Raw genomic sequence first — 57,671 nt, forward strand, 5'->3', positions numbered from 1 at the left:
ACCAAGCTGTGTATCCGGTATTAGCATTCGTTTCCGAATGTTATCCCAGTCTTACGGGCAGGTTACCTACGTGTTACTCACCCGTCCGCCGCTAACCTTATCCCGAAGGACAAGATCCGCTCGACTTGCATGTATTAGGCACGCCGCCAGCGTTCGTCCTGAGCCAGGATCAAACTCTCCAAATTGGTGTTTGATTGCTCAATACTTTTTATCGCTTTTTCCGCTCATCCGTTAGGATTTGCGGGGCAGTTTCACTCGTTGTTCAGTTTTCAAAGAACAATCTTTTCTTTCGTGTCAACCGTGTGTGTTTCAGCGGCGACTTAGATAATATATCACGTTCGCCTATATGAATGCAAGTACTTTTTTTAAAAACCATTTAAAAGTTTATGAGTCCTATTATATCCTACTATCTTCTATTAAATAGCAGCTTACTATAGAAGAAAGACATCCTAATGATGAAATACGCTAAAATACACAGAAACAAATTTGATAATAGTAGATTTGATGAAACCACACAAAAAACCGCCAAGCTCATACGGCCCGGCGGTCTCATAATTTAAAAACTTACTCCGCAGAACGCTGCTCTCTCATATGAGGGAACAACAGCACATCGCGGATCGACGGCGCATCTGTAAGCAGCATAACCAGACGGTCGATGCCGATACCGAGTCCGCCGGTTGGCGGCATGCCATACTCGAGTGCGCGGATGAAGTCTTCATCCATCTCATGCGCTTCATCGTTACCATGCTCGCGTTCAACAAGCTGTGACTCAAACCGTTCGCGCTGATCGATCGGATCGTTCAGCTCGGTAAAGGCATTCGCATGCTCACGTGCTACGATAAACAACTCGAACCGGTCGGTGAAGCGAGGATCAGCTTCACTTTTCTTCGCAAGCGGCGAAATGGCAACAGGATGGCCTGTAACGAATGTCGGCTGAATCAAGGTATGCTCCCCGAATTGCTCGAAGAATGCGTTCACGATATGACCGAATGTCATATGCGGATCGACTGCAACCTTGTGTTCCTTTGCCAAACGGTGTGCTTCCTCATCGCTCATCTGAACGCTGAAGTCAACGCCGGTCGTTTCTTTGACGAGCTCGACCATCGTGACGCGACGCCATTGCGGGGTCAGGTCTACCTCTTGGCCTTGATACATAATTTTTGTTGTGCCGAGTACCTCTTTTGCGATATGCGCAATGACATTTTCGGTCAACGCCATAATATCCTTGTAGTCAGCATATGCCTCGTACAATTCTATCATCGTAAATTCAGGATTGTGACGAGTCGAAATACCTTCATTCCGATATACGCGTCCAATCTCATAAACTTTCTCTAGTCCACCTACAATAAGACGCTTCAAATGCAGCTCAATCGCTATCCGCATGTACAACTGCATGTCGAGCGCATTATGATGCGTTTCGAACGGGCGCGCTGCTGCACCGCCTGCAATAGAATGCAGCGTCGGCGTTTCTACTTCCAGATAACCGCGCGAGTCCAAATAGCGACGCATGGATTGGATGATTTTGGAACGCATGATGAACGTTTGCTGCACGTCCGGATTTACAATCAGGTCAACATAACGTTGACGGTAACGAAGCTCAACATCCTTGAGGCCATGATATTTATCCGGCAAAGGAAGCAAGGATTTCGTCAACACTTCGATATCGAGTGCTTTGACCGATACTTCACCTGTATTCGTTTTGAACACAACGCCGTGCACCCCGATAATATCACCGATATCGAGCAAGTCAAATGCAGCGAACTTGTGCTCTTCTACGGTATCCTTGCGTACATAAATTTGAATTTTGCCGCTTAAGTCTTGAATATGGGCAAAGCCTGCTTTGCCCATTCCGCGCTTCTGCATAATACGGCCGGCGATGCTCACCTTAACTCCTTGGGCTTCCAATTCTTCTTTGCTAGTCGCTTCATAGGCATCTAGAATATCTTTAGCGTTATGAGTACGCTCGAATTTACGCCCGAATGGATCGACTCCTAGTCCGCGAAGCTCGTCCAGCTTGTCTCTGCGAATTTGCAAAAGCTCGCTTAGCTCCTGCTCGTTGTTCTCATGTTCCACTTCTTTCATCTCCTTGACCGTTCGGCAAGCGTAAACGGATGTAGCCGTATTCTTGCGGCTAAAGCTCGTTTCGCGGTGAAATATAAGCAATGTATAAGTTTGTAATGTAATGTATACGTTTCTTATATTTTAAACGTTCAAAAAGCTTCCTACAAGGAAGCTTTCCGATCGCACTTAGCAAACCTTATTTTTTAATATCGAGAATTTTGTATTGAATGATGCCGACTGGTACGCTCACTTCAACGACTGTGCCCTTTTTCTTGCCCAAAATCGCTTTACCAACCGGACTCTCATTCGAAATTTTATTTTGCAGCGGATCCGATTCGGCTGTACCGACAATTGAATACTCCATCGTGTCGCCGTACTCCAAATCTTCTACCGTTACGATCGACCCAATGCTTACCGTGTCGATATCAATATCATCATTATTTATAATACGCGCGTTGCGCAGCATTTTCTCAAGGGTAATAATACGTCCTTCAATAAAGGCTTGCTCGTTCTTCGCGTCCTCGTACTCCGAGTTTTCACTGATATCACCATAGCCGATTGCTACTTTAATACGCTCCGCTACTTCACGACGCTTGACCGACTTCAGGTTCTCCAATTCATCTTCGAGCTTTCTAAGCCCTTCTTGAGTCAGAAGGATTTGCTTATCGTTCATCTTTCCGATTCTCCTGTCGTGTGACTAATTTTCATACCTCGTATGAATTCACTGATACCTAATATATTACGCTTCGCCACCATCATACCTGAGGTTGTAAAAGCGTGCTTGTGAAGTACTCGCTAGATTATATTGCACGATTATATTTCAAAATTACCCTGAATGTCAATCAACGCCAGCTGATCCAGTGAAACCGTTTTATTCTCGCTGTGCGTAGCATAAGCCGCATGCAAGCGGCTTATGTCGAACACTGTCGGATAATCTTATTCATGGGATATCCGGTCTATTTTGTAATTAGTGTATAAACTCTTCAGCTGCGCCATCGCTTGACGATGCGGTCTTCGGATGGATATCCGCTTCCTCTTCGAGCGATATAATGTAATTTTCCAAGATAGCAACCATCCTGTCGCGTCCGGTCTCTTCCATAATAACGTCCTTCACCCTTGCACCGCCCGGCAGACCTTTCAGGTACCATGCCAAGTGCTTACGCATCTCGCGAACGGCAACCGCCTCATTCTTCAGCGCCACTAAACGGTCCAGATGTAAAATGGCAACCTCCATTTTCTCGCGCGGGGACGGATCGCTTAGCAATTCGCCGTTCGTCAAATATTGAATGGTACGGTACAGCATCCACGGATTGCCGAGTGCTCCGCGTCCAATCATTACGCCGTCGCAGCCTGTATGCTCGAGCAGCCGCTTGGCATCTTCCGGCGAGAATACATCGCCATTCCCAATTACAGGAATAGATACCGCTTGTTTAACATCCCTTATAATGTCCCAATTAGCCTTGCCCGTATACAGCTGCTCACGGGTACGACCGTGTACGCTGACCGCTTTGCCGCCTGCCCGCTCTACAGCCCGTGCATTATCGACGGCATAAATGTGCTCGTCGTCCCAGCCAATACGCATTTTCACCGTAACCGGCTTCTGAACAGCATCAACTACCGACGATACCATCTCATAAATTTTGTTCGGATCAAGCAGCCAACGGGCTCCGGCATCGCACTTCGTTACTTTCGGAACCGGACAGCCCATATTTATATCGATAATGTCCGCATTCGTCTGCTGATCGACAACTTTAGCCGCTTCAACTAGCGATTCCTTGTCACCGCCGAAAATTTGAAGGCTAAGCGGCTTCTCCCGCTCATCGACGTACAGCATCTCCAGCGTCCGTTTGTTACCGTGTAAAATAGCCTTGTCGCTTACCATTTCCGCGCATACAAGACCCGTTCCGAATTCTTTGGCAATTAATCGAAAAGCAGGGTTGCACACGCCTGCCATCGGCGCTAGCACCACTCTGTTCTTCATCTCGATGTCTCCGATTTTCAGCATGTCGCTCCTTGCTCCTCTTTAAAAGATTTGTGATATAAGCGTAAACGGCCGTCGCTACGCACGAACCGCTGGCTGTGTGAATGAACAGCTCGGTTCTGTGCCATCCTTGGCGGCAAAGGCTCGTTTCGCGGTGAAATATAAGCTTATTTATAAGTGTAAAACAAATAAATTCTTAAATTTTAAAATCCCGCTCCGCAAGCATTATTTACTCACGGTCATCGGACATTAATTCCTCATAGCTGATCCCTAACGTTTTGGCAATATGACCTAAAAGCTTAGGATCAGTCTTTCTCGTTCCGCGCTCGAGTGAGCCCAGAACGGCAACCGAAACGCCCAGCTCCTTGGCCAGCTCCTGCTGAGTGTAGCCCTTTAATTTTCGAAAGGCTCTGACGCGCTGCGCCAATTGATTGTTTTCCATAACGTGATGCCTTCCTTTCCATCCTGAAGCGCCGCCTCGGACGCTGCCCTTACTTGATCCTGCAGCGGATGCGATTGTTCTATAACATCATTCAGCGGCACAAGCACAAACGACCGCTCCATCATACGCGGATGCGGCAAAGTGAGCTCCTCTTGATCCATTCTGACATTATGATATAGCAGAAGATCAAGGTCAATGGTTCTCGGTCCCCAACGTATTTGTCGAATCCGTCCTAACTGCTGCTCGAACGAGAGCAGCTGGCGCAGCAAGAGTAAGGGCTGCAGCTCCGTGCGCACTGCGAGTGCCATATTGAGAAAAGCGGGCTGATCTGTATAGCCTACCGGGTCGGTTTCATAAATGCCTGACACTCTGGCAACTTCAATGTGCTCGTGCGCATCGATAAGATCGATCGCTTCCTGCAGCAACTGTTCTCGTTCGCCCATGTTAGAGCCTAATGCAATATAAGCTTCCACCCGTGCGCCGTCATGCGGGAATTGTTCGTTCACCAGCATCCCGCTTTCTGCACAGCTCTACCGTTACCCCGTCAAAGTGGATGTCGAACGGCGGGTGCGGCTTCGTTACTCGAACCGTCACTTCATTTACCATAGTATAAGCTTCCAATACACTCGATGCAATGTGACCTGTTAAAGCTTCAATTAACTTAAACGGCGGGCCTTCGACGATTGATTTCGTGAAAGCATGTATTTCTGCGTAATTGACTGTATAACTTAAATCATCGGTCTGTGCTGCCTGCTCCAAATCCATACGCAGCTCAAGATCTACGTAGAACTGCTGACCGAGCTTGTTTTCTTCGGCGAACACGCCGTGGTAGCCGTAAAACCTCATCCCTTTAACGATCATTTTGTCCAATCCAGTCACTCTCCTACGATATAACAAGTGTAATCCGCTATCTCGAGCGAAGCCGCCCCAGGCGGCGCGGCTTATATGCTGAGCCGCAATTTAGCTGCGCCCGCGGTAAAGGATGGCGTCAGTCATTAGCGCCGTCCGCTTGATGGCGCGCACATCATGTACGCGCACGATTTGGCAGCCGTGCGCGATGCCGAGGGCGACGGTCGCAGCCGTCCCCTCAACAAGGTCTTCGACCGGCAGATTCAACACCTGCCGGATGAACCGCTTGCGCGAGGTGCCAAGCAGCACCGGGTAGCCGAGCGCTGTAAGCTCTGACAGACGACCGAGCAGCTCAAGGTTGTCATTGAATGTTTTTGCGAAGCCGATGCCGGGGTCAAGCCATACCCGGTCTTCGGCGACGCCGGCTGCGCTTGCGATGCTGACGCTGCTATGCAGGTCGGCGAGCACATCCGGGACGAGGTCATTATAGTCCCGGGCGTGGCGGTTGTGGCTGATGATAACAGGACAGCCATATTCGGCCGCGACTGCGGCCATGTTGGGGTCGCCCTTGAGACCCCAAATGTCATTAATAATGTGCGCGCCGGCCTCCAGCGCTTGACGCGCCGCCGCTGCTTTGTACGTGTCGATGGAGATCGGCACGTGCGGCAGCGCTTCGCGCACAGCCCGAATAACGGGTAGGATGCGCCGCAGCTCTTCTTCCAAGCCGACAGGCTCGAAGCCGGGACGCGTCGACTCACCGCCGATATCAAGAATATCGGCACCTTCGCTCACCATCGCTTGCGCATGTGCAACCGCTGCATCCACGTGCGTATAGCGTCCTCCATCGGAGAAGGAATCCGGCGTTGCATTCAGGATACCCATAATTAAAGTACGGTGACCAAGTTCGAGTGTTACGTCACCGCCCAGGTCATAGGTTCTCTTCCAAAAATCAGGCTTAGGATTCACTGCTATATTTCCACCCTCCGTTATTATCTATATCTGCCGCAGCAACTACGTCTGCACTGCATCGCTGCCGGCTGCTGTCGTTTGGCGATAAAGCAGCAGCAATCGCCTAGTTACTTCACCCGCTTCTCCGCCGCTTACCTTAATGCTCTTACCGCTCGTATCTGACAGCATCGTAACAGGAACGAGCTCCTGAACCGAGTTGGTTAACCATATTTCCTCTGCTTCCAATAAGTGTTCCCAACCATACAGTCCATCTTCCGTCCGATAGCCTGCTTCTTGCGCCAGCTCTATAACACGCTCACGGGTAATGCCCGGCAATATTCCCGTAGCAATGGATGGCGTACATACGACACCGTCCTTCACAAAAAACAAATTGCTTACGATTCCCTCCGCCAACCAGCCTTCGCGGCTAAGCATGAGGCCCTCCGCTCCAGCCGTAGCGCCGCTGGCAAGCAGCTCCCGCTTCGCAATAATATTGTTCATATAATGGAGAGACTTAAAACGAATATCGCCTTCCGGCGTATTCCGCCGCGTTTGCAGAAGCCGCAGCTCCCGTCCGTGCATATGAACCGCATCATTTGCCGGCGGAAGAGCCTTGACCAGTAAAAGCACATTGGGCTCATCATAATCGCCGGAAGGCAAACCAAGCTCTGCCACCCCGGCGCTTACGGTCATCCGCACGTAGCCATCCTCGAGACCGTTCGCAGCAAGCAGCTCCATCACTAAACCGCTAATAACCAGCAGATCCGGACGATACCGGATACCAATCTGTTCACAGCCCGACTGCAGCCGCTTCATATGCCTATCCAATAAATATGGCTTGCCTTTGTAGGTGCGAAACGTCTCGAAAAGACCCATCCCGTACAAAAAGCCGTGATCATATACTGAGATCACGGCTTCGCTTGCTTCCATGACGGAACCGTTCAACCCGATTTTCATCGTGCTGCGTCCGTGCGATTTTGCAAGAAATTGCGAAGCATCGTCAATCCATGCTCCGTAATGATCGATTCAGGGTGGAATTGAACCCCTTCAATCGGATATTCTTTATGGCGCAGGCCCATAATTTCGCCTTCGTCCGTTTCTGCTGTAATTTCTAAGCAATCCGGTAGCGTCTCGCGGCGAACGATTAGCGAATGATATCGTGTAGCGGTAAATGGTGTCGGCATGCCTGCAAAGATTGATTTTTCGTCATGATGAATAGCCGATGTCTTACCATGCATCAGCTTCTCGGCGCGTACCACTTCGCCCCCAAACGCTTGTCCAATCGATTGATGACCTAAACAGACGCCGAAAATCGGAATTTTTCCTTTAAAATGTTCAATAAGCGATAAGCTGATGCCCGCTTCATTCGGCGAGCATGGACCAGGTGAAATCAAAATATGATCCGGGGCTAACGCTTCAATGCCTTCCAAATCGATTTCGTCATTGCGCTTTACAATTATCTCTTCCCCGAGCTCTCCTAAATATTGCACCAAATTATACGTAAAAGAATCATAATTATCGATTACAAGTATCATCGGACGACTCCTCCTATATCTGCTTCGCTATCCCTTCGCCAGCAGCGAACCGTTCGCTGTATTGAATGGCTTTCCATAGCGCCTTCGCCTTATTTAACGACTCCTTATATTCCCGCTCCGGATCAGAATCAATTACAATGCCCGCTCCGGCTTGAATATGAACGACGCCATCCTGTAAAGCCATCGTTCTTATTATAATATTAAATTCCATATCGCCATTGTAGTCAATCCATCCCAGCGAACCGGTGTAAGGCCCTCTGCGCACCGGCTCAAGCTCTTCAATAATTTCCATTGTTCGAATTTTAGGCGCTCCGGTAATCGTACCTCCGGGGAATGTAGCCGCTATTACGTCATAAGCATCCTTGCCGTCTGACAACCGGCCCTCAACCTGAGAAACAAGGTGCATGACATGCGAGTACTGCTCAATAACCATCAACTCTTCTACCTTGACCGTCCCGTATGCCGATATGCGCCCGAGATCGTTCCGCTCCAAATCAACAAGCATAATATGCTCGGCCCGCTCCTTCTCATTCGAACGGAGCTCTTCGGCGAGTCGTAAATCTTCTTCCTCCGAGCGTCCGCGTCTTCGCGTTCCGGCAATCGGTCTGGTGGCAAGCTTGCTTTCCCCGAGCTCAACCAACAGCTCCGGCGATGCGGATACGAGCTGGAAATCGGGGCAACGCAGAAAACCCATGTACGGCGACGGATTGAACAGCCTGAGCCACTCATACAGCTCCTCCGGCGACGTGCGGACCGGCCGGCTTTGGCGTACCGACAAATTAACCTGGAATACGTCTCCTTGCTCGATATACCGCTGGATTCGCCGTACTGCCTCCATGTACGCTTCTTTAGTAAAGGGCGATGTAATGTCTCCCATTGACTCGACGTCTATATGCAGCAGATCTTCTTCCATTAAACGAAGCCGTTCGGAACGAAGCGCAGCTGCTTTCTCCTGCGCACGGCCTTCCTCAAACCAGGTCAGCCAATAATCGGACATTCCTTCCGTCCTCGACAGCGCACGCTCATATGCACCACGCAGCTCCTCTTCAGTGGCATCCGGCTCCACCTTTGTATGAACAACGCCATACACCTTCGCTTGCTCGTGATCGATAATCCATAGCTCGTTCATACGTAAAAATAGATAGTCGGGCAAATTCGTATCATCTATAGCTTGCTCCGGCAACCGTTCGATCGATCGCACAACGTCATAGCTCCATATGCCTACACAGCCGCCGATCCACTTCGGCCCGTCCTTAAGCCTAGGGCCCCGCTGTCCGTCCATCCATTGCCGCACAACCTCCAGCGGCTTTCCTTTCCACTGCTGCCTAGTCTGCTCCTCGAGCGATTGAAATTCTACCGATTCGGCAAGCAGCCCCTTTCCCTTTATAACGCCGTCAGGATGCAAGCCCAAATACGTATAACGTCCGTCCTTGCCGCTCTCCAGCACAAAAGCATAAGGCGAAGCGTCCTGCCATACCTCTTCCCATGAAGTGACGCCTGCCCGATTTTCGAACTGAAAAGGCAATTGCTTTATTAACGGCAGCGTCGTATATTTCCGTTCGGCGTGCCACCGAATCCACTGTTCTAAAGCGGTGACCATCACCTTCAACCCCCGATTGCTTGACTTATTTTGCTCAGTATACAGAATAGCGGGTTAAAAAGAAAGCCTTCCATTCCGAAGAATGAAAGGCCTCCCTATTTAAGGGGTTAAAATTAGTTTTCGAAGTTAAATAGCGGCGTGGAGAGGTAACGTTCACCGTTGCTTGGAACAACAGCAATAACGCGTTTTCCTTCGCCAAGCTCTTTCGCAACTTGCAGAGCCGCATAGATCGCTGCGCCGGAAGAAATACCGCACAAAATGCCTTCTTCTTTCGCTGCGCGGCGTGCATATTCGAACGCATCTTCGTTCTCGATTGTAATGACGCCGTCATAGATATCACGGTTCAAAATATCAGGCACGAAGTTAGCGCCAATTCCTTGAATTTTGTGAGGACCTGGCTTGCCACCGGATAGAAGCGGCGATGCAGCAGGCTCAACAGCGTAGATTTTGATGCCGTCGAAGTTTTTCTTGAGTACTTCTCCTGCACCTGTAATCGTGCCGCCTGTACCGATTCCGGCAACGAATGCATCCAATTTACCATCAAGCGAGTTGATTGCTTCAACGATTTCAGGACCAGTCGTTTCACGGTGAATTTTGACGTTTGCCTGGTTTTTGAATTGTTGCGGCAGGAAGTAAGAAGGGTTCTCTTGCGCAAGCTCTTCTGCTTTGCGAACCGCACCGTTCATACCTTCGGAACCTGGCGTCAATACGAGCTCTGCGCCATATGCGCGAAGCAGGTTGCGGCGCTCAATGCTCATCGTTTCCGGCATAACAAGAATCGCTTTATAGCCTTTAGCTGCTGCTACTAGTGCGAGGCCAATACCTGTATTACCGCTTGTAGGCTCAATAATCGTATCGCCTGGTTTAATACGTCCTTCTTGCTCTGCTACTTCAATCATGCTGATTGCGATACGGTCCTTAACGCTTGCACCCGGATTTTGGTATTCAAGCTTTACATAAACTTCTGCGCTGCCTGCAGGAACAAGACGGTTCAAACGGACAAGCGGAGTATCACCGATAAGTTCTGTTACGCTTTGTACAATTTTGGCCATGGAATTGACTGCCTCCTTATTCCGACTAATTCAGTTGGTTTTTTGACTAATTCCATCTTAACAATGTCTTGCATCCGTTGTCAATAGTGACTTTCTCAGTGATATCATTCTGTTTTTACAGCTCCATATTTGTCCAAAAGCTCGTCTTCCAGATCAGTCAACGAGTCGGCCCGTTCCAGAGCCAGCTGTTTGCGCACCTCATCACGCAGCCTTCGGTCCGTCATCGTCGTTGTCATTTGACGTTCAAGGAGACGAATAACAGCAAAACCGCCGTCAACCTTAATCGGCCCCGCCATTTCCGCAACCTGGAGCCGGCTAGCTGTATCCAGCAGCTCGCGGTTATAGAAAGGATCATCAGCGTCAATTAACCCCAGATCGCCTCCCGCATCAGCTGTAAAGGAATCGATGGAATACGTACGCGCAAGCATGGAGAAATCTTCTCCGTCCGTCAAAAGCTGCAGTACCGAGCTTGCTTCCTTCTCCGATTCCGTCAAAATCCATTGCAAGTGCAGCTGCAAGCGCGAAGTAAATTCCTCTGAATGTTCGGAAATATATTTATCGACCTCTTCATCCGACACTTTTATACTGACAATTGCTATTTTCTCCAGAAGCAGCTTGTATCGCAAGTCTTCCAGCACCTGCTCCTTCGTCATGCCAAGCTGCTCCTGCATCACTTCGAAGTAACGGTTCTCGCTATCATAGCCTTCGATCATCTTTACAAGCTCGCGGTCCAGCTCCTCGGATGATACGCTTAGCTCGGAAGCTTCTGCTTCTAAGTCGATCGCTTTGCGCACCATCATCGTTCTTAGAACCGTATCTCCATATTGCTTGTAGAGCTGCCCCTTCAGATCAGCGGCCGTTATAGTCGCTGCTCCAACCTTAGCAACCGTTTGCTGGCCTTCTGCTTTTTCTGATCCATCATCTATTTGCGTTTGCTTCTCCAGCGGTCTATCGTTTCCCGGCCACACCTTTATAACAACAACGACGGTTAATACAACCATACATACGGCTTGAAGGATGACAACGGCCCTCAGCACCTCGTATTTCCTCATTACCCTAATGCCTCCGATTTATTGGATCGGCTTCGGTTTCGCTTGAGCAAGAAGCAGCTCCAGCTGCCCCCGGTCAAATGTATACGCTTCGTTGCAAAATTGGCAAACGACTTCCGCTTTTCCGTCTTCTTCAATAATTTGTTTCAGCTCATTTTCACCTAAACTGAGAAGCGTTTGCTCTACACGTTCCGTTGAGCATTGGCATTGGAATCTTAAATCCATCGTATCGTGAATCTGAAGATCGCCGTCTCCAACAATCCAGCGCAGCAGTTCCTCAGGCGACTCTCCTTGTTCAAGCAGTGCCGAAACCGGCGGCATCGAGCCAACCGCTTGCTCCAGCCTTGTAATTTCCGCATCCGTAAGCCCTGGCATAAGCTGAACGATGAAGCCTCCCGCATGAAGAACGGAATTGTCCGTGTCCACTAATACACCTAGACCAACAGCAGAGGGAGTTTGCTCCGAAACAGCGAAATAATAAGTGAAATCCTCACCCAGCTCGCCGGATATAATCGGAATGCTGCCGCGATAGGGCTCTTTCATGCCTAAATCCTTACTAACGTGAATATGCCCGCTGCGTCCAACGGCGCCTGCGACGTCAAGCTTGCCGTGCGCATTGCTGGCCAAATGAACCTGCGGATGATCCAAGTAACCGCGAACCTCGCCGTCAGCGTTCGCATCAACGACGATTTGTCCAATAGGACCATCGCCCTTTACTTGAATCGTCAGCTTCTCTTTTCCTTTTAGCATAGCACCCATAATGGCCCCAGCCGTCAATGTCCGGCCAAGTGCTGCCGTTGCAGTGGGGAATGTACCGTGCCGCTGGCGAAGCTCCTCAACAAGCTGAGTCGTGCGGGCAGCGAACACTCGTATTTTGCCGTCCCATGCCGTTCCTCGCACAAGCACGTCCTTCAGCTGGTTATCCATTATCATCCCTCCTGATTGCGTTCATATATAATTCGTAAGCCTTCGAGTGTCAAAAGCGGATCAACCTCTTCTATCGTTTCCGATTCAGCCGCGATTAACTCCGCCAAGCCGCCGGTTGCGATAACGCGCGGCGATACCCCGAACTCCGTTCGAATACGTCTTACGATACCGTCAACTTGACCAGCATAGCCGAAAATAATGCCCGCTTGCATCGACGTTACGGGATTGCGCCCAATGACGCTCTTTGGCTTTACCAGTTCAATACGCGGCAGCTTGGCTGCACGTTGATACAGCGCTTCGGTTGAGATACCGATGCCCGGTACAATCGCTCCGCCCAAATAATTGCCGCCTTCATCTATGTAATCGAATGTAGTAGCTGTTCCAAAATCGACCACAATTAGCGGGGAGCCATACTTCACAATCCCGGCTACGGAATTGACAATACGGTCGGCTCCCACCTCACGCGGGTTTTCATAACGAATATTCAAGCCAGTTTTTACGCCTGGTCCTACGACAAGCGGAGTTTTGCGCAAATATTTCAAACAGAGCTGCTCCAGCGTACGCATTAAAGGCGGCACGACAGAGGAAATAATGACACCATCCATCTGCTCCAGCTTCACTCCTGCATAATGGAACAGATTGTGAATGTTAATCCCGTATTCATCAACTGTCGCCGATCGATTCGTGCTTAGCCGCCAATGATGCAACAAATCTTTTCCTTTATATATGCCAAGAACAATATTCGTATTTCCTACATCAATGACGAGAATCACAGCGACTCGCCACCCTTCTTAGCATTCAAATCAAGGCTAATGTCAAGCGCATGGAACGAGTAGGTCAATCCGCCGACAGAAATAACATCAACGCCGCATGATGCAATCGCATGTATCGTATCCAGCGAAACGCCGCCCGATGCTTCAACAATCACATGCGGTGCTGATGCTTTTATCCGTGCCACCGCCTCCTTCATCATGGCTGCGGCCATATTGTCCAGCATAATGATGTCGGATCCGCATGCAAGCGCCTCTTCAACTTGAGCGAGCGATTCCGTCTCGACTTCGATTTTCATCGTATGCGGAATTTTACGGCGCGCCGCTTCAACCGCCGCTTTTATGCCGCCTGCACCTTTTATATGGTTATCTTTAATCATAACGGCATCGTATAAACCAAACCGGTGGTTAGCCCCGCCGCCGACACGCACCGCATATTTCTCCAGCAGCCGGTGTCCTGGGGTTGTTTTGCGCGTATCCACCAGTCTAACCGGCAGCCCTTCAAGCGCATCAACGAACATGCGTGTCTTGGTCGCTATGCCGGACAGCCGCTGCATCAAATTAAGCGCCAACCGCTCACCGATGAGAAGGCTATGCGTACTGCCTTCCACTATCGCAATTACGGTACCTTTGTCCACCCGTTCGCCGTCCTGCACCTTCGCCTCAAATACTAGTGAAGGGTCTACAACGTCAAAAACAAGCCTCGCGACAGGAAGCCCGGCAATAATGCCGCTTTCCTTCACATGAATAACGGCCTTTGAGCGAGAGTCTCCCGGAATTGTCGTTTCAGTCGTGATATCACCGCTGCCTATATCTTCTGCGAGCCAGCCGCGAATCTGTTCGCGCACTGCGGCATCATACCCGCCTGTAGTCCATTCAAACATCTTCTATCCGCTCCTCGGTCAGTCCATATAGACGGTGCAATACCGTATGCTTTCTCCACATTAAATCATCACGTACCGGGAAGTCTTCCCGATAATGGGCACCGCGGCTTTCCTCTCGCGAAAGCGCCGCTTCAGTTGTCAGCATCGCGCAGGTAAGCAGATTAGCAAATTCATATTCTTCCCGTTCAGTCAAAATCGATTGATAAATCGTCAGCTGCCGCTTCAGCTCTTCAAGACCCTTCGCAAGCCCCTTCGCATCGCGGCGCAAGCCTGCATATCTAACCATAATTTTTTGCAGCTTTAGACGTCTTTCCACAACAGCCTGTATCGGAGTGCTGCTGCGTTCTGTTTCATTATGAATAACTGGGTCAACAGTGAGTACCGGCAGCTCGTTGATCCGTTTTACAATTCTTCTGCCGAATACGATCGCTTCAGAAAGCGAGTTGCTTGCAAGCCGGTTAGCGCCATGAACGCCGGTTGATGAAACCTCGCCACAGGCAAATAAACGTTTAATGTTTGTTTCCCCATTTAAATCGGTTTTCACTCCGCCCATCATATAATGCATAGCAGGCGCAACAGGAATCCAGTCCGATGTCAGATCGAGTCCGTATTTTAAACAATATTCATATATAGTTGGAAAACGGTGCTTCACCATGTCAGCCGACTCATGCGTAATGTCGATATAAACGAAAGTCGATTTCGTCTCTTCCATTTCACTTACAATAGCCCGGGCGACGATATCGCGCGGAGCCAGCTCCATCTGCTCGTGGTACCGCTCCATGAAGCGCTCCCCTTTAATATTACGCAAAACGGCACCTTCTCCCCGCACCGCTTCCGAAATAAGAAATCGCGGCGCACCAGGATAACAAAGCGAAGTCGGATGGAATTGGATAAACTCTACATCCTGAATGAAAGCGCCTGCCCGATAGGCCATCGCAATGCCGTCGCCGGTTGCTACCTCAGGGTTAGTCGTATAACGGTATAATTGACCCGCTCCGCCGGAGCTTAAAATTGTCGCTTTTCCTTTTACAAATAACCGTTGTCCGCCCGGCTTTTGTACGATTACGCCGCAGCATTCGCCGTCTTGAGTCACAAGATCAATAACAAAATGATCATCCCATACTTCGATTTGCGGATTCGCAACCGCAGTCTCTGATAGAGCCCGAACAATCTCGTATCCGGTTGCATCGCCGTTCGCATGCAAAATACGCCGCTGGCTATGCGCGCCTTCCTTCGTTAGAGCGTATTCCCCATTTTCCACATCAAACTGCGTTCCCATTTTAACGAGGCTGCGGACGCCCTTCGGCCCTTCATGAACAAGTATCTCGACCGCCTCATTCGAGCAAAGCCCTGCGCCGGCGATTAGCGTATCCTGACGATGGTAAGCAGGAGAATCCTCATCGGATATAACAGCAGCGATACCGCCTTGAGCGTACCGTGTGTTGCTGTCCAGCAGCGATTTTTTTGTAATCATTAGAACTGAGTTGTTCTCACTTGCCCGTATAGCGGTAAAAAGACCGGCAATGCCGGCCCCGATAACGATGACGTCTTTTTCTATAACCTGCAGCTCGTCAAGCTGCACATCAACTAAATATCTAGGAATCATCGCGGCTCCTCCAAAGCATAGGAGTAGCGCATACTACTTCACTAACAGCATGCGCTCCAAGGACAAACGGGCTTGATCCGCAACATGCGGCGGAACGTAAATTTGAGGCTGCATCGTCTCCAGACATTTGACCAGCTTCTTCAAATTGTTGACCTTCATGTTCGGGCAAACCAAATATTTGGATGCAAAATGGAATGTCTTGCCCGGGCTGTCTAACCGCAGCTGATATCCCGTTCCATCTTCCGTTCCGACAATAAACTCCTGGCAGTCGGATTCTTTGCAATATTTTATAATTGCGGTTGTACTTCCGACGAAATCGCCGAGCTCTACAACTTCAGGGCGGCATTCCGGATGAACGACAAATTGCGCGTTCGGATATTTCGCTTTCATTTCTTCAACATCTTTGACGGTAAGCATGTCATGAGTGTTGCAGTAGCCTTCCCAGATAATCATTTTCTTATCGGTGTTCTGCTGCACGTAATGGCCCAGGTTTTTGTCAGGTACCCAAATGACCTCGTCACCTTCAACCGAATTGACAACCTTAACCGCATTCGCCGAAGTGCAGCAAATGTCAGTCTCCGCCTTAATTTCAGCCGATGAGTTGATATACGTTACAACCTTAGCGTTCGGATGCTGTGCCTTCAGCTTGCGCAGTCCGTCGACGCTAACCATGTCGGCCATTGGACAGCCGGCACGCTCGTCCGGAATAATGACCGTCTTATTCGGCGCTAAAATCTTTGCGCTTTCTCCCATAAAGTGAACACCGCAAAAGACGATAACATCGGCATCGGTTTGCGCCGCCTTCTGCGCAAGCAGGAAAGAGTCCCCGCGGAAATCCGCTACCTCCTGAATTTCGTCCCGTTGATAATAATGCGCTAAAATGATGGCGTTCCGCTCTTTCTTCAACTGTAACAACCGTTCACGCAGCTCACGGTTTTGTTCCGCCTTGCGTTCCAGTGCCAGTGCTTCCACAGTAGATCCTCTCCTCTTATGAGGGATGGGGGCTAAATCCCATTCCGTTATACGGCAAGTACAACTTTGTGAATTGATGCACAAACTTAGAAAGTCGCTTACCTATAGTTTAAACCAAAAGGCATAAATTCATTTGATTAAGATTTAATTTACACGTGGTAGATGATGCTGTCAATGTATTAAAAGCCTTTTTAGGGCAGCAACTTCAAAATAATTCAAGATCGGCTGTTTCAGACCGGGCAAAGACGGATATACTTCCTTTTTTATACACGTATCAAGCGTAAACGGCTGTCGCCATCCTTGGCGGCAAAAGCTCGTTTCGCGGTGAAATATAAGCGTATTTATGAGTGTGAAACATATAAATTCTTATATTTTAAAAAAAGACCTCGTTCCACAAACGGAACGAAGTCTCTCCATTTCATTAACGCCTCGCCGGATCGTACGGCTGACCAAGCGCCGCCGGTGCGTTTGACCGGCCGACTGCGCCTGCCAGTACGATAAGTGTTAATACGTAAGGCAGCATGTAGAAAAACTCAACCGGAATTTGCTTCGCAAAATCAAATAGCTGGGCGAAATTCCGAAGGGCTTGAGCTAAGCCAAAGAACAATGCGGCGCCAACTACACCAAGCGGATTCCATTTGCCGAAAATAAGGGCCGCCAGCGCGATAAAGCCTTGTCCCGATATCGTATTATGCGCAAAGCTGCTCGTCGTCGTCAGCGTAATGGTCGCACCGCCAAGACCTGCGAGAGCTCCGCTAAGCAAGACTCCGATATAGCGATATTTCGTTACGCTGATACCAACCGTATCCGCAGAGCTCGGATGTTCGCCCACAGCCCGCAGCCGCAGGCCAAATGGCGTCCGAAACAGGACGAAGTAGCTGATAATCGCAATCGCAATAACGATATAGGTCGTTGGATAAGCAGTGAAAATGGCTTTACCGAGCAAAGGGATATCCTTCAAAACAGGTATAGCCCACTTCCCGAATACATAATCAAGCTGCGGCGTTTGTCCCGAGCCTTCATACAAGCTTTTTGTTAGATAGATGGCCAAGCCTAGCGCAAAAATGTTGATTACGACTCCGACAACCGTTTGATCGGCACGGAACGTAATAGTTGAAACGGCGTGCAGCAGCGCAACGAGAACGCCATAAATGGCTGCTGCTGCAAATCCCACCCAAGGGGCAGTTTCGGCTAATCCCGCTTGAGCCGCATAATCGGTAACGACTGCCGCCGCAAACGCACCTGATACCATTAACCCTTCAAGACCAATATTTACAACGCCTGAACGTTCCGAATACATGCCACCGAGCGCTGTAAAGATGAGAGCGGTGGAAAATACTAGCGTGACATTAATAAGCTGACCGATGACTTCCAGCACGTTCATCTTACACCGCCTCCTTCCGCTTGCTCGCACGTTTATTTAGAAAAGGCTTCAGGAACCACTTCACCAGTCCATGTGAGGCCACGAAGAAAATAACGGATCCGATAACGATACGTACGACTTCAGAAGGTACGCCCGCACCGAAGCTCATGCCGGTTGAGCCATAGTTAAGCCCACCGAATAAAATAGCTCCGAGCAATACGCCTACCGGCGTGTTTCCGCCAAGCAGCGCTACTGCAATTCCATCAAAGCCATACCCCCATGAAGCTGCCATAACCGTCTGATACCCGAATACGCCCAAAATTTCAAACACACCGCCGAGTCCTGCGAAAAGGCCGCTGATAAACATTGATTTTACTATAGTGCGGTTAACGTTCATACCGGCATATAAAGCGGCATCCGGGTTATGTCCAACTGCACGCAGCTCGTAGCCTTGCTTCGTACGCCATAACAAGACATAAAATACAACGATACAAATAATCGCAATAAATGTACCCCAGTGCATACGAGCCTTGTCCATCAGCTCGATTAACCAGTCAATCGTCAGCAATGCTGATTCATGAACAGGTCTCGACTTCTGCTGACCCTTCTCAACAAGAAACGTCGCAACGATATAATTCGACAAGAACAAGGCGATCCAATTCAACATAATGGATGAAATAACTTCGTTCACGCCGCGCGTTGCTTTAAGGAACCCGGCTATTGCCGCCCATACCCCGCCAAATACAGCACCGGTAATAACCGCTAATGGTGCATGTATGTACCACGGTAGGTCGAGTGTTACGCCCACAAGCGTAGCACCTGTCATTCCCATAATAAATTGTCCTTCAACGCCTATATTGAAGAGTCCGGTACGAAATGCGAAAGCGACCGCTATACCCGTAAAAATAAGAGGCGTAATCGCTCTTATAGCCTCACCAATGTTATAAGGACTACTAAACAGCTTGTCTAACAAGGAGTAGTACGCAACGATCGGGTTGTAACCGCCCGCCAGCATCGCAATGGCTCCGACGATTAAGCCAAGCAAAATCGCTACACCCGGAACGAGGATAGACGATTTATTAAAAACCTTATTTAACGTTTTCATTCCCGCTATCCCCTTTCCCTAGGCACAGCTGCAGCCGACTTATTACCAGCCATCATGAGACCAAGCTGTTGGTCGTCCCGATTCTCTGCATCAACCTCGCCCATTAATCTGCCTTCGTACATAACGGCTATCCGATCGGACAAAGCGTACAGCTCATCCAGCTCAAAAGAAACGAGCAATATCGCCTTGCCTTCGTTACGGGCTTGTACCAGCCGCTTGTGTACATATTCAATAGCTCCGATATCAAGCCCCCGCGTGGGCTGCACGGCAATCAACAAATCAGGTTCCTTATGGAGCTCACGAGCGATAATGGCTTTCTGCTGATTGCCTCCTGATAAAGCCCGGGCATTCGTGTGTATACCGGATGTCCGAACGTCAAACTCATCTACGAGCTTCACAGCGAGCCTATCCATCGCTTTATAATCAATAAGTCCGCTGCGTCCAAACTCAGGCTCGAAATAGCTGCCTAATATCATATTTTCGCTAAGCGTAAAATCGAGCACGAGTCCATGCTTATGCCGGTCCTCCGGAATATGTCCGACCCCTGCTACAGATACCTCGCGAGGAGTCCGGTTGGTCAGGTCTTGTCCATTCAGCTTGACACTCCCGCCGCTTACTGAACGCATGCCGGTAATCCCGTAAATAAGCTCGCTCTGTCCGTTTCCATCAACACCTGCAATACCGACAATTTCACCTGCGCGCACATTAAAGGTAACGCCATTCAATGCATTTTTACCTTGCTCGCCCTTCATTTGCAGCGCATCTACCGACAATACCACTTCTCCAGGTTCGCGCTTTGTCTTCTCCACTTGAAAGGAAACGTCCCGACCCACCATCAGCTCAGCGAGCTGCTGCTCACTTGTCTCATCCGTAGTCACTGTTTTGACAACCTTGCCGCGTCTAATAACCGTTACCGTGTCAGCAAGCGCCATAACTTCCTTCAGCTTGTGTGTAATAATGATGATGGACTTGCCTTCTGCAGCCAAATTTCGAATAATTTCGATTAACTCTTCAATTTCTTGCACGGTCAATACCGCTGTCGGCTCATCAAATATAACGATTTCCGCGCCGCGGTACAATGTTTTCAATATTTCTACCCGCTGCTGCATGCCAACGGTAATATCTTTAATCCGTATTTGCGGATCTACTTTCAGTCCATAACGCTCGGAGATGCTCCGAACTTTCTCATTTGCAAGCTTATAATCAATCTTTAGCCCTTTAACAGGCTCATTGCCTAAAACGATATTTTCCGCAACCGTAAAAGGCTGCACGAGCTTAAAGTGCTGATGCACCATTCCAATGCCAAGCTCAATGGCTTTAGCAGCGCCTTCAATAACCGTTTTCTCGCCGTTTACCCAAATCTCGCCTTCATCCGGCTGATACAAGCCGAACAAAATATTCATGAGGGTTGATTTGCCTGCGCCATTCTCGCCGAGCAGCGCATGGATTTCACCCTTTTTCAATTCAAAGTTAATCGAATCATTCGCTACTAGCCCAGGAAACCGCTTTGTAATTCCTTTCAACTGTACAGCCGCTAAGCTCCGGTCCATTCTTCATCATCTCCCCGGTATATTACCGCTATGCAAGCACATGCCCTTTGTTACCAAAAAAGGACAAGACCGGCCCGAAGCCGGTCTTGTTTGGTACATCGACAAACGATCCTCAGGCAAACTACTTCATATGATGCCTTTGAAACGAGGAAACTATTCAGTCGGCACCTTAATCTCACCGCTTACGATTTTCTGTTTATATTCTTCTACCTTCGCAAGTATATCAGCCGGAACGTTCTTCGAAGAGGTTTCCGGCAATCCTACAGCATTGTCCTTCAGACCAAGCTCCTGTACAGTACCGCCCGCCCAGTTACCCGCAATCAGGTCTTTGGTCACTTTATGAACGGCTGTTTCAACGCCCTTCATCATCGAAGTAAGAGTTACTTCATCACCGAATTCCAATGACTGGTCTTTGTCAACACCGATAACCCAAATGTCAGCGCCGTTCTTTTTCCGGTCGATTGCTTCGTTAAATACGCCGTTACCCGTTCCGCCTGCAGCGTGGAAAATAATATCTACGCCTGCATCGTACATGGTAGCTGCAGCCAATTTACCAAGGTCAGGCTTACCGAAATCACCGGTGTAGTTAACTTCTACTTTAGCATCTGGTTTAACAGCTGCTACCCCCGCTTTAAAGCCAGCCTCGAACCTTTTGATAACCGGGATGTCCATGCCGCCGACAAAACCGATTTTGTTCGTTTTCGTCATCAAGCCGGCCACAACGCCAACCAGGTAGGAGCCTTCGTGCTCTGCGAAAGTTACAGAAGCAACATTCGGCGCTTCAACTACGCTATCGATAACAGCAAGCTTAGCATCCGGATTCTCCGCAGCCACTTTCGTCATGGCATCGAAGAACAAGAAACCGATACCCCAAGTCAAGCTATATCCTTCCTTAACGAAGCTGTTCAGATTCGGCTCCATATCAGCGTCGCCTTTACTTTCGAGGTACTTCGTTTGAGCACTAGTTTCAGCCGTTACTTTCTTAAGACCTTCCCAAGCGCTTTGGTTAAACGATTTATCGTTTACGCCGCCAACATCGGTAACCATACCGATTTTAAAATCTTTACCGGTTTCATCGGATACAACAGCATCCTCATCTTTGTTTGTACCGGCGCCACCCTCATTTTCTTTGTTCGCTCCGCATGCCGATAGCACAAGCGTCAACGCAACGATCAGCACAAGCATAAAACTAAATGTTTTTTTCATACGTTTTTCTCTCCCTGGCTCAAGTTTTTGTCCATCTGTGCAACCCCTGTTTACTTTCTTATTCTTGCTGTTCCTGGCCGCTATTATTTCATTATAGTTACAAAAAAATAAACGTCAATGATTTAACGTTAGGTTTCCTGACATCAAATCGCGGTTCACGCTCACATGTAACGTATATGTAATATTTCGACCAAAAAACGATAAACCTCATGTTAGTTTTACTGTTTTTTACTAAAAGGTTTATATCCGTATTATAGGCTAAATCCGAACATTAATAAAGAAAAAAAAAGACGTATCGCTACTTATTGCAAGTAGTGATACGTCTATTTATTGCTTGTAACTTTATCCTTTTAGCTCTTATCTGGATCTTCCGGGTTATCGCGCTTCTCGTCTTGTACAAGCGGCGTAACTTCATCCGCTTCACGTGACTGAATACGCACCTTCACATCTCCAACCGTCTCGATAATCGGGTCAGCTGTCGCTTCGGAAGAAATTTCGTCAGTGGATGATACAGCCCCACCGTCGCCTTTCAACGAGCCCGTCTCGATCAAACGTTTAATTTGATCCATTTCCAGCGTCTCTTCTCCAAGTAACGTTTGAGCAATCAGATGCATTTCCTTGCTCTTCTCCGTCAACAGCTTCTTCGCACGTTCGTAGCAATCGCTAATAATGCTTTGCATTTCTTGGTCGATCTCATACGCAATCGCATCAGAATAGTTCTGTTCATGCCCAATATCGCGTCCAAGGAACACTTGGCCTTGCGAGCTGCCGAACTGCATCGGTCCAAGCTTATCGCTCATACCGTATTCCATAATCATGCTGCGCACGATACCCGTAGCTTGTTTAAAGTCACTGTAGGCACCTGTTCCAATTTCACCGATGTAAAGCTCTTCCGCCACGCGACCGGCAAGCAGGCCGGTTACTTTATCAAGAAGCTCTTGCTTTGTTACAAGCATACGGTCTTCCTTCGGCAGCATAATGACGTATCCGCCAGCGCGTCCGCGCGGAATAATCGTAACCTTGTGTACCATGTCGGCATGCTCTAAGAAGTAGCCTGCAATTGTGTGTCCAGCTTCATGGTAGGCGACGATTCGTTTCTCACGATCGCTGACGACACGGCTTTTCTTCTCCGTACCGACAATGATACGGTCAATCGCATCATCAACCTCTACCATGGCAATATCTTTCTTATTGCGGCGAGCAGCAAGCAGCGCTGATTCGTTTAGTAAGTTTTCCAGGTCTGCACCGCTGAAGCCTGTCGTGCGCTTCGCAATAACATCAAGCTTAACGTCTTTCGCAAGCGGCTTATTGCGCGCATGCACTTTAAGAACCGCTTCACGGCCCTTCACGTCTGGACGATCAACCGTAATTTGACGGTCGAAACGGCCTGGACGTAGGAGCGCCGGGTCAAGAATATCAGGACGGTTAGTTGCAGCAATGATAATAATGCCTTCGTTAGCGCCAAAGCCGTCCATTTCAACGAGCAATTGATTGAGCGTTTGTTCGCGCTCATCATGTCCGCCGCCTAGACCAGCACCACGCTGACGGCCTACAGCATCAATCTCATCGATAAAAATGATACAAGGAGCGTTTTTCTTTGCATTTTCGAACAAATCACGTACACGGGATGCGCCGACACCGACGAACATCTCTACGAAATCAGAACCGGAAATACTGAAGAATGGTACGCCTGCTTCCCCCGCAACCGCGCGCGCAAGCAATGTTTTACCTGTACCTGGAGGACCTACGAGCAATACGCCCTTAGGAATACGAGCGCCTACCAGGTTGAATTTCCGCGGATCCTTCAAGAAATCAACGACCTCAACGAGTTCTTGCTTCTCCTCGTCGGCTCCGGCAACATCTTCAAAAGTAATCCGCTTCTTCTCTTCGTTGTATAACCGCGCTTTGCTCTTGCCAAAGTTCATTACTTTGCCGCCGCCGCCCTGAGCTTGGTTCATTAAGAAGAAGAACAGGACGAATATGATGACGAACGGAATAATGGAAGTGAGGAAGGTTAGCCAAATGCTTGGCTGATCCATTTCCTTACTCTCTAATTGAAAGCCAAACTGCTCCTGCCAAGCGAGTATTTTCTCCTCCGCTTTGACGCTGACCCTCGACACAAATTGGTCGCTTTCCGCGCCTTCAGGCTTCTTATTATATTTACCGGTAACAAAATACGTTTGATTCTCATACTTAACACTTAGTTCCTTCACATTGCCTGATTCTACTGCAGCGCGAAGCTCATCATATCGCAGGCCAACGGTCGTGTCATTTTGGCTGCTGATAAATTGAAAAATCCCAACCGTCACCAAAAAGATAATTAAATAAAAACCAGTATTACGGATGATCCGATTCATCCCCAACCTCCTCTCAGGCGCTTAAAATATTTTACCATAGCATGACTTTCCATAACAATAGAGGTATACGGAGAAGGGCATGTACGGGTGAATCGCTATTATTTCTCATATACTTCCGGCTTCAAAATGCCGATATAGGGAAGGTTGCGGTATTTTTCCGCGTAATCCAATCCATAACCGACAACAAACTCGTCCGGCAGCGTAAAGCCCTTGTAGTCGGCTTCCAGCTCAACCGTACGGCGTGCCGGTTTATCAAACAATGTAACGACAGTGACCGACTTCGCGTTGCGACGCTCAAGAACATCAATTAAGTAGCTGAGTGTCAGTCCGCTGTCGATAATGTCCTCAACAATAAGAACATCGCGGCCTTCGACCGATACATCGAGATCTTTAATAATTTTGACGACGCCTGACGACTTCGTGGATTGTCCATAGCTGGACACCGCCATAAAATCGATCTCAAGCGGCACATTAATTTCTTTAACCAAATCAGCCATAAAAATAAAAGCGCCTTTAAGAACGCAAATAACGAGCGGATTACGTCCGCCAAAATCCTTGCTCAGCGTTTCGCCAAGCTCCTTGACCTTTGCCCCAATCTGCTGCGCATCGTACAACACTTCTTGAATATCGTTTTGCAAAGTATAAATCCCCCTACGCCTTAACTATGTTTATGAGTGTACCAGTGCTTCTTATTCGTTGTCCGCCCGGATGAACAGCACGTCTTTCGTATGTGGTTCCGTAAGGGCATGATTAGACCTGCGGATGCCGGGAATCCAGAGCAATCGTCCGGCAGCATCAAACAGCAGCGGATATAACTCCCTTTCCGACGGTGCTATCTTCTCGTCAACGAACATATCTTGCACTTTTTTCGAACCATTTAATCCTAAAACTTGAATTCTGTCGCCCGGCCGCCGATTACGAACGACGAGCGGATAAGTCAGTTCAGCAGCATCAAAGCATGCTTCGTAACGTGAAGCCGGCTTGCAGTGCTGCGAGGCAGACTTATAGAAAAACTGAAACGTCCAGCCGCTTCGCTCAACCTTCAAGCTGGCTGCATTTCTTCCCACTTCGCACAAATAGCCGATTGTATCGCTTACTGTGTGCTGCGGTACCTGAAGCCACCGCATCACATCATACTCACGCACGCAGCGAATACCGGCACCGGCGTCGATTCGCCATGTTCCAGGCGCCCCAGAGGCAGCGGCTAGCCGCATCGTCTCAATCTGTTCGAAGGATATCTTTTCCGTTTCTTTAGAAAGATAACTTAATATTAGTTTAATCAATCTCCTTTGTAAAGCGACATGGAGGCCGCACAAATCGTTGCAGCTTACCGCGCATTCATCAGGGGATAAGGTAACGAGCTGCGCAAATAACGCTTCGGTTTGTTTCTCCATCCATTCGTCTTCCGCCCCTGCCACTTCAGCGAGGCGCTGCAAGGATTGGGGCAATTGCGGATTATACCGGGACAAGTAAGGTAAAATATCCAGCCGGATAATATTCCGGAAATAATAGCGTTCCTTATTACTGCTGTCGGTACAGTAAGGCACATGCTGCTCATCGCAGTAACGCAGAATGTCTGACTTGTTCATACGAAGCATCGGGCGGATAAGTTCCACGTTTTTTTCGCTGCGTTTACTGAGAATGCCCGCTAAGCCTGTTAAACCTGTCCCGCGTATAACGCGCATAAGGACTGTCTCTGCCTGATCGTCCGCATGATGGGCTAACGCGATACGCGAAGCGCCATACCGCTGAGCAATTTCGTGAAGAAAGGCGTACCGCTTCTCCCGTGCGGCGACTTGTCCGTTTAATCGGGTTTCTTCTATATAAGCAGGCAGATCGAAAGTAACCGTCTCACAAGTCACTCCCAGCTTCTCCGCATAGGCTTTAACGACCACCAGCTCATGTGCCGACTCGTCTACGCGAAAGCCGTGATTCACATGAGCCGCGATGACCGATATTTTGCCTTCCTGCGCTAGGGCAGATAACATATGAAGCAGCGCCATCGAATCCGGACCTCCGGATACAGCTGCTACAATTCGATCGCCCTCCGCCCACAATCCGCGCTCTATCGCAGCTCTCTCTAGTTCGTATCGCAGATTCATATGTACGCTCACCTTCATTTCTCTTCTTCACTTCAACCCATTTCAAAGCACATTGCGGAGCAGCCAAAAAACCGTCGTTGCGAGCAGCACCGCCGATGTGGCGACAAGCCCCTTTAGCCAGGCTGGTGTTGCAGAGGTTCTATGCGTATCCCGTCTATGCATAAGCATACGCCATGCCTCAGCCGCGTCACCCGCATCTGTGAATTGGCCGTCAAATGCTTTGCGCAGCCAGCCGGCAACCGGCCTCAGCACCGGGCTCTCTTCAGCGATCTGAATGAGTTCGGCAGCTGAGCGGTTTTGCGGCAACAGCTCCTTTGTCAGCTGATGCAGCCGCTTCGCTTCATAAAGCTGAATACAAAGCACGCCGAAGGAGAACAGGTCGTACTTGGCATCAGCTGATCTGGAGCCGCCATTCCAGTAGCCTCTATCATAGATTTCAGTAAATTGGCGGATGCTTTTGCCCACTGCCGTCACGCCGCCGTAATCGACAAGCTCAACATGGCCGTAATCCGCCACCAGAACATTTTCCACCTTCAAATCACCGAACACCCAGCCTGCATGATGCAGCTTTGCCAGCTTGCCGAGCAGATTCAGGCCGACTAAAGGAAACCATTCAGCACCTTGTTTCTTCAAATAATCAGCAAGCGTCGAGCCTAGCACATAACGCATAATATAAAAAGGATATTCACGCCCATCCGGCCCGTACAAATCGTCCACATCGAACAGGAACGGTTCATGTCCTTGGCGCTTCTGCTTGGCGATCGATTGCAGCACATTGATCTCCGATTGCAAATCAATGGCATCCGAGCCGACCTTTAGAGCAAACCAATTTCGATCACGCTGTACGAGATATACTTTACCGTTAGCTCCTTCACCCAGCAAACGCTCTATACGATACCGCCCATTCTTCCACTTGCCGGTCACCACCATACCGTGGCGAAGATCGATCTTAAACGACGTAGCCACTCATCATCCCATCCGTTTCATCTCTGCTCTGTCTACCATAATCGCCCTGACGATAAAAATCAATCACCTGCATAATCGCCGGGCCCGTAGGAGTCGTCCCGCCCATCTGCAGCCGCGGGAAAATAGCCTGCACACCGTTCAAATGGCTCGTCCAGCCTAAATCCATTACACAATCATCGCCGTGCTTCGAGCCGGGAAAATGAAAGACGGAAATCTCGCTTTTGCCTTGTCTGGCCTGCAGGCTCAGCATTAAGTCGCGAATGGCCTCTTCCACTGCCGCCAGCTTCGGCTTCATACTGGCGCTTGCGTCGATTAGAAGCGCTACTTGAAGATGCGATGTCTCGCCCAGCTCATCGATCACACGCACAACATCTCCGCGCTTGTCAGGCGGCAGCGCCTCAATCGATCCATTGCCAAGCACCTGCTTCAGTTCCTTCTGTACGGCAAGCTGAATCGTCTGAACAACGGTCTTACGAGTCATCATCTGCACCGTCTGCGATAGCTGTCTCATATTAACGAGCCTGCTTAGACCGCCGCCGGCGCGAGCTATCTCATCAATCTCCGTTGCGCCGAGTTCACCGACATCCCCGTAATCAAGCACGCCTACCACATTAACTGAGATACCTTCCGACTTCGCATGGGCTGCTGCAACCACCGGACTCATCCCCACGTTCGAACAGCCATCCGTTATTAATAGTATTTGTTTCATTCTGATAACCCTCCTTTAAATGTTTGTGGAACAAACATCGCTTCGAAAGCATAGGCCTAGCGTAAGCCTTTCTATCAGCTTTGCCTTTTTTGGGAGGGATAAACAAGTAGACTAGTAAAAAGATAAATCAAAATGGTTCTTTATGTACTTCGTCGGGCAATTTTGCTTATCGCATCGATGTTATTTCCCTGGAAATCACCTCTTCCCTGACAATAGCGGAATTTCTGTGCGTTATATTGTCTTTTTAACCTAGATAAGCCTGTTTAAAGCGAAATAAAGCCACTCTATACCGCTATCTTCTCAAATCATTGCTGTTCTTTGCAAATAAAACCATTTGATACCGCTATTTCGTGGTTGTACAAGCGTAAACGAGGCGGGAGCCTTCCTTTGGAGGCGCAGCTTACGTTTCGGTGATGAAATATAAGCGTATTTATAAGTGTGAGACTTATAAAATCTAATATTTTAAAAACACCGCAAAAAAGCCCTTCCGCATCCGGCTGCGAGTAAGCCGGCATACAAATGGGCTTCTTATTTCGACCTGATCTGCGCTATCCCAACTCACCTTACCGGAGTAAGACGATAACAAATCATTTCCCTTTACTGCTGCGCTATCCCTCATTTCCTATCGTTTTGTGCGGCAACGCTCTGCCCCTCCCTTCACATATTTTCCGAGTACTAGCTCACCGTCCTTGGCCGCTCCATGCGCGTCACGCCGGGCCAGCGGAACGAAGCCCATTCCGGCAAATGCTTATCAATACGTGCAACGAGCACGGTCATATCATCCATAATTTCACCGTCATGATGGCGAACCACCTTCTCCAACAGCGCATCCGCCATTTCTTGCGGATTGTCTGTTTCTAACTCGCTAATAATACGTTTCATCCAAAGCTCCTTATTGACCGCATGGCCCGGTGCATCATAAATACCGTCGCTCATCATGACAAGCGTATCACCGGACTGCATTTGCATCGATACAAAGTCGACTTCGATATCTTGAAGAATGCCTATCGGCAAATTGTTAGCCGTTACTGGAATGACCTCGTTTCCTCGTTTAATGAAGCTCGGGGTCGAGCCAATTTTCATAAACGTCGTTTGTGCTGTATACAAATCGACGATTGCCAAATCAACGGTAGCAAACACTTCATCAGATGACCTTAACAGAAGTACCGAGTTGACCGATTTGACCGCCAGCTTCTCGTCCATGCCCGACTGCAGCAGCTGCTGCAGGATAGACAGCGCCGCGCTGCTCTCCTGGCGCGCCCGCTCGCCATTGCCCATTCCGTCACTGATCGCTACGGCAAATTTCCCGTTTCCAAGCTCGACCATGCTGAAGCTGTCACCCGATAACAAATCTCCTCCCTTCGCTGCGCCCGCGATGCCGGTTTCCACCTCATATTGTTTCGCCGAACCGAACGCCACCAGTGTTGGCTCACCGTTTTTTGTAGGCGGCAGTTCCGACTTGACGGCGATATGCTCGCCCAGAATATCGCTAAGCAGCGGTGCGATTATTTTGCGGCATTCGTCGTAGCCTTTGCCAAACGCATGATAAACTTCAATATCTACATTCCCCTCCTCTAAGCTTACGATATCAATGCCTTGAATCGATAAACCGAGTCCTTCCACCGCCTCTCGAATTTGCTCCTCCTGCAAATGCAGAGTCTGCCCCTCCCGTTTGATTTCTTCAGCCAAATCCTCCATGACTTGCGATACGCCTTGTAATTGATCGGCAACAAGCTGCCGGGAGTCGTATATTTGCTTCTTCCAGTGCATATTATTTTGATATAGCTCGTACTGCTGACGCATGTCCATCAACACCTGTGACGACTTCACGCAGTGAGCCGACCAGGCCCGCGGCATCTCCTTCGGAGACGGGATTATGTCTTCCTCTACAGTAGTCATCATATCGGTCATCATTTTGTACGTATGAAAAAACTTATCCTCCCAGCACGCATGCTGCCTGTGACAGCTGGAGCAGCTGCGCTCGGCAACCGCATTCATAAAATGATTAACTTCGTCTTCCCGCTTCATCGCGGTGACATTGCTGTTTAATTGACCAAAGCTGCGCGACAGTTGACGGAACACCTCAGAGTACTGCGATACTCTGTCGGCGGTCACCTCGCGTACCCGCTTCGCATAATCATGCTGTGACTTCGCATGCTCATTCGTCCCCGGCACGTACCGGGAGATCGTGCGGATCATACTCCGGGGCGTAAGCATAAGCAGCGTGGCAGCCGCAACAGACTCCCATGTCGAGCTCATAACATCAGCTTGACTTCCTACATAGATTGATAATATAGACGTTCCGAGCAGCATCCCGAACGCAGCAGCCATTTTACCGCCTTCGCGCAGAAGTCCGGCAAGCAAGCCGGCAAAAGCAAGCAAGCTCATTTGAACGACGGCCCCGAAGTCCGCCAAGCTCAAAATAAGACCGGCAACTACGCCGACTGAAGCGCCCAGCGGTGCGCCGCCTGCCAAAGCAAACAGCAGCAGCATATAGCGAGACATGATGTGCTCTGCCGACATGCCGTAGAAAACCCAGCCAACCGCCCCCGTCATGACCGAAGCGAGCAAAATCATTAAACAAATGATTTCCTCGTTCTTGAGCGACGCTGATTTTTTCGTCATGGTCAGCACCGGAATCGCCTGTATAAAGACAAGTGTCAGAACGAAGCCGAGCGCCGCTTCCACAACAACCAGCATGAAATTGTACCAGCTAAGCTCGTCCCCTATAAAAACTCCGAATAATTGGACGAGTAGTGTTGCTGCGAATACTAGAATCGGCGCCGATGACAGCTCCGCCCTCTCATACGCCTCCAGCCCCTTCAAGAAAAGAAACAACACCGCAATTTCCATCGCGATCCACATTGGCGCAGGATCTGCCGCAAGCCAGCTTCCAGCCACCAACGCTACCGCCACCCACGGATAAATATCCTTTCGCATAAAATAGATAACTGCGAAATAGGCGACTGCAAATGGCATGAGCGATTCTAGTATGACCGCTCTTCCCAGTAAGAAAGCTACACCGACTAATAGAAATGTCCATTTCTTTGCCAAAATGACTTGAATGAACCGGCGCGCCGCCACCCATTCCCGCCCTTTTTGCACAAACGTCTGCGCTAGACTTGTCCGCTTCACACTGGTAACTACCTCAGCGTTTTCCTTTTCCACCAACACACACCACCATTCCGAATGTAATGTGATTTTCATTATAGGAGCTTGTCCGTATAAAGTTTGTCAGTTAACGTAACATTCCAAAAAATTTTTTCCGACAAAAATAATCGGCCCTGCATTCATTGTCACAGCGCTGTCAAACATATGCGCCGCATGAGTTTGACCCGTCTCACTTGGAACCTATTACCAAATAAGCATCAACAAAAACCGTGTCTGTCGGTTTCCATCTGCTGACGAATAGACGTTGTAACCTGTCGGGAATGTAAGAGGATCGGAGAAAACTATTTATTTTCTGGCAAACGGCCTAGATGAAAACGACATAGGTCTTAGAAATTGGGACTTAGCTGGCTTCAACCGCAGCATATATGCTGGTTTAGCGTCCCGCTTCGACAGCATAAGGTAAGCGTTTACAAAAAACAAATCTATTTTATTGCAAAAGCACGCAAAAAAAGCAGAACCACATCGGTTCTGCTTCTAATATGAATTTATGACGATTCAGCTTATACCCGCTTGGCACCGCGTCCGCCGCGTTTGCCCTCCGTATTCTTCTTCAAAGAGGAGATGCGCTCTTCGCTGTCTTTCAGGAAACGTGACATTTTATCCTCGAATGACGGTTTACCATATGCAGGTCTGCCAGACGATTGCTTGTTGAAGGGACGTCCGCCACCGCCGCCACCGCCTCCGCGGTTGAAACGTTCTCCGCCACCACTACCACCAGTGCTTCCACCGCCGCCGCTATGACGCTCGCGTTGTTGTGGCGCTGGTTGGCCTTCCGGCCGGTCGATGGCTTGCTTAATGGAAAGTCCGATCTTTCCGTCTTTGTCCACGTTGATCACTTTTACTTTCACGACATCGTCGATTTTCAGGTGATCCTTCACGTCTTTGACGTAATTATCAGCAATTTCCGAAATGTGAACAAGACCCGTGACACCTCCCGACAAGTCGACAAATGCCCCAAAATGCGTAATGCCTGTCACTTTTCCTTCTAACTTAGCGCCCACTTCAATTGCCATAAAATAAAATGTTCCTCCCTAAGAAATTTGCGAAGCAAAACCGAATCCATAAGCATAAGCTAAAAGTTTTGCGAAAACGCTATTAACGTGATTATAACCGAACCGTTCAAGTAAGGTCAACAGACGTTCACCCGATTTGGAGCCCTATTTAATCGCTGAAAATTTGCTGCTCGCCCTTCTTCACCATGCCTTGCTCCTTGGTTGCGAGTTGAGCGATATATTCCGGATCGTTTAACCGTTCAATTTGCTGTTTGATTGCTTCGCTTTCTTTCGTTGACGCATCTATTTGTCCTTGTATGGTAGATAGCCGCACGTTTGTCGCGTCCTGCTGCTTCATTTGACCAAAGATGGTATACGCCGCCCAGCCCATAAAAAGAACAATGAACATCATCCATAGTTTGAACCGGCGCTTCGTGCCAGCGTTACCTGTTGTTTTATTTACAGTAGCAGTCGTCATGTGCGGTATTACCTCCTAAACCATTTAGTCCACAAATTAACAATTTGTAGTCCAAGCTTTCTCAGCTTCTCTGCAACCTGCCATTTGTTCATGTAGGGGGACAACCACCGTCCTATAGGACGAAGAATCGGCCGAATGATCCAAACAAGCAAACGCCAAAATGGACGAACCAATTGTATCACAATTTTCAAAAGGAAAATAGTGAACGCGGACCCAAATCCTAAAATAATCTTAAGCAGCTTGTAAAGCAGCAGCAGTGGCTTCACTATAATTATATCTAAACACTTGAGCACAAAAGAGATAAACGCCTGCACCGCTCGAATTAGCCATTTTACAGTAACAATGACTGCCTTGCTAAGCAAGAGATAATAGAGGATGATGCCGATAGCCAGTCCGATAAAAACGTACGCCCGCACCTCGCCGTTGTTGCTGGCGTACAGCACTCGAAAGACGACCAGCGCAGCCGCCATCCAATAGATGACGTCAAGCACGGGCAGCCACCAGCGCGGAAACTTCAGCTCATGCGACACCACGCGATAGCCGTCGAACACCGTTCCCATGCCTAAGCCGGATAACAGCATGACCGCCATCGTCATCCACTGCATGTCGAGCGTCACTTAAATAGCTTCCCGAACAGCCCTTTGGATTTCGAAGAGGCGTTGCTTCCATCCAAATAGGCGAGCGAATGGACGAGCCCTTCTATAGCTACCAGTCCTTGTTCCAGGCTAAGATGCTTCATATGCAAATTTTGGCCCTTAACCGTTAAGAAACCAAGCTCCGTTTCGAGTAAAAACTCCTCACTGTCGAAGCTTTCCACATTTAAAACCCCGGTAAGCTCCAGCAGCTTGCGATTTAACATTTTTACTTCCTGCCGCTTCTGACCTTTGCTTTGGTCAACCATAGACTCGTCCCCCGCTTCGTTAACATGTCCAGCCGTGCACTGGCGGCGCGGCATACGTTTAAGACTAGCTTATGGGGGGCGGATGAGGTTTAGAACAAATTCAGCTTAGGCTGCATTTTCAATTTGCGCTTCCCTGCTCTCCGTCCTGATTTGCAAATAAACAAGAAGCAGAATGATAGTTATTAACTGGCTAAACCAGTCGAGTAGAACGTCGAGGACGGTCGCAGCAATCCAAGAATCGACGGGGATGCTGAACGCCACAAAACCGACTATAACGCCAAAAGCCGCCAAAGCTGCTTAACCGACAAGCGCATACCCTGCGAACTTGAAAAAGCGGCCGCGTGCCATTTCCCTGCATACTTCCATTGGATTGATGCTGGAGGTATGCTCCACCGATACGACGATTGGCATCAGCATAAGCCGCACAGTAAAGAGAATGACAGGAACAATGAACAGAAGAAGCCCTGCGAACACTATAACATTTTGCAAAAAACAGTACATAATCATGTGTGTCCATTTGCGAAGACCCCACACCAAGGACAGGCTGATGCCGACGTTAGCTTGTGTCATTTGGCTAAGTAAGTAGTGAATAACTATAGGAGTAATAACGCATAGAAATAACAGGCCGATGATCCCATCCATTCGCTGCGTGGAAAAGAATCCGGTATTTTCATACCAATCTACGAAATAATCGTTTTTGATCGTTTCAACCGGGGTAGCGATGAGTGCGACGTCCATGGATTGTCTATTGGGAAAAGAAAAAAGCTGCCCGCAAGCATGATGCTTGTCAGACAGCTTTGTTATTATTGCTCCCAGTCGAGACCAGTCTCGCGCTGGCGCTGTTCTTCTTTCACCAAGGTGTACAGCTCTCCGGCTTCATCCTTACGGGTCGTCTCCGCAATGCGCTCAACGCGCACGGTTACGATCTTTTGGCCGTATTGGATTTGGAGCTCATCGCCGACTTTAACGGCACTGCTTGCTTTCGCTTCGCGGCCGTTGATCCATACGCGCCCCTGCTCGGATACATCCTTTGCAACGGTGCGGCGCTTAATCAATCGGGACACCTTGAGAAATTTATCTAACCGCATTAGACTACTTGATTGCTTCTTTCAGCTTGTTGCCTGCTTTGAATGCAGGAACTTTTGCTTCCGAAATTTCGATTGGCTCACCTGTTTGCGGGTTGCGGCCAACACGTCCGGAGCGTTTGCGAGTTTCGAAAGTACCGAAGCCGATCAATTGTACTTTGTCTCCGCCTGCAAGTGCGTCTGTTACTTCGCCCAAAAATCCGTTAAGTACTGCTTCTACATCGCGTTTAGTCAAGCCGCTTTTCTCGGAAATGTTGTTGATCAAGTCTGTTTTGTTCATTATAAAATCCTCCTATTTCGTTACCGTTATTTTTGGTCGGTGCCCTAAGACGCCGCCGTGCTTGGAATTTTTTACTCTTCACGAGAATACTTATTCTGCTTAAGAGCAAATAAATCCTGCCGCTATTTGAAATTTTTTTGCGAATAGTGCGGAATAAAGGCGTTTTGTGACGAAATGAAAGCTAGGATTGACGCTTGGCCTCTTCCCACCATCGATCCATTTCTGTTAAATCAGTCTGGTCAAATTGTTTGCCTCTTATACGGAGCTGCTCTTCAATATACTCGAATCTGCTGCGAAATTTTTTGTTTGTGCGTGTGAGCGCCTCTTCCGGATCCGCATGGATGAAGCGTGATGCATTGACGACAGCGAACAGCAGATCGCCAAGCTCCGATGCTTGCTCCTCCTCGCTTTTGGTCGCGATGGCTTCGCGAAGCTCGCTGAGCTCCTCTTCGATTTTGTCCAAAACCGGTCCAAGCTCATCCCAATCAAACCCGACTTTAGCCGCTTTTTTCTGCAGCTTATAAGCCTTCATGAGAGCCGGGAGATCAGGCGGAATGCCATCGAGCACCGATTTACGGTTCGCGTCCGTCCCTTTGATCCGCTTCTCCTCCGCCTTCATTTGCTCCCAGTTGCCAAGCGCCTCTTCAGAGTTGCTGGCATTTATATCACCAAAAACATGCGGATGGCGGAAAATGAGCTTCTCGTTAAGAGATTGTATCACATCATAAACGGAAAATGCGCCAGTTTCTTCTTCCATTTGGCTATGGAGCATGACCTGGAGAATAACGTCGCCGAATTCCTCCTGCATGCCGTCGGGATCATCATTATCGATGGCTTCAAGCGCTTCATAAAGCTCTTCGATAAAGTTTTTGCGGATAGACTGATGCGTTTGCTCGCGATCCCACGGACAACCTTCGGGACTGCGCAGTATCGATACGATTTCATGCAGGCGTTCGAAAGAGCGGTTGCGAAGCGCAGCATCGTCGCTGCGAGGCACCCAAATAAGCGATAAGTTGCCGTAGCCCGGCGTACGGTCAAGCTCATAAAGAGGGACGCGAATGATTTGCTGCTCATCAGCAACACCGAGTGCATGTCCCACCACGACCTCGAAATCATCGGGGTAACGCTCCATCAGCGCCAGCTTCACATCGGAAGCTGTGAACGCGTCGTACACTTGGCCGATGAGCGTGTGAAGCTGCGGCTGCAGCAGCGCAGGCTGAAGCTCAGCGGCGTCAAGCAGCGCGAAGCCCTCGATCGGATCGATGCCAAGGCTGACAAACGCTTGGTCCAGAAAGCTTTCTCCGCCAATAATTTCGAGCTCGATGCCCGCTTGCGGACATTGCTCGCGCAGCAGCTGAACGGTGCGCTCCGCTACCATCGGATGGCCGGGAACGGCATAGATGAGCGGCTGGCCGCCTGCTGTGGTATTGCCTGCTTCAGCAATCAGCGCCTCCGCGATTGATTTATACACATCAGGAAACGAGTCATGCTGCTCGTAAAGGGAATCGAACGATGTATAGGCGATACCGTTCTCCTTCAGCAAGGATATCACGGGATGCTGCGCCGTGCGGACGAATACACGTTCCACGGCTTGCAGCCGGCGCCATACGCCAAGGGTTAATTGATCGGGATCGCCCGAGCCTAGCCCGACGACCGTTATGTTTGGGATTGTCATTAGAAGGAATCCTCCTTATGGTTTATGTTGCAGTGTTTATGTAAAAGTGATCGGAATGTAATGTTAAAATTAACAGCTGGCTTAGTAAATGAACTATCCTTGTTTTACTCGATTAGCATGAAAAGCGTAACGTTGTTGGGGAGATGGTTTTTATGATTTTCCGGTCAGTTTGAGGCCGTGAAAAGCACTATAGAGCTGATTTTTAGCACTATTATTACAATTTCGGTTAGTTTGGAGGAAATAGAGCTAACTTTTAGATTTATTTCCCAGATTCGATGCATTCACGGTCTGTTTGAGGCCGCGTTAAGCAAAATAGAGCTAATTTCTAACTCTAACTATGCTATTCAGGTTTAGTTTGGATGAAATAGTGCTAATTTTTAGCTCTATCTCCAAGTTCATGCGCGTTCGAGTCAACGGTTTAATCGCGTCGAGAGCTGCATTAGTCCTCCTGCTCCGCTGGCGGTATAAGCCGCCAGCGCCGCAGCCGGGCGGCCAATACGCCGCCGCCCGGCAACGCGCGCAATTCGCGCGCGCTAATGGCGCCGCCGCGCAATGCCGCGGCGCCAAAGGCGCAAGCGCCGACGGCAACGCCCGTCAGCGCAAGCGCAGCCGCTGCCGCCCGCGGCGGCAGCAACCCGCCAAGCGCGGCGCGCAGCGCTCGCTCGGCGACAACAAGCGCTGCGGCCATCACCGCGAGCGCAAGGGCTGTACCTGCGGCCGCGCGCCCAAGCGCCGGCATTCTCCCTTGCTCCTGCTCTCGCGTCGACCCCCTCACTTGCTCCCGCTCATCGAGCTCCCGCTCTCGCGCCGACCCGCTCACTTGCTCCCGCTGTTCCTGCTCCCGCTCTCGCGTTGGCTCCCGCTCCGCCCGCCTCCACGGCCCAGCCGCTGTCCAGCCTGCGCCTAGCGACGCACCTGCTGATGCCGCAGCCCGGCGCACCGCGACCGCGCCCAGCACTGCGGCCGCGCTAAGCGCAGCAACGCCGGCGAACGCAGCACCCTCGACTCCGTACGAGGGCACCAGCACGGCGTTAAGCGCACCTTTGAGCAGCGCTGCAATAAGCAGCAGCACCGCAGGAGTCCGCACTGCGCCAAGCCCCTGCAGCACTGGCGCCGTAACCGCATTAACGCTGCCCGCCAGCGCGGTGCAGCCCACCAAAGCAAAAGCTGCCGTGCCCTTTGCATCGGCATACAGCATCACATTCAGCGGCTCCGCCAGCAGCACTAAGCCGATGCTTGCAGCCGCCCCAATCGCCCAGGCGGCACGCTCGGCAACCGACAGCTCAACCCGCAGCTGCCCATAGGCTCCGCGCATGCGGGCGAGCGCCAATCCGGGCACAAGCGCAGCGGCTGCCGCGCCCGCAACCATAACGACCAGCTGCACCAGAGGCTGCGCACGGCTGTAAATGCCGAACATCGCCATCGCTTCCGCTTCGGACAAGCCCCCGTCACGCAGCAGCCGTGGCACCGTAAAAGCATCCACGACTCCAATCGCGGGAACGACAACCGCCCCTAATGCAACCGGCAGCGCTATTGCGGCAAGCTTCTTCAGTTCGGCTTTTAAAGCACCTGGAGCACGCACAAGTCGTTCGCGCCGCCGCTTGCGCCAGAAATAAACAGCCAAAACAATCAGTGAAGCACTCGCGCCGAAGGCCGAGCCGCTCATTACACCGGCGGCAATCGACGCGTCAGCCCAGCCGGCTGACCAGCTCATCGTGAGAACGAACAGCATAATGGCCACGCGAATCATTTGCTCGATAACCTGGGAAGCGGCCGACAGCGTCATCCGCCCCAAACCCTGGGCATAGCCGCGCAAAGCGGCAACGACCGGAGCAAGCAGCAGCGCAACCGACACAGCTCGGATAGCGTTGGCCGTTTCCGAGTCGCCGATCCAGCGCGACACCTGGTCAGACCCTGTCCACATCCAGCCAAAAGCTGCGATGCCTGTTATCCCAAGCAGCAATAATGCAGCATACAGCGTTCGCCGAACGCCTTCAGTGTCCTTATCCTTGCGAAGCCGTTCAGCAATTAACAGCGACACTGCTGTCGGCAACCCCGCCGTTGCAAGCACAGCCGCCAATTGATAAAACGGATATACTGCGTTATAAATGCCAAATACCCGATCCCCGGCCATATTTTGCAGCGGAATTTTTTGAAATACGCCGATTAGTTTGGAGAGCAGAGCCGCACCCGCCATAACCACAACGCCATTCATTAAAAGCCTCGGCCGCTGCCCAGCCCTACCTTCATTCGGCAGCTCACTCACTTGCATCCCGAGCTCTAACTCAGACGGCACAGCCGGCCGACCACGAGCAGGCTTGCGGTTCATACCGTCACGCTCCTGCCTATCCATCGATTTCTATTGGTATCATTATACCTCACAATCGTTAACCTTGAAAAAGCTTCCTCAATCAAGATTACTCTCGATCAAAGAAGCTTTCATTTTTCCGCTTTCGCTTTTCATACGTTTCAGAGCTTTCCTACCCTTGTTTACTTACATTCTTGCCATTGCCTTACACACTACTGTTCCATTTGCTTAGCCAAAAAGCCTGCTGCCGTCTCCGCCATCTTTGTTTCCATTTGCGCCATTTTCACTGACTCATCTTTGCTTAGCAATACGACTGTGCCGATCGGATCTCCACCTGCAATAATTGGAGCAACGACAAAAGAGCTGTATGTCTCTTGCACGTCTTTCACAATCTCGAATGAACCGCCGTTCAATTCGGACAACGTTTTACGATTTTCCATACAGCCTTCCAGAACGGTGCCGACTTGCTTGTCCAGCAGCTCTTTCTTAGAAGCACCTGCTACCGCGATTATGGTATCCCGATCCGTGATCAATGTAACATGGTTCGTGCCCTCATATAACGACTCCGCATATTCCTTTGCAAAATCGCCAAGCTCGCCGATAGGAGAATATTTCTTCAAAATAACTTCGCCATCACGATCTACAAATATTTCTAGAGGGTCACCCTCGCGAATACGCAGTGTACGGCGGATCTCCTTCGGAATCACTACTCGCCCGAGATCATCGATGCGACGTACAATTCCAGTTGCTTTCATTTCTTGTTGCCCCGCTTTCCTAGAGGATTTTGAATCGACTGGATTCTTGAAGCTTGTTTATAACGAAGAGGAAAGATCCTTCAAAGATTTTGAATCTGACCATAGTATTCATCCGCTCCCAGATTCTTATACACGCATCACAGATCCAGCCAAACGTCCCATTTCTCTCATTAAAAAGGGTACCGTTACCGCCGATCGCGCCTTACCTCCGTCTCATCCTTCTCCACAATTTCCTGAACAGACGGGTTCTTCCTTATGAGCTTCCATATGTGTTGCGCCGCCTCGCGAACCGTTCTCGGCTTATAACTGCCAGCCCCGTCCAGCAAACGGAATGGACGGGCGAGACGCGGCAAATGCAAATCGGCCTCCATGAGCAGCTCATCATCGAATAACAGATCAACCCCGCCTGATGCAAGCAGCCTTCCATCCTTCAGCAGAAGTACCTGGCTAGCCCATTCAGCGGCAAAATCGACATCATGAGTCGCTACGATCAGCGTTATTCCTGCTTGATGCATCGATTCGAGCAGGGCCTGCAGGTCGTCGCGGCTCTTAGGGTCAAGAAAGGCCATCGGCTCGTCCAAAATGATAATTTCAGGCTCCATTGCCAGCACGCCGGCAATCGCCACTCGCCGCTTTTGACCATAGCTTAGCTCAAAAGGCGAACGTCCGCGCAGCCCGCTCATGTTGACCGCCCCAAGCGCTTTATCGACGCGGCGGCGTACCTCATCCTCGCTTAAACCCAGGTTGCTTGGGCCGAAGGCGACATCCTCCTCTACGGAGGTTGAAAAAATTTGATCATCCGGATCCTGATATACGACACCAATGCGGCTTCTCATAAGCTTGCCCGATTGCTCGGTCATTAGCTCGCCAAGCATATAAACCTCGCCCTGTTCAGGCTTCTCAATACCGTTAAGCAGTGAAATGAGCGTTGACTTTCCTGCACCATTTGGCCCCATCAGTACAACCTTAGCGCCCTGCTCCACCTGAAAGCTGACATCGCTTAATGCGGGCGTGCTCCCGTAGCGGTAAGCTGCATGGCGCACATCTATGGCCGCGCATTGCTCATTCTTCTCCATCATTCCCCGATTTCCCCTTTTGCTTGCATCAAGATTTTTAACGTTCCGACCATCGCCAAAGCCGCCGCGCGCTGTGATTGACCGGTATATCCGCTCGCTGCGTCCGAATGCGCGAAGAAACAATACGCCAAGCAGCTCGCCAAACCGTTTGTAAGCACTGCGGCTCCATAACCAGCCATCCAGCCGAAGTCCGCGCGAACGCTGTGCTTTGACCATGCTTTGCGCCTCTTCCTTCAATAAATAAAAATAACGCATCATCAAACTTATAATTTCGATTAATATCGCCGGCATACCGATTGCCCGTAAGCTTTTAATTAAGATAAACAGCGGCGTTACGGAGAGCAAATAGGTAATCAGTAAGTTTGCACTGACAATTTTGAGCAAAATAACCTCTGCATGCCGCATTCCCTCAGCGGTCGCAGTATAGCCCAGCAGCGTGAACAACGGTTCTCCGTTCATTTGAAAAGGAATAAACAGGATGGCGCCAAGCCCAAATGGTACGATGAGCAGCATTCTTCTTACAATGGTTTTAAGCGAAACGCCGGTCCAAAGGAGGATAAACAGAAAACATCCTGCCGCCCCGGAGAGAGCTGCAGGATGTCGGAAAAACATTACCGTGACGAGTATGCCCAGCACCGTAAGGAGCCGATGCTTTGCTTTTTGCAAGGAAGGCTGCCCTACTTCTTGGTTTATGTGAAGCTCATCCTTCTTCTCCATGATTGGTCCCAGCATCGTTTTCCCTCCTTATCCTTGTAAAACTCCGTAACGCTCCCCACAGAATTGCCATCATAATGACCGAGCCAATCACGCCGGCCAGACCAATCCGCAAGACGGTCCAAGGGATACCTGCCACCTCGTAGTCAGGGATAGGGGCCCATTCATGAACCGTGCCTGCTTGCTGCAGGAAGCCATGATCCTCCGCCACGCGTTCAAGACCGTCCGGATGCGACGAAGCCCAGGGCGACAGCAAACCAGCCGCTGCAAACGTTATGACAAGAAGTCCGATCCATTTCCATTTACGCGTTGTTAAACGCACCTCGTTCATGGCGATGTCACCCCTCTAATAAGCGAAGTATTGCGTTCGAACAGATAGCCGGTAACAAGTGTAGTAATGAGTCCTTCCCCGATTCCAATAAGCATATGCCAGCCAATCATCGCCTTAAGCGCCGTACCCAGCCCGAATGTGCCGGACCATGCAAGCAGCAGCGCCACACCCGCGGAAGCAGCGACGATAGAAAGCCACGCCGCCAAGAAGGTTATCAATATCCGTCCTTTTCCTGCAAGCAGCCTCATCCCTGCCCGGTAAACGCAATAGCCGACGAAGCAGCCGATAAATCCGGTACATAAAATGTTAGCTCCAAGAACAGTAATGCCGCCATCTTGAAAGATAAGTGCCTGAATAATAAGGACAGAAGCCATAACGATTGAACCGATCCAAGGGCCAAACAAGATCGATGTCAGCGTCCCGCCGAGAAAATGTCCCGATGTCGCTCCCGCAATCGGAAAGTTGAGCATTTGTGCGGCAAATACGAATGATCCAATCAGCGCCACCATTGGCACCTGCTTCGATGAAATCGTGAGCTTCGTCTTTTTAAGACTGTAGGAGACGGCAGCCGCGCCTACAGCAGTCGTCGTCATCCATGTTTTTGCATCAAGAAATCCATCAGGAATATGCAAAGGATTTCAACTCCTAACATATTATGTTATGTTTCCTTACTCCCCGCCTTTTCCTTATTATCAAACAGCGCATTCATTCCGTCAAGCTATGTGTGCAGGCCAGTAACACCATGGGATCTATGGGCTGGTCGTATTTTGATGTAAATGGAGCAGCACAGAAAGCTGCTTGGCGAGAAAATGCGGCGTGAAGGGCATATCTTCGTTCATAAAACGTGAAGGGCAGGCCGAGGAAGTAGAAACCAAAACCAGAATAACCATGGTCGGAAAAACAGTTAGAGTAACATAGAAAGAGGGCAGATGAAATAGAAGGACCCTGCGTATATGGAAGGTCCGGTTAAAGAGCTTCTCCCCTTCGTAAAGCTGGAGAAGCTCTTCTGTGTGCAAATATGGCCTGTATAATATTTACAACCGATGTTCCTTATGATATTATTTAATTACGTAATTACGTATTTAGATAATTTAATGAGGTGATCGATTTGACAATGTCTAGGGATTACGGATCAGAGATCGATGAATTGAAAGCTCAGATCAGCGACATCAAACAACTCGTCAGCCAATTCGGCAACGCCCCTGCTCCAAAGTCAGCCTATTTGAAAAATAACGAGATTGGTGCAGCAGCAATTGAGAACCGCATAGAGACGGAGACAGGCAGCGTATTTTATTCCGGGCAATATCGCGGAGAAAACAGCCTCTACAGATGGGAGCCCCAAGAGAGGCCTGTCAATCAATTATTGGAGCTGGACGGCGATAAGGCTGCAAAAGTACTCGCCGCCCTCGGTCATCCTCAGCGCCTCGATATTTTAAGATTGGTGCTGAAGCAGCCTCTCACCGGGGCCGAGCTCGTCGAACGTCTAAATATGGGCACGACCGGTCAGCTTTACCACCATATTAAAGCGTTGGCCGGCGCCGACTTGCTTGTGCAAGAAGAACGGGGCGGCAGCTACTCTCTCCCTTCACACCGTTCTCTTCCACTACTCTTATTGTTAGCTGCGACTTCCGACTTACTTGATACAAGCGACTATATGGAACTTGCGGAAACGAGAAACAACGCCAGCGCATATCTAGGCGAATCGAAAAACCAATTCGATCCCCATCACCTATTGCTGGCAGTAGTGGAGAATACAATACTCGAGCATAAAGCAGGGTTTTGCAGTGAAGTGAGCATCTTCCTTCATCACGACGGCAGTATAACCGTATCCGATAACGGCAGAGGAATTCCGGTCCAAGTGCTTCCCGGGACGACCAAAACAAGAGTTCAAACCGTCTTTACCGATATCGGCCATGACTGGTCAGGCTCCGCCTTTTTTGCTCCAGGCAGCGAGGAAGGCATTACTATCGCTGTTGTTAATGCCCTTTCGCAAAGGTTATGCGTCGAGGTCCGTCGTGAAGGAAAGGTATTTCGGCAAGATTATAAGCACGGTATTCCACAAACCGGTTTATTATCCGTAGGGGTTACGAAGGAAACCGGTACAAGCGTCACCTTCCTGCCGGACAAAGAAATTTTCAACTCAGCTTTCAACCAGATTACGCTGGTGGAACGAGTAGCCGAAATAGCTGCGGCTTACCCTAAGCTAGCGATTCACTTTGACATCGACAAGGAATAGCACTTCACACTTCGATGTAATTTCCTGAACAACGACAAAAGGGTCGACCGAATGGTTTCGGTCGACTCTTTCTCTCACAAGATAACACAAACTGTCCCGCCAACTCGAATAGCGTTGCCCTTCCCTCTTCACACCGTCAAATATTTGCGAACGACCTCATCGTCGAGCGACTCCAGGCCGCCTTCCCAAGCGATTGCGCCCTTCTCCAGCACGTAGAAATAATCGCCCACGCTCTTCACAAAATCGAGGCTCTGCTCCACGAGCAAAATCGCCGTCTTGCCATCGGCCTTAATAGAACGAATGACGTCGCGTATATCGTCTACGATGGAAGGCTGAATACCTTCGCAAGGCTCATCTAGCAGCAGCACCTCCGGCCTCGAAGCGAGCGCCCGCGCAAACGCAAGCTGCTGCTGCTGTCCGCCGCTCAGATCGCCGCCGCGTCGCGCATACATCGTTGGCAAAACCGGAAATTTCGCTATTGCCTCTTTAGGAACCGCATTAAGCTTTTCGCGGGATGCCTCCAGCCCAAGCAGCAGATTCTCATACACCGACAGCTGCGCAAAAATCTCGCGGCCTTGCGGCACATAACCAATTCCGCTTTTCGCCCGCAATCCAGGTGCCTTCTTCGTCAGATCAGCCCCGTTATAAGAAACGGAACCGCCCCGCGCCTTCAGCAGTCCCATAATGCTCTTCATCAGCGTCGTCTTGCCGACGCCATTTCGCCCTAGCAGGCACACAACTTGCCCCACCTTCACTTTTAACGATACATCCCGCAAAATTACGCTTTCCCCATATCCCGCCTCAAGCTGTTGAACGGCTAACATCGGCATCCCGCCTTTTCCCCAAATACACTTCCGCAACCCGGTCGTCGCGCTGCACCTCATCCATCGAGCCTTCCTTGAGCAGTCTGCCCTCATGCATAACCGTCACTTTGCTCGCAAAATTGCGAACAAACTCCATATCATGCTCAACTACAACAATCGAACGTTTGCGGGCTATCTGATGCAGAAGCTCGCCCGTCTTTTCCGTTTCCTTGTCCGTCATTCCGGCTACAGGCTCATCGAGCAGCAATATTTCCGGCTCCTGCAGCAGCATCATGCCGATTTCTAGCCATTGCTTCTCGCCATGCGACAATCCGCCAGCCCGCCAGGCCGTTTTATCCTGCAAGCCGATCATCGTTAGCTGATGCTCGATCCTCTCGCGCTCTTCTGCAGCCATTTTTGCAAATAAGGTAGCAAATACGGTACGCTTCTGGCGCATTGAAATTTCCAAGTTTTCAGCCACAGTCATAGAAGGAAATATCGAAGGCGCTTGAAACTTGCGTCCAATGCCGAGCTCAGCGATTTGATGCTCCTTCTTTCTCGTTATATCGACCTTACCATCAAAAGTTACCCGCCCCGCCGAAGGCTTTACTTTGCCGCATATGACATCAAGCATCGTCGTTTTTCCTGCCCCGTTCGGACCGATGAGAAAACGAAGCTCACCCTTCTCCAGCTTCAAATTCATCCCTTGAACCGCCTTAAACCCGTCGAACTCCACCGTCACGTCGTCACACTGCAGGATTGCGGACTCTTTCATGCTCCGGCTCCCTCCTCTTTCTGCGGAATTTCAGCTGACCAACTAATCCGGCAACGCCTTTCGGCATAAACACAACGACTACAACGAATAACGCTCCCATAAAGAACAGCCAGCCTTCCGGATAAGCCGTACTGAACTCACTCTTCGCCCAGTTCATTAGAATAGCTCCCAGCGCGGCTCCAATGAGCGTTCCGCGTCCGCCGATTGCTACCCACAGCACCATTTCAATAGAAGGCACAATACCGAGCATGGAAGGGGAAATAATTCCGACATGGAGAACGAAGAGCATGCCGGCCAGTCCGGCAATTGCCGCCGATAGCGTGAACACAACCATTTGATAGGTGGCCGGATTGTACCCGATAAAGCGAACACGGTTCTCCCCGTCCCGAATAGCGCGAAGCACCTTACCGAAGCGGCTGCCAATAACGAAGCGGCACAATACGAATATGGAGATTAGAACTACAACTGTAATCAAATAGAGCGCGCGCTTCGTATCCGGAGAACCTAATGAAAAGCCCAGCAGCGACGAATATCCCGTTACGCCGTTCGTTCCGCCTGTGAAAGCCTGCTGGCCAACTAACAGCGTAGTCGTAATAATAACAAGCGCTTGCGTCAAAATCGTAAAATATACGCCGCGAATCCGATTCCGGAACGTGAAGTAACCTAGCACAAGCGCCAGCAACGCCGGAATTGCGATACCCATCACGACCGCAAATCCGAAATGTTGAAATGGCTGCCAAAACAACGGCAGCTCCTTGAGCCCGCTCCATCCCATAAAATCCGGCGGCTTCCCGCCGCTGGCCTCCAGCTTCAAATACATCGCCATGGCGTATGCGCCAAGTCCAAAGAAAATACCGTGACCTAAGCTCAATATACCGGTGTAGCCCCATATAAGATCAAGCCCCAGCGCCACTATAGCAAAGGCCAGAAATTTCGCCAGCAAATTAAGCCGAAAGTCACTTACAAAGAGCGGCGCCGAGAATAACGCAGCCGCAGCCGCGGTATAACCGAGTAATATCCATAGCCGCTGAGGAGTTAACTTTTGCAATCGCATGCGTATACCACCTTTCACAAACGTAAACGGCTGTGCCGTCCTTGGCGGCAAAAGCTCGTTTCGCGGTGAAATATAAGCTTATTTATAAATGTGAAACTTATAAATTCTTATATTTCTAAAAATGTTGAGGAGCAAAGAGCATCCCCTTAATCAAGCGAGCGTGTACGCATCGCAACGAGCCCCATAGGCTTCCACTGTAAAAATGCAACAATACATACGAACACAAGCACCTTGCCAAGCGACGCATTCGTCCAGTATTCGAATAACGTATTAAACATGCCTATGCCTGTCGCGCCAAGCACCGTTCCGACGAGCTTTCCGACACCGCCAAGAACGACCACCATAAACGCATCAACGATATAGTAAGTGCCCAGCGAAGGACCGATAGGGCCAAGCAGTGTCAAGGCACAGCCTGCGACACCCGCAATGCCGGAGCCAATCGCAAACGTCATCGCATCGACACGCCGCGTGGATACGCCAAGACATGCCGCCATGTCACGGTTTTGCATAACAGCACGCATTCTTCTGCCCTCATGGCTGCGGTAAATGTAGAAGTACATGGAAACCAAACAAGCGATAACGAGCGCTATAATAAACAGCCGTTTGTACGGGAGCAGCGTGCCATCCATGATTTTCATACCCCCGTCTAACCACGAAGGACTGGTCACCGCAACGTTAGGCGCGCCGAAGATCGACCTTGCAAGCTGCTGCAGCACAAGACCTACTCCCCATGTAGCAAGCAAGCTGTCCAGCGGCCGTCCATAGAGAAAACGGATGAGAGACATCTCAAGAATAAGGCCGAATATAAAAGCAATAACGAAGCTGGCCGGCACCGCGAGTACAAAATACCAATCAAACATCGATTCCGGCAAATAATCGTTAAACAAATTTTGTGTCAAATAGGTCGAGTAGGCGCCAATCATTATGAGCTCGCCATGCGCCATATTAATAACCTTCATCAAGCCAAACGTTATGGCCAGACCTAAGGCAACGAGCAATAAAATCGAGCTGATACTTAAACCATTGAATAGCTGCAGCAGATATACTTCCATATGACCGCTCCTTTCAATAAAACAGAGGGGAAGCATTCGAAGCTACCCGAATACTCCCCCAAGTATTGCTGCGCATTAGATATTTACCCGCATAGCGGTTATTCCGTCGGTTGAATGCTAGCCGCCCAGTCATACCCCTTCAAGTATGGATCCGGCTTAACCGCCTCGCCAGAATTCCACATTTCCTTGAATTGGCCGTCTGCCTGCACTTCCCCGATCCGAACGGTTTTGTAGATGTGCTGTGTAGCGCCATCGATTTTCACTTTACCCTCCGGAGCATCCCACTCCAGCTCTTTCGCCGCTTCCTTCACCTTGTCTACTTCCGTAGAGCCAGCCTTCTCTACTGCTGCCGCCCATAAGTATACAGCCGTGTAACCGGCCTCGATTGGATCCGCCGTTACGCGTTCAGCGCCATATTTCTTTTTATAATTTTCAACGAACGTTTTGTTTGCTGGCGTATCCGTCGTTTGGTAGTAGTTCCATGCCGCCAAATGACCTTCCAGCACGTCGACGCCAATACCGCGAATTTCTTCTTCGGCTACCGATACGGACAGTGTCGTTATATCTTTTGCCGTTATACCTGCGTCTTTAAGCTGCTTGAAGAACGCTACGTTACTGTCGCCGTTCAATGTATTGTAGACGACATCCGGCTTTGCTTCTTTAATTTTGCTAATCAATGTACTATAGTCAGTGTGACCAAGCGGTGTATACTCTTCGCCGACCAATTCGCCGCCTTCTGCTTTCAACTGCTCTTTTATGACGAGGTTTGCGGTGCGAGGGAATACATAGTCCGATCCAAGTAAGTAAAATTTCTTGCCGCGGTTTTCAAGCAGCCACGTAACCGATGGCACGATTTGCTGGTTAGTCGTTGCGCCTGTGTAGAAGATGTTCGGCGAAGACTCAAGCCCTTCGTATTGTACCGGGTACCACAGCAATCCGTTCAGCTCTTCGAATACAGGCTTCATCGCTTTACGGCTGGCAGATGTCCATCCTCCAAATACCGTCGCAACTTTGTCCTCCGAGATCAGTTTGCGGGCCTTCTCCGCGAAAGTCGGCCAATCCGAAGCCCCGTCCTCGATAACGGGCACGATTTTTTTTCCCATCACGCCGCCGGCAGCATTAATTTCATCAATAGCCATCAATTCGGCATCGATAACCGACACTTCACTAATCGCCATCGTGCCGCTCTGCGAGTGCAGAATCCCTACTTTAATTTCCCCCTCCGTACTTGCTCCCGTATTCGCTGCTTCCGTTGCCTTCGGCGTCTCTTCTTTCGTGGAGACAGGTTCATTCTTGGAACCACAACCCGCCAATACAAGGGTCAATGCCACCAGTAACAAGCTGAATTGATAAAACAACCTCTTTTTCATCTCTCCACTCCCCAATTTCTTTTTTGTTTTTTCTCTTTTCCGAACGTTCAGTTGGAATCTAATCCCAACGTTCGTGCTTTTATTATAGAGTGGCCGTTAAGTTCGTGTCAATATAGTTTACATCAAATTTTTATTCGGAGAATTTTTCGCGGGAAATTAACCAAATACGCGCATCAATGCCTCTTATATGTTATATATAGTTACATTAACATTACACATTATTGTCTTATATGAGTGTTTTTACTTTTTCATGTACATATAACTTTGAAAACAAAAAAAGACCCACCCGCGACACTTCGCCTCAAGGTGAGCCCTAATAACCGAATCACTTACCGTTTACTTCTTGTTCTCTTCCGCTCGTGCTATGAGCATATCTACAATGAGATCGATCTGCCCGCTTAAAAAGACCCCTTAACCACTGAATGGTTAAAGGGTCTGCACAGCCTATCCGAAAACTTATTTTGCTGCAGGCGCCTCAGTAGGAGCTTCTGTAGCCGGCGTTTCCTCACCTGCTGGAGTTTTCTCACCAGCTGGAGCTTCCTCTTCAGTTTTTTCCGTCTCAGGCAGCTTGATTACAATTTCTTGCTTCGGCATCTCATCCGTCATGAACTTGTTCATGTGGGTGTAAGCGACCGCGCTTTTCACAGCTTCCTTATCCGTTTCACTCAGTTTATCATAGGTCGGAATATCACGCTTCTCAACGAGAATGACATGGTATCCGTATTCCGTCTCTACCGGATCGCCGATAACACCAACCTCTTGCTTATAAGCAGCTTGTTTGAATGCTTCAACCCACTCGCCGGCTTTCTTATCGGCATATAAGCCTCCTGTTTCCTTAGAGCCAGGATCGTCGGAGTATTCCTTAGCGATCACTGCCCACTCTCCGCCCGCTTCAAGCTTTGCTTTCGCTTCCTTCGCGCGTTTCATTGCTTCCTCAAGCGTACGAAGCTCTTTCTGCTCTTGCGTAGCTTCATCCGTAGTCGTTGTCGCTACCAAAATGTGACGTACCGTGACCGTCGCATAATCAGCGCCGTTCGCCTCATATTCGGTTTTCATTTCTTCTTCTGTTACTTTGGAATTCATATGCGCCACAACGATGGACGTCAATAGCAAATACTCTTCCATATCTTTGTTTTTCAATTTCTTCTCATCAAGCGAAGCCTTCAATTCCGGGTTCGTTTTCAACGCTTCTTCAAATTGCTCCATTTGTGCTTTAACATCTTTTTTAGCCTTCTTCTGCGACTCTTTAGATGCTTGGCTGCCTAAAATCTTATACGAAATATATTGCTGAAGCAGCTGCTCTTTGAATTGCGGGATTTCTATGATTTGTGCGTAGGTTGGCTGCATGACCGTGAAAACGGCTAAATACTTGTCGAATTCCGTGTCCGTTACATTGCCGCCCTTATAGGTTGCAATTTCTGTCGCATTCTCTGCTTCTTTCGCACCGCATGCCGCCATAAACGTCATGACGAGCACCGCTGCAACGACAAGCAGCGCGCCTCTGCGCCATGCCGATTTACGTGAACTGTGTAACATGTTGAATCCCCTTTCAATTTATGAGCTTGTTTGTATTGTATCAGAAAAGGGACGCTGAAAGCGAATCTTGTCTATGGTGTCACATTTTGCAATTCTTCCTTATACAGCAGGACGTCCTTGTATCCTTGCAAGAATTGCTCCGTCATGTGGATCTTCTGCTCCATATTTAATCCCTTGCCCCGCAGAAGCACGCTCGGATTTGGTTCTTGCTCGCTGCCTTGCTTAAATCGGTTCTCAAGCTTTAAGCACAGCTGATCTACTTTTTTCCGGTCAATACGGCGTTTCTCGTTAGCAGCGAAGCGAAGGATAAGATCGTCGCCCTTCCCGCTAATTTGCTCGATACCGTACATAGTGCCATATACTTTGAGTCTCGCAACCGCAAGCAAATTGCTAACCGCCTGCGGTAAATCGCCAAAGCGGTCTACAAGCTCGTCGATCACATCGTCCGACTCTTCAAAGGTCCGGATTGCAGCAACCTTTTTATAAATTTCAATTTTTTGAATGCTGTCGTAAATGTAATCGGAAGGCAAATAAGCATCGATACTGACATCGATGAGCGTGCTAACCGGCTTCTCTTCCTTCACTTCTTCGCCGCTCATCTCCGCTTTACGCTTGGCGATCTCATCTGCCAGCATTTGCGAATACATGTCGAAGCCAACGGAGGCAATGAAGCCGTGCTGCTCTGCCCCAAGCAAATTGCCCGCTCCGCGAATAGACAAATCGCGCATCGCAATTTTAAAGCCGGAGCCGAGCTCCGTGAACTCTTTGATCGATTGCAGACGTTTCTCCGCAACCTCTGTTAGCACCTTATCCCGTTGATAGGTGAAATAAGCATATGCTATCCGGTTAGAACGGCCTACGCGCCCGCGCAGCTGGTACAGCTGGGAAAGTCCCATTTTGTCCGCATCATGCACAATTAACGTATTGACATTCGGAATATCGACGCCTGTCTCGATAATACTCGTGCTGACCAGAACGTCAGATTCGCCGTCAAGGAAATCGAGAATCGTCTTTTCCAGCTCCTGCTCCGACATTTGCCCATGCCCAACCGCTACTCTAGCATCCGGTACAAGCGCATTGATCTGCTCGGCCATCTGATAGATGCCTTGCACGCGATTATATAAATAATAGACCTGGCCGCCGCGGGCAAGCTCGCGCTCAATCGCTTCGCGGACGAGTGCCGGACTGTATTCGACCACATACGTTTGAACGGGAAACCGGTTCTCCGGCGGTGTTTCAATAACAGACAAATCACGCACCCCGAGCATCGACATATGAAGCGTGCGCGGAATCGGCGTTGCCGTCAACGTTAGCACGTCCACATTTGTTTTCAGCTTCTTCAGCTTCTCCTTATGCGACACGCCGAACCGCTGCTCCTCGTCCACAATGAGCAGCCCCAGCGATTTGAATATAATGTCCTGCGACAGCAGGCGGTGCGTTCCGATGACAACATCAACGGTTCCGGCCTTCAGTCCTTTCATCGTTTCATTCTGCTCCTTGCGCGAGCGGAAACGGCTAAGCACCTGAACATTGATCGGATAACCGGCAAACCGCTCACGGAACGTCTCATAGTGCTGCTGCGCCAAAATCGTCGTAGGTACCAGCACGGCTACCTGCTTGCTATCCATTGCCGCCTTGAAGGCAGCACGAATAGCGACCTCGGTTTTGCCATAACCAACGTCTCCGCAAAGGAGCCGGTCCATAGGTTGACTCTTTTCCATGTCCTTCTTGATTTCCTCAATCGCTCTCATCTGGTCGCGCGTCTCATCATAAGGGAACATAGCCTCGAATTCATTCTGATAAGACGTATCTTGTCCGAATGCATATCCGGCCGCAGTCTGCCGCTCCGCATACAGCTTGATTAAATCATCAGCTATGTCTTGTACGGATGCTTTCACCTTACTCTTTGCTCTTGTCCATTCACTGCCGCCCAGCTTGTTTACTTTAGGCTCTCTCTCTTCCGATCCGACATATTTCTGAATCATGTCCACTTGCTCAATCGGAACAGACAGCTTATCGCCGCCGGCGTACAGGATATGCAAATAATCTTTATGAATGCCCGCAATTTCAAGCGTGCCGATCCCTACGTATTTCCCGATTCCATGATTGTGATGGACAACGTAGTCGCCGACTTTAAGCTCTGTATAACTCTTAATACGTTCGGCATTGTCGACCTTCTTGTCGATTCTTCGCGCTTTCCTCTGCTTCTGGGAGAACATCTCGCCTTCCGTAATAATAACGAGATGGGATGATGGCAGCTCAAAGCCGGATTGCAGATTCCCTTCCAGAAGAATAGGCGTCTCGATACTGTAATCATCAAGCACGCGGCGCATCCGTTCCATCCGTTCCGCATTCCCGGCCAGCATCATGACGGTAGCGCCAGTCTTGCGCCAACGTTCCATTTCTGCCTTTAGCACATTCATTTGTCCGTGGAAGTTTTGCATCGAGCGACTGGTCATATTCAAAATGTTTTGCGGCTGCGAATGCGGAATTTGCCGCAGGAACAACGACAAGAACAGCGTCGGAAACGGACGTTGGTGTAAGATCTCGTCCGTCTCGCGCGCTAGCGAAAGCCCTGGCAGAGACTTGCCGTTCTGCAGCAAATGCATCGACCATTCCGCCTCATCCCGCTCCAGCTGCTTCGCTGTCTCTATCAAACGGGTTGGCTCATCTAGTATGAGAAGCGTATCGCCCGGCATATAATCAAGAATCGTATGCCGCTCAGGGTATAATAACGAAATATATTTATATATTTCCGGAAAATAAACGTGCTCGCGAAGCTTCTCCAGTTCTCCGCCCATTTCCGTGCGCAGACGATCCTTCGCCGTGCGGTCTGTCATTTTGTCGAGCTGCTTCTCCAGCAGCTGCTGCGCATGGTTCGCCGCTATTTCCATTCGGTGACTATCGGCCAGCATTTCTTGGCATGGCGGTACAACGAACGATTCCATCCGGTCGGAGGATCGTTGATCTGCAGGGTCGAAAGCCCGTATCGAGTCAATATCATCACCAAACCACTCAATCCGATACGCCTGCGAAGCCGTTAATGGATAAAAGTCAACGATACCGCCTCGTACACTCATTTCGCCGCGTAATTCTACACGATCATTACGCGTATAACCAAGCGCCGTCATCTGACGCAAGAAAGACTCTAGCGGAAGCGAGTCGCCGACACGCACTGCAATTTTCGCTTCCGCCATGACAGCGCTTATCGGCAAATAACGCCGTACCCCTGAGAATGGCACGACAACAATCCCGCGATAGCCTTTGGACAGCTTAATCAGCACATCCATGCGCTGCGCCAGCGTCTCGGGACTCGAGATCGCCGCTTCGGCAGCTACAAGCTCATTCGCGGGATATAACAATACATCATCTGGTGAAAGACATTCCTGCAAATCCTCGGCAATCTTCTGCGCAGAGAACATATTATGCGTCACTACCAGCATCGGACGCTCTACATCCTCCTGTAATGCTGCAATGAGCACTTGTCTGGAAGAGCCGGCAAGACCTGATATCATCTGTTCGCGCATGCCTTTACGAATACCGGATATAACGGACTGAACGTCCGTATCCGCGGCAAAAGCTTTAATTAACGCTTTCAACTTTTGCGACACCCCGTTTCTATACACAATCGGAGAGTGATACGATCGCTCCCGGTACATTGAAAAGAAGCCTCAGCCATCCGCTAAGGCCCTCATTATTATCATTCCGTCACTGCAGCGGATTGGCTACCAGATGCAGTTCTGGATTCGCTTCTATCGCCTCGCGGCAATAATCACAAACCACTTTAACCGTAACGTCACCGTTTGGGTTATACGCTATTATATCGCTGCGTTCTTCGGGGGTCAAGAAATGGAAACCGAGCTGCTGCTCCGTAACATCTGACCCGCTTATGGACCCAATTGACGTTCTGCAGTGCCTGCAGATATAGTTTACAGCCATATGTATGCCTCCTGAAGAGTCGTTATACCCTTCAGTATGCCCGCATTATCGTAATCTAACAGATCATCGGTTAAACTTTGCCATCGTCTCTTCAAAAGGAGCCTTTAACCGGTATTCGATAGCTTCGCATGCCCCTGCAATCATCGCGGCTAATTGCTCCTGCTCGCTCTTCGGAAACGAAGAAAGCACATAATCAGCTATATTCATGCCCGGCTGCGGACGGGAAATACCCATACGAACACGGTCGAACGTCTGAGTGCCTAAATGCTGTATAAGCGACTTAATGCCGTTATGCCCGCCTGCGCTGCCTTGGTACCGGAGCCGCAGCTTCCCGATCTCCGTATCCAAATCATCATAAACGATAACCCCATCTGCCAGATCGGCTTTAAAATAATCAAGAAACGACCGTACGGACTCACCCGACAAGTTCATATATGTCATCGGCTTAATGAGGACGACCTTCGTTCCTTGTACGTTGCCTTCACCGATTAAAGCTTTGCACTTGTTTTGCGTTACATTGATGCCCCACCGACGCGCCAGCTCGTCAATTACCATAAAACCGACATTATGCCGCGTTCCTTGATAAGCGGTACCGGGATTCCCCAGTCCTGCAATCCACCTCATTGCTCGCTCCACTCCTTTACGGACAAATGTAACATAATCTAATGCCACCGTAAACGGCTGCGCTTCGATGCACGGCAACAAAACAGCGCCGCCCTATAAGGACGGCGCCATATCAAGCCCCATGCTGCTTTGCTTTGATCAAAGGGGTTTCAATTCTTCCAGCTGCGCCTCTTTGGATCTCGACTCTGCCTCAATCAGCTCCACAGCAGCATCTTCCTTCTCATCCTCGGTAAGCTCTTTCTGCGGTGCAAGAATCGTCAGCACGACAAGCTCAGGGTCGGACTTCGACTCCACGCCCTGCGGCAGCTTCAAATCGCTGACAAGCAAGCTTTCGCCTACTCCAAGCGACGATATATCCACCGTTACAGCTTCCGGAATATTACCTGGTAAGCACTGAACCTCAAGCTCATGCAAAATAACCTGAAGAATGCCGCCTTCTTTTACGCCTTCGGAGTCACCTACCGCCTCAATGCGAACATTCGCGCGGACGTTTTCATTCAAATTGATTTGATGAAAATCGACATGCAGCACATGGCGGGTCATCGTATCGCGCTGCACATCCGACACCATAACGGATTGTTTACCATACGACGGAATATCTATTTCCAGCACCGCATTCGGATGAGAACGAAGCAGTAGTTCAAGCTCCTTCTGATCCACCGAAACAAGCGCGGCAGAGCTCAGCTGCTTTCCGTACACGACACCGGGAATTCGGCCTTGGAGCCGCAACTCGCGAAGTTCTCCTTTCGTCGAGATTGAGCGCCCGTTTGCTTTCATAGCTATCGACATACTGGAAACCTCCTACTATTTTTTTGAAGCAGCATGCGCTTCATATTGATTTCCATATATCTTTACCCATTCCGGCCTCAATCTAAACACCGTCTGCGTCTTACTTCAGATTCTTTTCTTTTTTGGCTTTCGCCCGTCCACGAATTTTATCCGCGTAACCCGGCTTGTTCACCTGGCGCTCGCGTGCGATCGCCAAATCGCCTGCCGGAACATCCTGCGTGATGGTAGAACCCGCAACGACATAAGCGCCGTCTCCAATTTTCACAGGAGCGATTAAATTGACATTGCTGCCAACAAACGCGTTATCACCGATCTCCGTCACAAATTTATTGTAGCCGTCATAATTGACGGTAATCGCTCCACAGCCGATATTAACATCCTTTCCGACCTTTGCGTCACCGACATAGCTAAGATGCGACACTTTACTGCCATCGTCAAGCGATGCATTTTTGAGCTCAACAAAATCGCCGATCTTGCAGCCGACTCCAAGCTTCGAGCCCGGACGCAAATTCGCATAGGGTCCAATCGAGCTCGTATCTCCTACGGCGGACTCTGCGACCACTGAATATTTGATTGTAACCCCGTTGCCGATTGTGCTGTCCGTAATATCCGCTTGCGGCCCGATTACGCAATCTTCACCAATTACTGTCGTTCCGCGCAGTACCGTACCGGGATAAATAATCGTATCCGATCCGATTTGAACGCCCGCTTCGATGTAAGTTGATGCTGCGTCAATAAAAGTAACCCCGCCCAGCAAATGATTGCGATTTATGCGCTCACGCATTAGCCGCTCCGCTTCAGCCAAGGCAACACGGTCGTTTACGCCGATTGCTTCAGCCAAATCAGTCGTGCAATAGCCTTGAACGGATTCTCCGGCTTCACGGAAAATACCGATGACATCGGTCAAATAATATTCTCCCTGCGCATTATTGCTAGTTACCTTAGCCAGCGCAGCGAACAGCTTCTGATTATCAAAGCAATAGGTACCCGTATTAATTTCCTTTACAGCGGCCTCATGAGGGGAGCAGTCCTTCTGCTCTACAATACGCTGAACAGTGCCGTCCTCTCCGCGAATAACACGGCCGTAGCCTGTCGGATTATCGAACGACGCCGTTAACACTGTTGCTGCCGCTCCGCTAGAAGCATGAAGCTCCAGCATTGCGTTAATCGTGGACGCCTGTACAAGAGGCGTATCGCCGCAAATAACGATCGTGGTGCCTTCTTCTCCGCCTAGCAGTGCCTCTGCTTGACGCACCGCATGTCCGGTACCCAGCTGCTGCTCCTGCAGGACGTACTCCGCGGCATCACCCAATGTCGCTTTCACCATTTCCGCACCGTGCCCAACAATAACAACCGTACGCTCGGCATGTGCTTCTTTTACCGTATCCAGCACATGTCCTACCATCGGCTTCCCGCATACCGAATGGAGTACCTTATATAATTTCGATTTCATACGCTTACCCTGTCCCGCAGCAAGCACAATCGCCATAACTTTCAAATAAAAAACCTCCCGCCAGCATCAAATTCTCTAATGAATATATTACATTATACCAAGCGAAAACGGATGACGCTACGCACGAACCGCTAGCTGTGTGAATGAACAGCTCGGTTCTGTGCCATCCTTGTCTATTTAAAAAAGAAAAGAGAGCCTCGGCTCTCTTCTCCAATCATTCCTAAAATAACATGAAATGCT

At 49.7% G+C, this 57,671-nt stretch carries 53 protein-coding genes and 1 rRNA gene; 1 reads left to right on the forward strand and 53 read right to left on the reverse strand.

Annotated features, from left to right (window positions below; all coding sequences use genetic code 11):
- From DFP97_RS27320 to DFP97_RS27525, 42 genes are all read right to left on the reverse strand, one after another.
- Positions 1–185 (reverse strand): 16S ribosomal RNA (locus DFP97_RS27320); the annotation flags it as partial.
- A 379-nt stretch (positions 186–564) separates the two neighbouring features.
- Positions 565–2,073: a lysine--tRNA ligase gene (lysS, locus tag DFP97_RS27325; RefSeq protein ID WP_425453564.1), complete on the reverse strand. Its 1,509-nt coding sequence runs from the start codon at positions 2,071–2,073 to the stop codon at positions 565–567.
- Between the two features lie 184 nt (positions 2,074–2,257).
- The gene (gene greA, locus DFP97_RS27330) at positions 2,258–2,734 is read right to left on the reverse strand and encodes a transcription elongation factor GreA (protein WP_114383853.1); all 477 of its coding nucleotides are present in this window, start codon (positions 2,732–2,734) and stop codon (positions 2,258–2,260) included.
- Positions 2,735–3,028: 294 nt separating this feature from the next.
- A complete protein-coding gene (gene dusB, locus DFP97_RS27335; protein WP_114383854.1) occupies positions 3,029–4,066 on the reverse strand; it encodes a tRNA dihydrouridine synthase DusB in 1,038 nt (345 codons plus the stop codon).
- 205 nt (positions 4,067–4,271) lie between these two features.
- Entirely contained in the window at positions 4,272–4,484 is a 213-nt protein-coding gene (locus tag DFP97_RS27340; protein WP_114383855.1) for a helix-turn-helix domain-containing protein, read from the reverse strand.
- Complete coding sequence (folK, locus tag DFP97_RS27345; protein WP_281271019.1) at positions 4,436–4,990, reverse strand: 2-amino-4-hydroxy-6-hydroxymethyldihydropteridine diphosphokinase; 555 nt, start codon at positions 4,988–4,990, stop codon at positions 4,436–4,438. Before folK ends, DFP97_RS27340 begins: the two co-directional genes overlap by 49 nt.
- Positions 4,968–5,354, reverse strand: coding sequence for a dihydroneopterin aldolase (gene folB, locus DFP97_RS27350; protein WP_114383857.1), 387 nt, complete (start codon positions 5,352–5,354; stop codon positions 4,968–4,970). The genes folK and folB overlap by 23 nt, the downstream gene beginning before the upstream one ends.
- 90 nt (positions 5,355–5,444) lie before the next feature.
- Entirely contained in the window at positions 5,445–6,299 is an 855-nt protein-coding gene (folP, locus tag DFP97_RS27355; RefSeq protein WP_114383858.1) for a dihydropteroate synthase, read from the reverse strand.
- Between the two features lie 45 nt (positions 6,300–6,344).
- Positions 6,345–7,238 (reverse strand): aminodeoxychorismate lyase, encoded by an 894-nt coding sequence (pabC, locus tag DFP97_RS27360; RefSeq protein WP_114383859.1) that lies wholly within the window; start codon positions 7,236–7,238, stop codon positions 6,345–6,347.
- Positions 7,235–7,816, reverse strand: a complete 582-nt coding sequence (gene pabA / locus DFP97_RS27365) for an aminodeoxychorismate/anthranilate synthase component II (RefSeq protein WP_114383860.1) — start codon at positions 7,814–7,816, stop codon at positions 7,235–7,237. The genes pabC and pabA overlap by 4 nt, the downstream gene beginning before the upstream one ends.
- A 13-nt stretch (positions 7,817–7,829) precedes the next feature.
- Complete coding sequence (locus DFP97_RS27370) at positions 7,830–9,416, reverse strand: anthranilate synthase component I family protein (protein WP_114383861.1); 1,587 nt, start codon at positions 9,414–9,416, stop codon at positions 7,830–7,832.
- Positions 9,417–9,529: 113 nt separating this feature from the next.
- Positions 9,530–10,468, reverse strand: a complete 939-nt coding sequence (cysK, locus tag DFP97_RS27375; protein ID WP_114383862.1) for a cysteine synthase A — start codon at positions 10,466–10,468, stop codon at positions 9,530–9,532.
- A 104-nt stretch (positions 10,469–10,572) separates the two neighbouring features.
- On the reverse strand, positions 10,573–11,520 hold the full coding sequence (locus DFP97_RS27380; RefSeq protein ID WP_114383863.1) for a peptidylprolyl isomerase: 948 nt from the start codon (positions 11,518–11,520) through the stop codon (positions 10,573–10,575).
- 18 nt (positions 11,521–11,538) lie between these two features.
- The gene (hslO, locus tag DFP97_RS27385) at positions 11,539–12,444 is read right to left on the reverse strand and encodes an Hsp33 family molecular chaperone HslO (RefSeq protein ID WP_114383864.1); all 906 of its coding nucleotides are present in this window, start codon (positions 12,442–12,444) and stop codon (positions 11,539–11,541) included.
- A 2-nt stretch (positions 12,445–12,446) separates the two neighbouring features.
- Entirely contained in the window at positions 12,447–13,217 is a 771-nt protein-coding gene (locus DFP97_RS27390) for a type III pantothenate kinase (protein WP_114383865.1), read from the reverse strand.
- Positions 13,214–14,098, reverse strand: coding sequence for a carboxylating nicotinate-nucleotide diphosphorylase (gene nadC / locus DFP97_RS27395; protein ID WP_114383866.1), 885 nt, complete (start codon positions 14,096–14,098; stop codon positions 13,214–13,216). Before nadC ends, DFP97_RS27390 begins: the two co-directional genes overlap by 4 nt.
- A complete protein-coding gene (gene nadB, locus DFP97_RS27400) occupies positions 14,091–15,704 on the reverse strand; it encodes an L-aspartate oxidase (protein ID WP_114383867.1) in 1,614 nt (537 codons plus the stop codon). Before nadB ends, nadC begins: the two co-directional genes overlap by 8 nt.
- Before the next feature lie 33 nt (positions 15,705–15,737).
- Entirely contained in the window at positions 15,738–16,676 is a 939-nt protein-coding gene (gene nadA, locus DFP97_RS27405) for a quinolinate synthase NadA (protein WP_114383868.1), read from the reverse strand.
- A 421-nt stretch (positions 16,677–17,097) separates the two neighbouring features.
- The gene (locus tag DFP97_RS27410) at positions 17,098–18,060 is read right to left on the reverse strand and encodes an ABC transporter permease (RefSeq protein WP_114383869.1); all 963 of its coding nucleotides are present in this window, start codon (positions 18,058–18,060) and stop codon (positions 17,098–17,100) included.
- 1 nt (position 18,061) lies between these two features.
- Positions 18,062–19,144, reverse strand: a complete 1,083-nt coding sequence (locus DFP97_RS27415) for an ABC transporter permease (protein ID WP_114383870.1) — start codon at positions 19,142–19,144, stop codon at positions 18,062–18,064.
- Between the two features lie 5 nt (positions 19,145–19,149).
- Positions 19,150–20,694 (reverse strand): ABC transporter ATP-binding protein, encoded by a 1,545-nt coding sequence (locus DFP97_RS27420; protein ID WP_114383871.1) that lies wholly within the window; start codon positions 20,692–20,694, stop codon positions 19,150–19,152.
- Between the two features lie 153 nt (positions 20,695–20,847).
- A complete protein-coding gene (locus DFP97_RS27425) occupies positions 20,848–21,900 on the reverse strand; it encodes a BMP family lipoprotein (protein ID WP_114383872.1) in 1,053 nt (350 codons plus the stop codon).
- A 350-nt stretch (positions 21,901–22,250) separates the two neighbouring features.
- Positions 22,251–24,257: an ATP-dependent zinc metalloprotease FtsH gene (gene ftsH, locus DFP97_RS27430; RefSeq protein WP_114383873.1), complete on the reverse strand. Its 2,007-nt coding sequence runs from the start codon at positions 24,255–24,257 to the stop codon at positions 22,251–22,253.
- Between the two features lie 98 nt (positions 24,258–24,355).
- Positions 24,356–24,895 carry a hypoxanthine phosphoribosyltransferase gene (hpt, locus tag DFP97_RS27435; RefSeq protein WP_114383874.1) on the reverse strand — a complete coding sequence of 180 codons (540 nt, stop codon included), beginning with the start codon at positions 24,893–24,895 and terminating at the stop codon, positions 24,356–24,358.
- 51 nt (positions 24,896–24,946) lie between these two features.
- Positions 24,947–26,359, reverse strand: coding sequence for a tRNA lysidine(34) synthetase TilS (gene tilS, locus DFP97_RS27440; RefSeq protein WP_245976621.1), 1,413 nt, complete (start codon positions 26,357–26,359; stop codon positions 24,947–24,949).
- A 42-nt stretch (positions 26,360–26,401) separates the two neighbouring features.
- Positions 26,402–27,325: a serine/threonine protein kinase gene (locus DFP97_RS27445; protein ID WP_181873702.1), complete on the reverse strand. Its 924-nt coding sequence runs from the start codon at positions 27,323–27,325 to the stop codon at positions 26,402–26,404.
- Positions 27,309–28,034, reverse strand: coding sequence for a vWA domain-containing protein (locus tag DFP97_RS27450; protein ID WP_114383876.1), 726 nt, complete (start codon positions 28,032–28,034; stop codon positions 27,309–27,311). Before DFP97_RS27450 ends, DFP97_RS27445 begins: the two co-directional genes overlap by 17 nt.
- Before the next feature lie 675 nt (positions 28,035–28,709).
- Positions 28,710–31,202, reverse strand: a complete 2,493-nt coding sequence (gene spoIIE, locus DFP97_RS27455; RefSeq protein ID WP_425453565.1) for a stage II sporulation protein E — start codon at positions 31,200–31,202, stop codon at positions 28,710–28,712.
- Between the two features lie 503 nt (positions 31,203–31,705).
- A complete protein-coding gene (locus DFP97_RS27460) occupies positions 31,706–32,218 on the reverse strand; it encodes a S1 domain-containing RNA-binding protein (protein ID WP_114383878.1) in 513 nt (170 codons plus the stop codon).
- A 148-nt stretch (positions 32,219–32,366) separates the two neighbouring features.
- Complete coding sequence (locus tag DFP97_RS27465) at positions 32,367–32,675, reverse strand: FtsB family cell division protein (protein WP_114383879.1); 309 nt, start codon at positions 32,673–32,675, stop codon at positions 32,367–32,369.
- An 8-nt stretch (positions 32,676–32,683) separates the two neighbouring features.
- Complete coding sequence (gene yabQ / locus DFP97_RS27470; RefSeq protein ID WP_245976622.1) at positions 32,684–33,292, reverse strand: spore cortex biosynthesis protein YabQ; 609 nt, start codon at positions 33,290–33,292, stop codon at positions 32,684–32,686.
- Positions 33,289–33,576 carry a sporulation protein YabP gene (yabP, locus tag DFP97_RS27475; protein ID WP_114383880.1) on the reverse strand — a complete coding sequence of 96 codons (288 nt, stop codon included), beginning with the start codon at positions 33,574–33,576 and terminating at the stop codon, positions 33,289–33,291. Before yabP ends, yabQ begins: the two co-directional genes overlap by 4 nt.
- 105 nt (positions 33,577–33,681) lie before the next feature.
- Positions 33,682–33,867 (reverse strand): hypothetical protein, encoded by a 186-nt coding sequence (locus DFP97_RS27480; RefSeq protein ID WP_114383881.1) that lies wholly within the window; start codon positions 33,865–33,867, stop codon positions 33,682–33,684.
- A gap of 6 nt (positions 33,868–33,873) precedes the next feature.
- A complete protein-coding gene (locus DFP97_RS27485) occupies positions 33,874–34,314 on the reverse strand; it encodes a hypothetical protein (protein WP_114383882.1) in 441 nt (146 codons plus the stop codon).
- Positions 34,315–34,379: 65 nt separating this feature from the next.
- Positions 34,380–34,664 (reverse strand): RNA-binding S4 domain-containing protein, encoded by a 285-nt coding sequence (locus tag DFP97_RS27490; RefSeq protein ID WP_114383883.1) that lies wholly within the window; start codon positions 34,662–34,664, stop codon positions 34,380–34,382.
- A 4-nt stretch (positions 34,665–34,668) separates the two neighbouring features.
- On the reverse strand, positions 34,669–34,941 hold the full coding sequence (locus DFP97_RS27495; protein WP_114383884.1) for an HU family DNA-binding protein: 273 nt from the start codon (positions 34,939–34,941) through the stop codon (positions 34,669–34,671).
- 181 nt (positions 34,942–35,122) lie between these two features.
- Complete coding sequence (gene yabN / locus DFP97_RS27500; RefSeq protein WP_114383885.1) at positions 35,123–36,616, reverse strand: bifunctional methyltransferase/pyrophosphohydrolase YabN; 1,494 nt, start codon at positions 36,614–36,616, stop codon at positions 35,123–35,125.
- Positions 36,617–37,055: 439 nt separating this feature from the next.
- Positions 37,056–38,945: a polysaccharide biosynthesis protein gene (locus DFP97_RS32010; RefSeq protein ID WP_181873703.1), complete on the reverse strand. Its 1,890-nt coding sequence runs from the start codon at positions 38,943–38,945 to the stop codon at positions 37,056–37,058.
- Positions 38,946–39,136: 191 nt separating this feature from the next.
- Complete coding sequence (gene spoVT / locus DFP97_RS27510; protein ID WP_114383887.1) at positions 39,137–39,679, reverse strand: stage V sporulation protein T; 543 nt, start codon at positions 39,677–39,679, stop codon at positions 39,137–39,139.
- A 185-nt stretch (positions 39,680–39,864) separates the two neighbouring features.
- Positions 39,865–41,487 carry a cobalt ECF transporter T component CbiQ gene (gene cbiQ, locus DFP97_RS27515; protein ID WP_114383888.1) on the reverse strand — a complete coding sequence of 541 codons (1,623 nt, stop codon included), beginning with the start codon at positions 41,485–41,487 and terminating at the stop codon, positions 39,865–39,867.
- Complete coding sequence (locus DFP97_RS27520; protein ID WP_114383889.1) at positions 41,456–41,800, reverse strand: PDGLE domain-containing protein; 345 nt, start codon at positions 41,798–41,800, stop codon at positions 41,456–41,458. The genes cbiQ and DFP97_RS27520 overlap by 32 nt, the downstream gene beginning before the upstream one ends.
- Entirely contained in the window at positions 41,797–42,432 is a 636-nt protein-coding gene (locus tag DFP97_RS27525) for an energy-coupling factor ABC transporter permease (protein WP_114383890.1), read from the reverse strand. The genes DFP97_RS27520 and DFP97_RS27525 overlap by 4 nt, the downstream gene beginning before the upstream one ends.
- Positions 42,433–42,914: 482 nt before the next feature.
- Between DFP97_RS27525 and DFP97_RS27530 the strand changes: the two genes are divergently transcribed.
- Positions 42,915–44,036, forward strand: a complete 1,122-nt coding sequence (locus DFP97_RS27530; protein WP_114383891.1) for an ATP-binding protein — start codon at positions 42,915–42,917, stop codon at positions 44,034–44,036.
- Between the two features lie 128 nt (positions 44,037–44,164).
- On the opposite strand, the gene urtE is transcribed toward DFP97_RS27530, so the two are convergent.
- The 11 genes from urtE to glmU form a co-directional block, all read right to left on the reverse strand.
- Complete coding sequence (urtE, locus tag DFP97_RS27535; RefSeq protein ID WP_114383892.1) at positions 44,165–44,860, reverse strand: urea ABC transporter ATP-binding subunit UrtE; 696 nt, start codon at positions 44,858–44,860, stop codon at positions 44,165–44,167.
- Positions 44,838–45,614 (reverse strand): urea ABC transporter ATP-binding protein UrtD, encoded by a 777-nt coding sequence (gene urtD, locus DFP97_RS27540; protein WP_114383893.1) that lies wholly within the window; start codon positions 45,612–45,614, stop codon positions 44,838–44,840. Before urtD ends, urtE begins: the two co-directional genes overlap by 23 nt.
- Complete coding sequence (gene urtC, locus DFP97_RS27545; RefSeq protein ID WP_114383894.1) at positions 45,586–46,668, reverse strand: urea ABC transporter permease subunit UrtC; 1,083 nt, start codon at positions 46,666–46,668, stop codon at positions 45,586–45,588. Before urtC ends, urtD begins: the two co-directional genes overlap by 29 nt.
- A 146-nt stretch (positions 46,669–46,814) precedes the next feature.
- On the reverse strand, positions 46,815–47,720 hold the full coding sequence (urtB, locus tag DFP97_RS27550) for an urea ABC transporter permease subunit UrtB (RefSeq protein WP_114383895.1): 906 nt from the start codon (positions 47,718–47,720) through the stop codon (positions 46,815–46,817).
- Positions 47,721–47,818: 98 nt separating this feature from the next.
- Complete coding sequence (gene urtA, locus DFP97_RS27555; RefSeq protein ID WP_114383896.1) at positions 47,819–49,090, reverse strand: urea ABC transporter substrate-binding protein; 1,272 nt, start codon at positions 49,088–49,090, stop codon at positions 47,819–47,821.
- A 456-nt stretch (positions 49,091–49,546) separates the two neighbouring features.
- Complete coding sequence (locus tag DFP97_RS27560; RefSeq protein WP_114383897.1) at positions 49,547–50,626, reverse strand: peptidylprolyl isomerase; 1,080 nt, start codon at positions 50,624–50,626, stop codon at positions 49,547–49,549.
- Between the two features lie 71 nt (positions 50,627–50,697).
- Positions 50,698–54,225: a transcription-repair coupling factor gene (mfd, locus tag DFP97_RS27565; RefSeq protein ID WP_425453566.1), complete on the reverse strand. Its 3,528-nt coding sequence runs from the start codon at positions 54,223–54,225 to the stop codon at positions 50,698–50,700.
- 109 nt (positions 54,226–54,334) lie between these two features.
- On the reverse strand, positions 54,335–54,565 hold the full coding sequence (fin, locus tag DFP97_RS27570) for an anti-sigma-F factor Fin (protein ID WP_114383899.1): 231 nt from the start codon (positions 54,563–54,565) through the stop codon (positions 54,335–54,337).
- 63 nt (positions 54,566–54,628) lie between these two features.
- The gene (gene pth, locus DFP97_RS27575; protein WP_114383922.1) at positions 54,629–55,189 is read right to left on the reverse strand and encodes an aminoacyl-tRNA hydrolase; all 561 of its coding nucleotides are present in this window, start codon (positions 55,187–55,189) and stop codon (positions 54,629–54,631) included.
- A 138-nt stretch (positions 55,190–55,327) separates the two neighbouring features.
- Positions 55,328–55,978, reverse strand: a complete 651-nt coding sequence (locus DFP97_RS27580; RefSeq protein ID WP_114383900.1) for a 50S ribosomal protein L25 — start codon at positions 55,976–55,978, stop codon at positions 55,328–55,330.
- A 100-nt stretch (positions 55,979–56,078) separates the two neighbouring features.
- On the reverse strand, positions 56,079–57,476 hold the full coding sequence (gene glmU, locus DFP97_RS27585) for a bifunctional UDP-N-acetylglucosamine diphosphorylase/glucosamine-1-phosphate N-acetyltransferase GlmU (RefSeq protein ID WP_114383901.1): 1,398 nt from the start codon (positions 57,474–57,476) through the stop codon (positions 56,079–56,081).
- Between the last annotated feature and the right edge of the window lie 195 nt (positions 57,477–57,671).

The sequence above is a fragment of the Paenibacillus prosopidis genome, from assembly GCF_003337375.1.
Lineage (GTDB): Bacteria > Bacillota > Bacilli > Paenibacillales > Paenibacillaceae > Pristimantibacillus > Pristimantibacillus prosopidis.

Coding starts and splice junctions, on each gene's coding strand:
- ftsH (WP_114383873.1), bottom strand. CDS start 24,257: ATGAATCGGATCATCCGTAATACTGGTTTTTATTTAATTATCTTTTTG.
- DFP97_RS27560 (WP_114383897.1), bottom strand. CDS start 50,626: ATGTTACACAGTTCACGTAAATCGGCATGGCGCAGAGGCGCGCTGCTT.
- yabN (WP_114383885.1), bottom strand. CDS start 36,616: ATGACAATCCCAAACATAACGGTCGTCGGGCTAGGCTCGGGCGATCCC.
- DFP97_RS27380 (WP_114383863.1), bottom strand. CDS start 11,520: ATGAGGAAATACGAGGTGCTGAGGGCCGTTGTCATCCTTCAAGCCGTA.
- greA (WP_114383853.1), bottom strand. CDS start 2,734: ATGAACGATAAGCAAATCCTTCTGACTCAAGAAGGGCTTAGAAAGCTC.
- cbiQ (WP_114383888.1), bottom strand. CDS start 41,487: ATGCTGGGACCAATCATGGAGAAGAAGGATGAGCTTCACATAAACCAA.
- dusB (WP_114383854.1), bottom strand. CDS start 4,066: ATGCTGAAAATCGGAGACATCGAGATGAAGAACAGAGTGGTGCTAGCG.
- hslO (WP_114383864.1), bottom strand. CDS start 12,444: ATGGATAACCAGCTGAAGGACGTGCTTGTGCGAGGAACGGCATGGGAC.
- DFP97_RS27465 (WP_114383879.1), bottom strand. CDS start 32,675: ATGACGACTGCTACTGTAAATAAAACAACAGGTAACGCTGGCACGAAG.
- DFP97_RS27415 (WP_114383870.1), bottom strand. CDS start 19,144: ATGAAAACGTTAAATAAGGTTTTTAATAAATCGTCTATCCTCGTTCCG.
- yabP (WP_114383880.1), bottom strand. CDS start 33,576: ATGGTTGACCAAAGCAAAGGTCAGAAGCGGCAGGAAGTAAAAATGTTA.
- DFP97_RS27425 (WP_114383872.1), bottom strand. CDS start 21,900: ATGAAAAAAACATTTAGTTTTATGCTTGTGCTGATCGTTGCGTTGACG.
- pabC (WP_114383859.1), bottom strand. CDS start 7,238: ATGAAAATCGGGTTGAACGGTTCCGTCATGGAAGCAAGCGAAGCCGTG.
- urtC (WP_114383894.1), bottom strand. CDS start 46,668: ATGCGATTGCAAAAGTTAACTCCTCAGCGGCTATGGATATTACTCGGT.
- DFP97_RS27580 (WP_114383900.1), bottom strand. CDS start 55,978: ATGTCGATAGCTATGAAAGCAAACGGGCGCTCAATCTCGACGAAAGGA.
- tilS (WP_245976621.1), bottom strand. CDS start 26,359: ATGAATCTGCGATACGAACTAGAGAGAGCTGCGATAGAGCGCGGATTG.
- nadB (WP_114383867.1), bottom strand. CDS start 15,704: ATGATTCCTAGATATTTAGTTGATGTGCAGCTTGACGAGCTGCAGGTT.
- spoVT (WP_114383887.1), bottom strand. CDS start 39,679: ATGAAAGCAACTGGAATTGTACGTCGCATCGATGATCTCGGGCGAGTA.
- urtA (WP_114383896.1), bottom strand. CDS start 49,090: ATGAAAAAGAGGTTGTTTTATCAATTCAGCTTGTTACTGGTGGCATTG.
- DFP97_RS27450 (WP_114383876.1), bottom strand. CDS start 28,034: ATGAAACAAATACTATTAATAACGGATGGCTGTTCGAACGTGGGGATG.
- pabA (WP_114383860.1), bottom strand. CDS start 7,816: ATGATACTTGTAATCGATAATTATGATTCTTTTACGTATAATTTGGTG.
- DFP97_RS27520 (WP_114383889.1), bottom strand. CDS start 41,800: ATGAACGAGGTGCGTTTAACAACGCGTAAATGGAAATGGATCGGACTT.
- urtD (WP_114383893.1), bottom strand. CDS start 45,614: ATGAAAGAGTCCGCAATCCTGCAGTGTGACGACGTGACGGTGGAGTTC.
- DFP97_RS27530 (WP_114383891.1), top strand. CDS start 42,915: ATGTCTAGGGATTACGGATCAGAGATCGATGAATTGAAAGCTCAGATC.
- DFP97_RS32010 (WP_181873703.1), bottom strand. CDS start 38,945: ATGAACCGCAAGCCTGCTCGTGGTCGGCCGGCTGTGCCGTCTGAGTTA.
- DFP97_RS27460 (WP_114383878.1), bottom strand. CDS start 32,218: ATGGCAATTGAAGTGGGCGCTAAGTTAGAAGGAAAAGTGACAGGCATT.
- cysK (WP_114383862.1), bottom strand. CDS start 10,468: ATGGCCAAAATTGTACAAAGCGTAACAGAACTTATCGGTGATACTCCG.
- DFP97_RS27495 (WP_114383884.1), bottom strand. CDS start 34,941: ATGAACAAAACAGACTTGATCAACAACATTTCCGAGAAAAGCGGCTTG.
- DFP97_RS27340 (WP_114383855.1), bottom strand. CDS start 4,484: ATGGAAAACAATCAATTGGCGCAGCGCGTCAGAGCCTTTCGAAAATTA.
- nadC (WP_114383866.1), bottom strand. CDS start 14,098: ATGTTTGAATGGACTACAGGCGGGTATGATGCCGCAGTGCGCGAACAG.
- urtE (WP_114383892.1), bottom strand. CDS start 44,860: ATGTTAGCCGTTCAACAGCTTGAGGCGGGATATGGGGAAAGCGTAATT.
- fin (WP_114383899.1), bottom strand. CDS start 54,565: ATGGCTGTAAACTATATCTGCAGGCACTGCAGAACGTCAATTGGGTCC.
- pth (WP_114383922.1), bottom strand. CDS start 55,189: ATGAGGTGGATTGCAGGACTGGGGAATCCCGGTACCGCTTATCAAGGA.
- DFP97_RS27420 (WP_114383871.1), bottom strand. CDS start 20,694: ATGGACCGGAGCTTAGCGGCTGTACAGTTGAAAGGAATTACAAAGCGG.
- DFP97_RS27485 (WP_114383882.1), bottom strand. CDS start 34,314: ATGGACGTCGCACTCATCGCTACCCCGGTTGAAACGATCAAAAACGAT.
- urtB (WP_114383895.1), bottom strand. CDS start 47,720: ATGGAAGTATATCTGCTGCAGCTATTCAATGGTTTAAGTATCAGCTCG.
- DFP97_RS27490 (WP_114383883.1), bottom strand. CDS start 34,664: ATGCGGTTAGATAAATTTCTCAAGGTGTCCCGATTGATTAAGCGCCGC.
- DFP97_RS27370 (WP_114383861.1), bottom strand. CDS start 9,416: ATGGTCACCGCTTTAGAACAGTGGATTCGGTGGCACGCCGAACGGAAA.
- DFP97_RS27410 (WP_114383869.1), bottom strand. CDS start 18,060: ATGAACGTGCTGGAAGTCATCGGTCAGCTTATTAATGTCACGCTAGTA.